Raw genomic sequence first — 56,920 nt, 5'->3', positions numbered from 1 at the left:
GTCCGGGGTAATCGCATACACCAGCGTGTCGACATCGGGCTTGCCGGCGAAGTAATCCTTGAACGCCTCGTAACGCACTACGGCATCTTTCTGGAAGCGCTTGAAGACAAACGGGCCGGTGCCTATCGGCTGGCTGTTGAGCTTCTCCGGCGTCCCCGCCTTCAAAAGCTGTGCGGTGTATTCAGCCGAGTAAATCGACGCAAACCCCATGCTCAGTGTGGCGAGGAAGGTGGCGTCAGCTCGATTGAGCGTGAAGCGCACGGTGTGTGCATCAGGCGCTTCGATCTGCTTGATCAGCGCCGGCAACTGCATGGACTGGGCGTGCGGGAAACCGCTCTGGGCAATCTTGTGCCACGGGTTCTGCGGGTCGAGCATGCGCTGGAAGCTGAACAGCACATCGTCCGCCGTCAGTTCGCGGGTCGGCGTGAAATAGTCGGTGGTATGAAACTTGACTCCAGAGCGCAGCTTGAAGTCATAGGTCAGACCGTCAGCAGACACCGTCCAGCTTTCCGCCAGACTCGGGACCAGCTTGCCGCTCTTGGCATCGAAGTCCACCAAGCGGTTCATCAGGACATCGGCGGAGGCGTTGGTGGTGGTCAGCGAGTTGTACTGAACCACGTCGAAGCCTTCAGGGCTGGCTTCAGTACACACCGCAAGGCTCGATGCCTGAGCGGCAAACGGAAGCAACAGCGGAGCGAGCAAAAAAGGGAGTGCAGCGAGGCGCATGGCGATATTTCCTGTTCAGAAAGGGCCCATCTGCCGGTGCAGTCTGGTGAGGGACTAACCCTAGACTATGTACTGGCGCAGAACAATCGACATCGTGCGACGAGCGGTCGTTTTGACCACACCCCCGCAGCGCTTGAGCTTACCGCCATACGGTACGCGCGCCGTCGGGCTAAAGTGCTTTGCCTGTTGTTGCTTCGAAGGGTTTCTGGTATAAAGCAGCGCTCTTTTCTAGGGGCCCGGTTCCTTCACTGTAGGTGTAGCCGGTAAGACCCTTAAAGAAACGCGGCGCCTGGCGCCAAATGACTGAGAGATTAAGCGGCCAACCCATGCCGGGTTGGGCATGTGGTTTTAGAGGGCTGAGGCATGTCGAGAGTATGTCAAGTTACCGGTAAGGGTCCGGTGACTGGGAATAACATTTCCCACGCAAACAACAAAACCCGTCGTCGTTTCCTGCCAAACCTGCAGCATCACCGCTTCTGGGTTGAAGGCGAGAAGCGTTTTGTTCGTCTGCGCGTATCTGCTAAAGGCATGCGTATCATCGACAAGCGTGGCATTGAAGTTGTGCTCGCTGAACTGCGTCGCGACGGCAAAATTTAAGGGAGAGAATCATGCGTGAATTGATCCGTTTGGTGTCGAGCGCTGGTACAGGCCATTTCTACACCACCGACAAGAACAAACGTACTACCCCGGATAAAATCGAAATCAAAAAATTCGATCCGGTTGTACGCAAGCACGTGATCTACAAAGAAGGCAAAATCAAGTAATTGATGCTGTCGACTACAAAAAACCCGCCTTCTGGCGGGTTTTTTGTGCCTGATCGAGCGGCAGGCCTGAAGAACTCAAGCCTGTACTCTTCGGCTGAACGCCGAATGCAAAACGCCCGACGCAATGCGCCGGGCGTTTTAAAGACGAAAGCCCCGCACCCGCACGATGGGGAGAAGGGCCTCCTGAATCAGCCGAAACTGAAGCCGGATACCAGACCCGCCTTGTCGACATTTACGTGCAGTCGCATGGGGTTGAAATCCAGGGTGGTGATGTCGCCAGGACCGATCACTTTCTCAAGACCGGTCATTTCGCCGATGTAGGCTTTGACGGTCGGTACGTAGCGGCTACCGACAAGGTACTGCAGCGCCTGGGTGATTACTTCGTTGGTCATTTCAAGATCCTTTTGCGTGAATGTCCGTCATTGGACGCATTCAGAATCCCTCATAATGCCCACCGGTATGCGGTAGTTATTTATCGGCAGCCGCCTCGAAGACCACATAAATCTTGCGGCATGTTTCCAGCACTTCCCACGTCCCCTTGAAGCCTGCCGGGATCACGAAGCGGTCACCCGAGCGCAGGGTTTTGGCGTTGCCTTGCTCGTCGCGCAGCACGCTGACGCCCTGAACGATTTCGCAGTATTCGTGCTCGGTGTAATTCACCTGCCACTGCCCCGGCTCGCCATTCCAGACACCAGCGCTCATCTGACCGCAGGGGCTGTTGTAATGGTTGTAGATCGTCTGTGCCGGGTCGCCCTTGAAGACTTTTTCCGGTGCCGGGCGATAGTGCTCGGCGTCGGTGCTGGCTTCGCTGAAATCGACGATGCTCGCGATACTCATGGTGGCCCCTCGTGCTGAATACGTTGACGGTTTGACGAGCGAAAGGCACATAAGTGCCTCGACCCGCTCACTGAGTGTGTTTAATAAAATCAACGAAAGGGCGTTCTGACCGCCAATTCTGTCAAATATATTGGTTTTAGCTGAAGGCTGGTTTAGGGTATCGGCTGCCCTGAAAACATTCAGATTGTGTCTCGAATCAAGCATGACACACCCACATTGCAAAAGAGGAGGACATGCCAATGACCACCCTGACTCGTGCCGACTGGGAGCAACGCGCCCAGACTTTGAAGATCGAAGGCCGCGCCTTCATTCAAGGTGAATACGTCGCCTCCGCCTCCGGAGAAACCTTTGATTGCATCAGCCCGGTCGATGGCCGACTGCTTGCCAAGGTCGCCAGTTGCGACCTGGCGGACGCCCAGCGCGCAGTCGCCAGCGCTCGCAGTACATTCGAATCAGGCGCATGGTCACGACTGGCTCCCGCCAAACGCAAGGCTGTCATGATCCGTTTCGCGGGGCTGCTTGAGCAGAATGCCGAAGAGCTGGCCCTGCTGGAAACGCTGGACATGGGCAAACCGATCAGCGACTCGCTGGGTGTCGATGTGCCCGGTGGCGCCCGCGCGCTGAGCTGGAGCGGCGAGGCCATCGACAAGCTGTATGACGAAGTTGCGGCCACGCCCCATGACCAGTTGGGCTTGGTGACACGTGAGCCGGTGGGTGTCGTGGCCGCTATCGTGCCGTGGAACTTCCCGCTGATGATGGCGTGCTGGAAACTCGGCCCTGCGCTGTCTACCGGCAACTCAGTCGTTCTCAAACCCTCGGAAAAGTCCCCGCTGACCGCCATTCGCATTGCGCAGCTGGCCATCGAGGCCGGTATTCCTGCAGGCGTGCTCAACGTCTTGCCGGGTTACGGCCACACCGTCGGCAAGGCGCTGGCGCTGCATATGGACGTGGACACGGTGGTGTTTACCGGCTCGACCAAAATCGCCAAACAGCTGATGATTTACGCGGGTGAATCCAACATGAAGCGCGTCTGGCTGGAGGCGGGCGGCAAAAGCCCGAACATCGTCTTCGCCGACGCGCCGGACTTGCACGCCGCCGCCAGCGCCGCCGCCAGCGCGATTGCGTTCAACCAGGGCGAGGTTTGCACTGCGGGTTCGCGCCTGTTGGTCGAGCGCTCCATCAAGGACCGCTTCCTGCCCATGGTGATTGAAGCGTTGGCCACCTGGAAGCCCGGCAATCCGCTGGACCCGGCAACCAATGTCGGTGCGCTGGTCGATACCCAGCAGATGGATACGGTGTTGTCTTACATCGAAGCCGGTCACACCGATGGCGCCAGGCTGGTCGCAGGTGGCAAGCGGATTCTGCAGGAGACAGGCGGCACCTACGTTGAGCCGACCATTTTCGACGGCGTGAACAACGCCATGAGGATCGCTCAGGAAGAAATCTTCGGCCCGGTGCTTTCCGTGCTGACATTCGACAGCGCCGAAGAGGCCATCCAGATTGCCAACGACACGCAGTATGGCCTGGCGGCGGCCGTCTGGACCGCGAACATTTCCAAGGCGCACCTGACCGCCAAGGCATTGCGCGCGGGCAGCGTGTGGGTCAACCAGTACGACGGCGGAGACATGACCGCGCCGTTTGGTGGCTTCAAGCAGTCGGGTAACGGTCGCGACAAATCGCTGCACGCGTTCGACAAATACACCGAGCTGAAGTCTACCTGGATCAAGTTGTAAGGCCGGAAAGCGGAACATTGATCGGACCCATGCTCCGCGTCCACCTTTGACTGTGCGGTGAAGCGCGGATTTGTGACGCGGAGCGTCACCCAAGGCATTCCCACGCTGGAGCGTGCGGAACGATCAGTGTGCGGCTGGAACGTGCGGAACAAGCGGCGGCCGAGAAAGCTGATCGTACACATGCTCTGCGTCCGACCTTGACTGTGCGGCGCAGCGTGGATTTGTGACGCGGAGCGTCACGCAAGGCATTCCCACGCTGGAGCGTGCGGAACGATCAGTGTACGGCTGGGGCGTGCGGAACAGCGGGGGTCCAGAAAGCTGATCGTACACATGCTCTGCTTCCGGCTTTGGCCGTGCGGTGCGGCGCAGATTTGTGACGCGGAGCGTCACGCAATGCATTCCCACGCTGGAGCGTGAGGAACGATCAGTGTGTGGCTGGGGCGTGAGGAACGATCAGTGTATGGCTGGAGCGTGCGGAACGATCAGTGTATGGCTGGAGCGTGCGGAACGATCAGTGTGCGGCTGAGGCATGCGGAACGAGCAGCGGCCGAGAAAGCTGATCGTGCCCACGCTCCGCGTGGGCATGCCGTTCTGGACGCTCTGCGTCCGCTCTTGATCGCGTAATAAGCAAACGAGTTGCAGGAGCTTCAAAATGCGTTGGGGTACATATTTTGCCGTGCTGGCGTCCGTGCTGGGCGTCGGCCTGGCAATGGGTGTCAGCATGCCGCTGGTTTCATTGCGTCTGGCAGGCTGGGGCTATGGCTCGTTTGCCATCGGGATCATGGCGGCGATGCCTGCGGTGGGCGTACTGGTCGGCGCAGCGTTGGCCAGCCGTCTGGCCGCGAGGTTCGGCACGGCGCGCCTGATGCGCCTTTGTCTGTGGGCCGGGGCGGTGTCGGTCGGTGCGCTGGCGCTGCTGCCTTACTACTCGATATGGCTGGTGCTGCGCCTGACGCTCGGGATCATTCTGACCATCGTGTTCGTGCTGGGCGAAAGCTGGATCAATCAGTTGGTGATCGAGCGCCTGCGCGGGCGACTCGTCGCGCTGTACGGCAGCGCCTATGCACTGAGCCAACTGGCCGGTCCGTTGCTGCTGGGTGTCATTGGCACCCAGGCCGACTACGGTTTCTGGATCGGCGTCGTGTTGCTGGTCGGCTCACCGTTTCTGCTGCTGGGGCGCACTGGCGCGCCGTCGACCGAATCCTGCAACGTCACCTTCACCGACCTGCTCGGCTTCTGTCGTGGCATGCCCGCCATCGCCTGGGCGGTGGCATTGTTTGCGGCGTTCGAGGCATTGATCCTGACGCTGTTGCCGCTCTACTGCATACGCCACGGCTTTACCCCGGAAATCGCGCTGATCATGGTCAGCGTGGTGGTGATCGGCGACGCCCTGCTGCAACTGCCAATCGGCATGCTCGCCGACCGCATCTCGCGCCGCGCGATGTTCACTGGCTGTGCGGCGCTGTTGCTGGCCTCCAGCCTGATGGTGCCACTGCTGGTGGATACCGTTCTGATCTGGCCGCTGTGGGCCGTGTTCGGTGCCAGCGCGGGCGGGCTGTTCACCCTGTCGCTGATCCTGATCGGCGAGCGCTATCGCGACGACGCGCTGGTGCGTGCCAACGCCCACGTTGCTCAGCTCTGGGGCATCGGCTGCCTGATCGGGCCACTGGCAGCAGGTGCGGGCAGCCAGTGGGTCAGCGGTGAGGCCTTGCCGTTGCTGATGGCAGCAGGTGCGCTGGGGCTGCTGATTCTGATCAGACGACGCGGGGCCTTCGGGGCACACGCCGTACCGGCCTAGAGCATTCTTTCAAGGCCGATGGCCCGGCTCATCCACGCGTTGAAACGTCGCCATACATCGCCTGGCTCGGTATGCAGCGTGTGGAGCTGACCGTTGTCTTCAGTCACCCACACGACCTTGCCGTCCTCCAGCCTGGCCTCGTAGGTCAGCGACGGCGCCATACCTTGCAGCGTCAGCTCACGCAGCTCTTCAGCCAGTTGCGGGCTGTCGACCAGCACGCCGACTTCGGTGTTCCACAGCACGGAACGCGGGTCGAAGTTGAACGAGCCGACAAAGACTTTCTGCCGGTCAAAGATCATCGCCTTGCTGTGCAGGCTTGATTCGGAGCTGACCAGCGAATGGCTTTTCCTGAACAGGTGGGGGCCATTGCTGCGCATGGTTTCGGTGTCACCCGGCTGGCGACGCAGCTCGAACAGCTTCACGCCATGCTCCAGCAACGCCTTGCGGTACGGCGCATAGCCGCCATGCACAGCCGGTACATCAGTGGCTTCCAGCGAGTTGGTCAGCAGGCTGACCTTGACGCCGGCATCGGCCCGGCCGGTGAGGTACAGCAAGCCTTCGTGACCGGGCACGAAGTAGGCGGAGATCAGCATCAACTCCTTGTGGGTGTTCAGCAGTTCCGGGGCCAGTTGCGTGGTCAGCAACAGATGCGGATCGGGGTCGCCCTGGGCGAGCACTTTGGTGGGCGCATCCCACAACGCCTGGTTGTAGGCCCAGACCAGTTCGTTGAGCCAGGTTTTCATGCGGGGCTGAGTCTTGTAGGCCATCAGCCGCTCATACAGGGCCTTGTGCTGCTGGTGCGCCTGCTCCAGCGAATCGTCCAGCTTCTGCCGCGCCTCGGCCAGGTCTTCGCCGTCAGGCAGGAAATACATGAACTCGGCGATAGGCTTGCTGAGGGTGCTGTTCCAGTACTGATCGAAGCTGTGGCCCAGTTGTTCGGCAACCGGCCCGACGCTGAGCATGTCGATGTCGGTGAAATTCAGGTTCGGTTCGGCATCGAAATATTCGTCGCCCAGGTTGCGCCCGCCGACAATCGCCACGCTGCTGTCGGCCAGCCACAGTTTGTTGTGCATGCGTCGGTGTTGACGCGACAGGTTCATCAAGCGCCCCAGACTGCGAGTGATGCCGGTCTCGCGCCCCAGGTTTTGCGGGTTGAACAGGCGAATCTCGATGTTCGGATGCGCCGCCAGCGTGGCGATCGCCTGATCCAGCCCGTCGCTGGTGGTGTCGTCCAGCAGGATGCGCACGCGAACGCCACGGTCAGCCGCCTTGAGCAACTCGTCGATCAACGCACGCGTGCTCAGGCCGTCGTGGACGATGTAGTACTGCAGATCGAGGCTGCTTTTGGCGTTGCGGATCAGTTCGGCGCGGGCCTTGAAGGCGTCGCTGCTGTCAGGCAGCAGGCGAAAGCCAGAGCGCCCCTCGTGCGGCATCGCCATGGCCTGAATCGAGCGCCCGAACGCCGCCCCTGAAGGCGGCATGGCCTGGCTCGGCTCGCTGGCGATGTTCTGGTGCGCGCAACCGCTGACGCACAATGCAACCAGCAAGCAAAAGGGCAAGGCCCATGAATTGTTCACATTGATTTCCGTGTCTGGACATGGCTCGACTTGCCGATAAGACCCGCAAAACCGGGAAAGATTTGCCAACGTCAGTCAGTTTGCGCATTCAGTTGCGCGACTGTCTCGCCCACGATACGCACGGCGCTCTCGATTTCCGGTGTAGGTCTGGCCGCGTAATTCATGCGCAGGCAGTTGCGATACTTGCCCGACGCCGAAAAAATACTGCCCACCGCGACCTGCACGCCCTTATCCAGCAAGATGCGGTTCAAGCGCTGACTGTCGAAATCGTCGGCCAGTTCTACCCACAGTATGAAGCCGCCTTGCGGGCGACTGGCGCGGGTGCCTTCGGGAAAATAGCGCATGACCCAGTCAATGATCTGATCGCGACTGCGCTGGTATTGCGTGCGCATACGCCTGACGTGCGGCTCGTAATGACCGCCCGCGATAAAATCGGCGATGGCCAGTTGTGGTTGGGGCGCCGTCGATCCGGTGCCGATGTATTTCATGTGCAGCACTTGCTCCAGATAACGACCCGGCGCGACCCAGCCCACGCGCAGGCCCGGCGCCAGGGTTTTGGAGAACGAACTGCAGAGCAGCACGCGACCGTCTTCGTCGAAGGACTTGATGGTTCGCGGGCGAGGGTAGTTGTACGCAAGATCGCCATACACATCGTCTTCGATGATCGCCACATCGAAGCGTTGTGCCAGGGTCAGCAAGGCACGCTTGCGGGCTTCCGGCATGATGTAGCCCAACGGGTTGTTGCAGTTGGGCGTCAACTGGATGACCTTGATCGGCCACTGTTCCAGCGCCAGTTCCAGCGCTTCGAGGCTGATGCCGGTCAGCGGATCGGTCGGAATCTCCATCGCCTTCATGCCGACACCCTTGAGGGTCTGCATGGCGCCGAAGAAGCTCGGTGAATCCACTGCAATGATGTCGCCCGGCTCACAAATGGCACGCACACTGGCCGACAGGGCTTCGTGACAGCCGGTGGTGATAATCAGGTCATTGGCCGTGAGGTTGCAGCCTGAATCAAGCATCAGCCGGGCGATCTGTTCACGCAGCCTCGGCACGCCATAGATGTTGTCGTAATACAGACCCGGCATGTCTTGATGGCGACTCAACTGCCCCAATGCGCGCATCAGCGGCTTCAGGGTCGGGCTGGTGACATCAGGCATGCCGCGCCCCAGTTGCGTCACCGCTTCGCGGGGTGCAACACGAATCAGGTCAAGCACCTGATCCCATTGAGAGATATCCACAGGCCGCTGCACCGGACGCCCCACCGCCGGAAGTGCGGGTGTCCGCCTGCCGACCGAGACGAAATAGCCGGACTTGGGTTTCGGCGAAGCCAGGCCGTTGTCTTCCAGCACCCGATACGCCTGCTGCACGGTGCTCAGACTGACGCCGTGCTCAAGGCTCAGCGCACGCACCGAGGGCAGCCGGTCGCCGGGCCGGTAAAAGCCGTTTTCAATGCGTGAGCCGAGCAACTCGGCAAGGTTGACGTAGAGCGTCATGGCGGTCTCTTGATGCAATCAGGGAGTTCGAGCAGTACAGATTAGGCCGAAATATAGCATTCAGAGCCATTTCCGAACGATCTGTATGGAAAATATAACCCTGTTTTGAATCTGTAATGGTTTTAGCCATGACTTCATCATAGACCCACACCCAACCAGGATGAGGGAATCGAGATGAACGGGTTCAGCGATGTGCGCCTGACGCTTCACAGCCAGGAACTGAATGACTATCGGCCGACTGCAATCAGAACGGCTCGCCCGAAAAAAGCCGATCTGCTGGCGGGCATGAGTCGTTGGGCGCTGTATCGTCATCGCTGGACATCCCGCCGCACGTTGCTGGCACTGACCGATGATCAACTGCGCGACATCGGCCTCGATTTCCAGCAGGCCAGGGTCGAGGCAATGAAACCGTTCTGGAGGACGTGAGCCTTCAGCGCAGCTCTTTCAGACGGTGCCAGAGCATGCCCAGCGCCAATAACGGCGAGCGCAGATGTTTGCCGCCCGGGAAGGTCATGTGCGGCACCTTGGCGAACAGTTCGAAGCCATCACTGTGTTGACCCGTGATGGCTTCGGCAAGCAAGCGACCCGCCAGGTGCGTGGCATTCAGACCGTGCCCTGAATAGGCCTGGGCATAGAACACGTTGGGATGGTCCTTGAGCCGACCGATCTGCGGCAGACGGTTGGCGCCGATACCGATCATCCCGCCCCAGTGATAATCGATGTTCACAGCCGCCAGTTGCGGAAAGACCTCCAGCATCTTGGGGCGCATGTAAGCCGCGATATCCTGCGGGTCACGCCCCGAATAATGGCAGGCGCCCCCGAACAACAAACGGCGGTCGGCGGACAGGCGGAAGTAGTCCACCGTCACACGCTGATCGCACACCGCCATGTCCTGCGGCAGCAATTCATTGGCCTGAGCCTCGCTCAACGGTTCGGTCGCGATAATGTAGCTGCCCGCCGGCAGCACCTTGCCGCTGATTTCCGGGTTCAAGTCGTTGAGGTAAGCGTTGCAACCCAGTACCAGGGTTTTCGCCAGCACCGCCCCTTGAGCCGTATGCACCTTGACCTGCGGGCCATAGTCGATGCGTGTCACGGCAGACTGTTCGAACACTTGCACGCCCAGTGCCTGCGCGACAGCGGCTTCGCCCAGCGCAAGGTTCAACGGGTGCAAATGCCCCGATCCCCTGTCGATCAGCCCGCCAACGTATCGGTCGGAACCCACCACGCTGCGCATCTGATCAGGTTGCAGCAGCGTCAACGCATGGCGATAACCCAGGCTGCGCAGTTCCTCTGCGTCTTCGGCGAGGCTGTGCAGGTCACGCGGCTTGTTGGCCAGATCGCAGTAACCCCATTTCAGGTCGCAGTCGATGCCGTAGCGCTCGACACGTTGCCGCACGATCTCGACCGCCTCAATGCCCAGCAGCTTGAGCTGGCGTACGCCGTCGCTGCCGATGACATTGGCGAACTGCTCGACGTCATGCCCCACTCCGCGAATCAACTGGCCGCCGTTGCGTCCGCTGGCGCCCCAGCCGATCTTGCGGGCTTCCAGCAGTGCAACGCTCAGCCCGCGCTCGGCCAGCTCGATGGCGGTGTTGAGCCCGGAAAATCCGCCGCCCACCACGCACACATCCACCTTGAGCTCGCCTTGAAGCGCAGGATGATCCGGTTGCGGATGGCTGCTGGCGGCATAGTAGGAGGCAACATGCGCGGTGTCAGGGGTCGGGTGCTGAACGCGGGCGTTCATGAGTTTTTCCTGTCGATGACGTTTGTGTGCCCGGGAGGATAAGCCGCTGTCCTGAGCCTGCCAACTGAGGCAAACTCCCGGCATTGTGTCTGGATGGACGTTTTAATGAGTTGCAACCGTCAGAAAGTCCGCGATCTGCGGCGTGAGATTCCCTCGTTCGACTGCGTGCCAGGCTGCCATGACTGTTGCGGGCCGGTCACCACATCGCCTGAAGAAATGTCGCGCCTGCCGCGCAAGACCGCTGCCGAGCAGGACGCTGCACTCGATGAGCTGAACTGCGTACACCTCGGCCCGCAAGGCTGTACGGTGTATGACGAGCGCCCGCTTATCTGCCGCCTGTTCGGGACCACGGCCAGCCTGCCGTGCCCCAATGGCCGTCGCCCGGTGGAACTGATTCACCCTCGTGTCGAGCAGCAGATACACGAGTACATGGCGTCGACCCGGCAAGTGCTGGTGTAACCGCCAGCGTCAGTCGGCAATCGGCAGGTTCAGACTCTCTTTCACTTCTTCCATCACGATGTAGCTCTTGGATTCGCGCACGTGCGGCAGCTTGAGCAGGATGTCGCCCAGCAGTTTGCGATACGACGCCATCTCGGAAATACGCGCCTTGACCAGATAGTCGAAGTCGCCGGACACCAGATGGCACTCCAGCACATGTGGCAGCTTCAGCACGGCGCGGCGGAACTCTTCAAAGGTGTCGCCGGACTTGTAATCCAGGCTGATTTCTACGAAGACCAGCAGGCTGGCTTTGAGGCTTTGCGGGTTCAACCGGGCGTTGTAGCCCATGATGATGCCCTCGCGCTCCAGCCGACGAACCCGCTCGGTGCAGGGTGTTGTCGAGAGGCCGACCCTTTCGCCCAGTTCGGTGAACGAGATGCGCGCATCGGCCTGAAGAATGCGCAAGATATTGCGGTCAATCTTGTCCAGTTCGCGATTTGACTGATGTTGAGTACGCACGGGCAAATTCCCCTCTACCAAAGCGTTTAATGCCGTGAATAAATGCTGAATATAAACACTTATACAGTGAGAAGCACTGCCCATTGCTCAATATACTGCGCACATTCTGGCTTTAATATTGAAAATATCAGCGGATATCCGCGATGAGGTCGTCCACATGCGCGTTCTGGTCCTTGGTAGTGGTGTCATCGGTACCACCAGTGCTTACTATCTGGCGCGTGCCGGTTTCCAGGTGACTGTGGTCGACCGTCAGCCTGCTGCCGGCATGGAAACCAGTTTCGCCAATGCCGGCCAGGTCTCGCCGGGCTATGCATCGCCGTGGGCGGCGCCGGGCGTGCCGCTCAAGGCCATCAAATGGCTGCTGCAACGTCACGCCCCCCTGGCGATCAAAGCCACGACCGACATCGATCAGTACCTGTGGATGGCTCAGATGCTGCGCAACTGCACGGCAAGTCGATACGCCGTCAACAAAGAGCGCATGGTGCGCCTGTCCGAGTACAGCCGCGATTGCCTGGACGAGCTGCGCATCGAGACCGGGATCGCTTACGAGGGCCGCAGCCTGGGCACTACTCAGCTATTCCGCACGCAGGCACAGCTGGACAATGCCGCCAAGGATATCGCCGTGCTTGAGCAATCCGGCGTTCCTTATGAGCTGCTGGATCGCGAGGGGATTGCCCGTGTCGAACCCGCACTGGCGGGCGTGACCGGTATTCTCAGCGGGGCGTTACGCCTGCCCAATGACCAGACCGGCGATTGTCAGTTGTTCACCACGCGTCTGGCGGAGATGGCGGTGGCGCTGGGTGTCGAATTCCGTTACGGCCAGAACATCGAACGCCTCGATCACTCGGGCGACAGCCTCAAGGGTGTGTGGATCGATGGCGTGCTGGAAACCGCAGACCGCTACGTGCTGGCGCTGGGCAGTTATTCACCACAATTGCTCAAGCCGCTGGGCATCAAGGCACCGGTGTACCCGCTCAAGGGCTACTCGCTGACCGTGCCGATCACCAACCCGGACATGGCACCGACATCGACCATTCTCGATGAAACCTACAAGGTTGCCATTACCCGCTTCGACAACCGGATCCGGGTCGGCGGCATGGCTGAAATCGCCGGGTTTGATCTCTCGCTCAACCCGCGTCGTCGCGAAACGCTGGAGATGATCGTCGGCGACCTCTATCCTCAAGGCGGCGACCTGAGCCAGGCGAGTTTCTGGACCGGGCTGCGTCCGACCACACCCGATGGCACACCGATCGTGGGGGCAACACCGTTGCGCAACCTGTTCCTCAATACCGGCCACGGCACACTGGGCTGGACGATGGCGTGCGGTTCCGGTCGCTTGCTGGCGGACCTCATCGCCCGCAAGACGCCTCGGATCAGTGCCCAAGGGCTCGATATCTCTCGTTACGGCCACACCCAGGAGAATGCACAGCATGTCAATCCAGCGCCAGCTCACCAATGAGCGCATGAGTCAGGTCGTTGTCCACAATGGCACCGTGTATCTGTCGGGCCAGGTGGGCGATGACATGACAGCGGGTGTCGAGCAACAGACCCGGGAGGTCCTGAACAGCATCGAGCGTCTGCTCGACCTGGCCGGCACCGACAAGACGCGTATCCTGTCGGTCACGATTTACCTGAAAGACATCGACGCCCACTTCGCCGGCATGAACAGCGTCTGGGACAAGTGGCTGCCCAAGGGCTTCGCTCCCGCGCGTGCAACCGTCGAAGCCAGGTTGTGCGAACCGGAAATCCTCGTCGAATTGTCGGTTGTCGCCGCACTGCCATAACATTTCACACTCGCCCGACGCCTCCCCGGCGTCGGGCCTTTTCCTCCGATTACTCTCTTCAGGCAATTAACGTCACCATGCGTCCAGCCCGCGCCCTTATTGATCTTCAGGCACTGCGCCACAACTACCAACTGGCTCGAGAAAGCAGCGGCGGCAAAGCCCTCGCGGTCATCAAAGCCGATGCTTATGGCCACGGTGCCGTGCGTGTCGCCCAGGCACTGGAGGCACAGGCCGACGGTTTTGCAGTGGCCTGCATCGAAGAAGCGCTGGAGCTGCGCGCAGCGGGTATTCGTGCGCCCATCCTGTTGCTCGAAGGTTTCTTTGAAGCCCAGGAGCTGGCGCTGATTGTCGAACACGACCTGTGGACAGTCGTGCATTCCATCTGGCAACTGGAAGCCATTGAACAGGCTCGGCTCGATACGCCGATAACCGTCTGGCTCAAGCTCGACACCGGCATGCACCGCGTCGGCTTGTACCCTTCGGAGTATCGCGACGCTTATCAACGCCTGTTGGCGACCGGCAAAGTGGCGAAGGTTGTTCTGATGACTCACTTCGCCTGCGCAGACGAGCTGGGCAGTCCGTCGAGCGCAGAACAATGCGCGGTGTTCGACGCCACCTGCCAGGGGCTGTCGGCCGAAACCAGCCTGAAAAACTCGCCTGCCGTGATGGGCTGGCCGAAGATCCGCAGTGACTGGTCGCGTACCGGCATCATGCTGTATGGCGCCACGCCATTCGGCCAGCCGCAGCCACTGGCAGACCGTCTGCAGCCGGTCATGACCCTGGAATCGAAAATCATCAGCGTGCGCGAAGTGCCCGCCGGTGAAGCCGTGGGCTACGGCGCGACCTTCGTCAGCGACCAGCCTTTGCGGGTCGGCGTGGTGGCGATGGGGTATGCCGACGGTTACCCGCGTCATGCGCCGTCCGGAACGCCGATGCAGGTCGACGGCCACCCCTCCAGACTGCTTGGACGAGTGTCGATGGACATGCTCTGCGTCGACCTGACCGGGTTGCCGCAGTCCGGGCTTGGCAGCCGGGTCGAGCTGTGGGGCAAAGGCGTACACGCCAGTGAAGTCGCGGCGCAGGCTGACACGATTCCGTACCAGATCTTCTGCAATCTGCGTCGTGTGCCGCGTATCTATTCCGAAAACTGATTCCTGAGTCTGCCTGTTTCCCTCTTTCTGTGTCGGCATCGGTCGAAGTGTTGTAAATATTGAACGCTGTTGCCATGATGGCGTTCATACCGACTTGACCTGACAAATATTGGGGGAATGCCGCATTGGACGTGGGTGAACGGCTGCAATCGATCCGCAAGCTCAAGGGCCTGTCCCAACGAGAACTCGCCAAACGCGCAGGCGTGACCAACAGCACCATTTCCATGATCGAGAAAAACAGCGTAAGCCCTTCGATCAGCTCGTTGCGCAAGGTGCTGGGCGGCATCCCCATGTCGATGGTCGAATTCTTTTCGGAAGAAACCGTCCCGGAAAACGCGACCCAGGTGGTCTACAAGGCCAGCGAACTGATTGATATCTCGGACGGTGCGGTGACCATGAAGCTGGTCGGCAAGTCGCATCAGGGTCGCGCCATCGCGTTTCTGACCGAGACCTACCCGCCGGGCGCCGACACCGGCGAAGAGATGCTCGTTCACGAGGGCGAAGAAACCGGAATTCTTGTTGAAGGGCGGCTTGAGCTGGTGGTCGGGCACGAGACCTATGTGCTTGAAGCGGGCGACAGTTACTACTTCGAAAGCACCCGACCGCACCGCTTTCGCAACCCGTTCGATGCTCCGGCGCGACTGATCAGCGCTGCCACGCCCGCCAACTTCTGAACAGGCCCATCAAGATGAGTGCAGCGTGAACCTCACCCGCAAGCGCCTGAGCATCGCAGGCATCTTGACCCTCTGGGCACTTAACGCCCAGGCTGCCGACGCAGCCCGATCCCCTGACGACATCATCGCCGCCCACTGCGTGGCCTGTCACAGCGTCGGCCTGCTCAACGCGCCAAAAATCGGTGACACACCAGCCTGGGAAGCGCGTGCCAAAAAAGCCGGAGGCCTCGATGGCTTGCTGGCCAACACCGTCAAAGGCCTCAGCATCATGCCGCCGAAAGGCACCTGTGCCGACTGCACCGACGACGAACTCAAGAACGCCATACAGAGCATGTCCGGGCTGAAGTAACGTAGATTCTCGTTACCACGCTGGAGCCTGGGAACGAGAGAAAAGGCTGTGGGAGCACTTTCGCTTCTTCACCGGTCCAAGCTGCACCCAATAAGAATTCAGGAGAGCTGGGATGCCGTATTCCTGTTCCATCGAGCAAGCCGTCGATCACGTTCTGGCGCAATTACCCGAGCATATTCACCTCGGCATGCCGCTGGGGTTAGGCAAACCCAATCGGTTCGTCAACGCCCTGTACCAGCGCATCAGCCAGTTGCCCGAGCGCAAGCTGACGATCTACACCGCCCTGACACTCGGCCGCCCCACGCCCGGCGAAGGCTTGCAGGCGCGGTTTCTGGAGCCGTTTCTGGAGCGAACGTTCGGCGACTATCCAGAGCTGGAATTTCTCGCTGCCCTGCGCCGCGACAAACTGCCCGGCAATGTCCGCGTCCAGCAGTTTTTCATGCAGCCGGGCAGCCTGCTCGACAGTGCGCCGGCCCAGCAGGATTACGTCAGCAGCAATTACAGCCACGCCGCCCGTGACATCAACGCCAACGGCCTGAACCTGGTCGCGCAACTGGTGGCGCGTGATGAACAGCGTCCGGGCAAACTGAGCCTGAGCTGCAATCCGGACGTCACCCTCGACCTGCTGCCCATGATCGCCAAGCGTCGAGCCGCTGGAGAAACCGTTCTGATGCTGGGTCAGGTCCACGCCGACCTGCCGTACATGCCGGGCGACTCGGAGCTGGACGTTGACGCCTTTGACGTGCTGTTGAACGAAGACGAACACAGCACGCTGTTCTCCACGCCCAATATGCCGGTGGGTTATCAGGATCACTTGATCGGTCTGCATGCCAGCACACTGGTGCGCGACGGCGGGACGCTGCAGATCGGCATCGGCTCGATGGGCGATGCACTGACCGGCGCCTTGCTGGCGCGGCAGGCTGACAACGAAACCTGGCGCAGCCTGCTGGCCGACTTGAACATGAGCAACTGGCAGACCCTGATCGACCGGGAAGGCGGTACTCAACCTTTTGCCAGCGGCCTGTACGGTTGCAGCGAGATGTTCGTCAACGGGCTGCTGGTGCTGGCCGACGCCGGCATCGTGCGGCGCAAGGTGTACGCCGATGCCGAGCTGCAACGGCTGGCCAACATGGGCACGCTGGACGAAGACGCGCACCCCGAGGGCGTGGTCGTGCATGGCGGCTTCTTTCTCGGGCCATCGAGTTTCTATGCACGGCTGCGTGAACTGCCTGCCGAGCGGCTGGCGCAATTCAACATGACCGCCATCAGCTACATCAACGAGCTTTACGGCCAGGAAGACCTCAAGCGCCTGCAACGCCGCGATGCGCGCTTCATCAACAGCGCCTTCACCGTCACCCTGATGGGCGCTGCGGTGGCCGACCAACTGGAAGACGGCCGGGTGCTCAGTGGCGTGGGCGGTCAATACAACTTCGTCGCTCAGGCCCATGCGCTCGAAGGCGCCCGTTCGATTCTGATGGTGCGCAGCTGGCGCGAGTCAGGCGGCGAGGTCAGTTCCAATATTGTCTGGCAGTACGGGCATACCACCATCCCCCGGCACTTGCGTGACATCGTCGTGACCGAATACGGCATTGCCGATCTGCGCGGGCAGACGGACGCCACGGTGATCGAACGGATCCTGAATATCACCGACTCACGGTTTCAGCCAGGCTTGATCGAGCAGGCCCAGAAGACTGGCAAGCTGCCCAAAGACTTCCACCTCGACCCACGCTTCACCCAGAACACACCGGAGCGCCTGCGGGATATTTCAGCGCATTACCCGTCGCTGTTCACCGAGTACCCGCTGGGCTGTGATTTCACACCTGAAGAGCGCGATCTGCTGCGCGCACTGAACTGGCTGAAGAGCAAGCTCAAGCTCACTGAAATCCTTGAACTGGGCAAAGCCACCCTCGACGCACCGGAACCGGAAGCCTTCCAGCTGCACCTGCAACGCATGCAACTGGACAACCCGCAGGGCCTGCGCGAGGAGTTGTACCAGCGGCTGCTGCTGGCCGGCTTGCAAAATACGACCGGGCTGACAGGCTGATAATTTCGGCGAGCCCGGCAACCCGCGCCTTTGTTCATTCTCGTCCCCATGCTCCAGCGTGGGGACGCCGTTCTGGACGCTCCGCGTCCGACGTTGATGTGCGGTGGGGCGCAGACTTACAGGAGAGCCAACGCCAACTACACCACCGAAAACACCAGCATCAACGCAGCCATGATCCCGCACACAGCAAACAACTGCTGCAAACGCGGACCGGCCAGATAGCGAGCGATTTGCCTGCCACCGATCAGGCCAGCCACCGCGCCGAGTGCGAAGGGCGCGCCTACCGCCCAGTGCATGACGCCACTCAGTGACGCAATAACGACGCTGCCGGTCGAGACCAGCGCGATCACGGCCAGTGACGTCGCCACAACGCTTTTCATGTCCAGGTCGCTGTAACGCGTGAGCGCCGGAATGATCACGAATCCGCCACCGACGCCCAGCAGGCCCGACAGTAACCCCGAGCACATACCGGTCAGCGTCAAGGCGCGCAGGCACGGCATGGTCCAGCGCAGCCTTCCTTGCAGCGGGTTGAGCACGCAGGGCAGTGTTTCCGCCCGAGGTGCCGGTTGGCCGTCGCGCAATTCGCGGCTGGCCCTCATGAACATGCGCCCGCAGGCATACAGCAAAACGGCGGAAAAGATCAGCGCCAGCGGCGCATTGGGCACACGATGGGCGAGCCATAAACCCAAGGGCGCGACCAGCACGCCAATACCGGCGATATAGCCCGCAGCGCGATAGCGAACGATGCCCTGACGCAGCCCCAGCACGGCACCGACCCCGGCAGCCAGCCCCACCGCCAGCAGGCCGACAGGCGCGGCTTCGACAATCGTCAGACCCAGGCCGAAGACCAGCAACGGCACCGCGAGGATGCCACCGCCAGCGCCGGTCAATGCCAGCACTGTCCCGATGATTGCACCCAGCCCCGCACCCAACAGTTGATGCTCAACCATGTGGAACGTCAGCCTTCTTCGGTTTGGCCAGCCACTCGCGGCCCTTGAGCATGCCGTTCCAGTAAAGCGCAGGCAGCACGCTTTCCTTCAACCACCACGCCAGTCGGGTCGGCTTGCGCCCATCCAGCAACCAGTTCGGGAAGCTGGGCGCAACCTTGCCGCCGTACGTAAACTCGGCCAGCACGATCTTGCCTTTCTCGACGGTCAGCGGGCATGAACCGTAGCCGTCATAGGTGGCGGACGCTGTCAGGCGCCCCAGTGCGACCAGCACATTATTGGCCACTACCGGGGCCTGTTTGCGCGCAGCGGCAGCGGTCTTGGCGTTGCTGGTGTTGGTGGCGTCGCCCAGGCCGTGAATGTTGGCGAACTGCCGGTGCCGGAGCGTGGCCGGGTCCACGTCCACCCAGCCTGCGGCATCGGCCAACGGGCTGCTGCGGATGAAATCGGGAGCGATTTGCGGGGGCACCACGTGCAGCATGTCGAAGTGTTGCTCGACCGTTTCGCTGCTCCCGTCTGCCTGGGTGCGGATGAACGTAGCGCGTTTGCCCGGCCCGTCGACGGCCACCAGCCGGTGGCTGAACTTGAGGTCGATGGCGTAGCGGTCGACGTAACTCATCAGCGCAGGCACGTAGTCCGCAACACCAAACAACACGCCGCCTGCGTTGTAGAACTGCGTATTGATCTGCGCGAGGCGGCCGGTTTTCAGCCAGTGATCGCAGGACAGGTACATGGCTTTTTGCGGCGCGCCTGCGCACTTGATCGGCATCGGTGGCTGGGTGAACAGAGCGCGACCCTGCTTGAGGCCCTGGACCAGCGTCCAGGTGTAAGGCGCGAGATCAAAGCGATAGTTGGAGGTCACGCCGTTGGCGCCGAGGGTCTCGACCAGTCCATCGATGGCGGCCCAGTCCAGCTTCAGGCCGGGGCAGACCACCAGTTGCTGATAGCCCATCGTGCGCCCGTCTTCCAGTGTCAGCGTGTTGTCCTGCGGCGCGAACGATGCCACCGCAGCCTTGACCCACTGCACACCCTCGGGAATCAGCGAAATCATGCTGCGCGCGGTGGATTGCGGCTGAAAAATACCGGCACCGACCATCGTCCAGCCGGGCTGGTAATAGTGGGTGTCGGCGGGATCAACCAGCGTGATCTGCAACGAGGCATCACGGGCGAGCAGGCTGGCAGCGGTCGCGATACCGGCCGCGCCGCTACCGACGATCAATATCTGGCAGGAGGTGTTCGAATCAGTCATGGCAGGGATTCCGAAAGCGGGTACAGCTCAAAGTGCATTGAGCGGGATCTTCAGGTAGACGACGCCGTTGTCTTCCGGCTCGGGAAAATGGCCACCGCGCATGTTGACCTGTACCGCAGGCAGCATGAGAACCGGCATGTCCAGCGTGGCGTCACGGGCTTCACGCATGCTGACGAACGCGTCTTCATCAACGCCATCGTGAACATGAATATTGCTGGCACGCTGTTCGGCAACGGTGGTCATGTATTTCAAGGCACGCCCGTTGGGCAAGTAATCGTGGCACATGAACAGGAGGGTCTGCTGTGGCAGGGCCAGCAGCTTGCGAATAGAGCGATAGAGCGTGCGCGCATCGGCACCGGGAAAGTCGCAACGCGCGGTGCCGTAGTCAGGCATGAACAGCGTATCGCCGACGAACGCGACGACCTGTTCGCCCACCTGTATCCGATAACTGGTACAGGCCGGTGTGTGCCCTGGCGTGTGCATGGCTTTTACCTGAAGCCCGCCAATGGCGAATGAAGCGTCATCCTCGACCAGCACGTCGAACTGACTGCCGTTGCGCGCAAAACCGGACGGCGCATTGAACAGGGCCCCGAACGTTTCCTGCACAACGGTGATATGGCTGCCGATAACCACTTGACCGCCCAGCGCCTGCTTGAGATAGGGCGCCGCCGACAGATGATCGGCATGCACATGGGTTTCGAGAATCCATTGCACCGAGGCTTGCAGGCTGCGTACGCGGTCTATCATCCGGTCTGCTGACTCGGTACGGGTACGGCCGGATTTGGGGTCGTAGTCGAGCACGCTGTCGATCAGCGCGCACTGCCTGCTCTCCATGTCCATCACCAGATAACTGATGGTCCCGGTATCGCCGTCGAATAACGCTTCGACGTAAAGCTGTTCAGCAATAATCATGTGCAATTCCCATGGCTGTAAATCGCCCGGAGGCCGCTTCGGCGGGCAGGACGGTTGGCAGTCGTTGCCTTGTATTCTCAATAAACATGCCAACCGCTCTGAAACGCCTGCAACCCGGTAATTGCTCAGTAAGTGCAGGGGTGAGGTCAGTGCTGTGCTTTATACAAACGGCAGGCAGATCGACGTAACTGCCACTTTTTGGCAGCCGACTGGCAGTCAATGGCATAGACTGGCAGCCCGTCGGGTCAGCGGGCCTCTCGTTTTCAGGAGCAATCATGTCAGTTATCGCCACCGATTTTCCCGGCAGCCGCATGCAGTCGCTGGTGTCGTACCTGGAACATGACCTGCGCCCGACCATTGTGCTGGACATCAACTACAACATCATTGCTGCCAACACCGCCTACCAGCGACAGTTTGGTGTCGAGGGCACGCCGCACGTGGGCGAGAAGTGTTATCGGGTGTCCCATCAGTTCGCAGTACCGTGCGATCAGGCCGGTGAGCAGTGCCCGATGCGTAAGGCACATGAAACCCGGCTGCCGGAGCGTCTGCTGCATATTCACCACACGCCGCGCGGCCCGGAGCATGTCGATGTAGAGCTGCGGCCGATTCTGGATGGTCAGGGCGAGGTGATTGCCTATGTCGAGCGGCTGACATCCGTGGCAGTGGCATCGGTGCAGCCTCAGCAGCAAGGGCTGGTGGGGCGTTCGGCCGCATTCAAGGAAGTCCTGAGCGCGTTACAACGTGCTGCGCCCGCGCAGATTCCCGTGCTGTTGCAGGGCGAATCCGGGACTGGCAAGGAGTTGTTTGCGCGTGCGCTGCATGCCAGCAGCTCAAGGTCTGCCGGGCCGCTGGTGGTGGTCGATTGCACCGGGCTGACCGAGACGCTTCTGGAAAGCGAACTGTTCGGTTATGAAAAGGGCGCATTCACCGGCGCATTGCAGCGCAAGACCGGCCTGGCCGAAGCGGCTCATGGCGGTACGTTGTTTCTCGATGAGATCGGCGAAGTGCCGCTGGCCATGCAGGTCAAGCTGCTGAGGCTGATCGAGTCGGGCAGCTTTCGTCCGGTGGGCAGCCTGAGAACCGTACACTCCGACTTTCGGCTGGTGGCGGCCACTCACAAGCCGCTCAAGGACATGGTCGCCGAGGGCAGCTTTCGTCAGGATCTGTTCTACCGCATCAGTGCCTTCCCGATCCGCTTGCCGGCCTTGCGTGAGCGCAGCGAAGACCTGCCGCTGCTGATCGACAGCCTGCTGCAACGCACCTCACAAGGCGCCGCGCCGCGTGTCGATCCCGACGCCATGAAACTGCTGAATATGTACAGCTACCCCGGCAACATTCGGGAACTGCGCAACATCCTGGAACGCGCCCGGCTGTTTACCGATGACGGCGTAATCCGTGCGCAGGACCTGCCCGCTGAAGTGCGCGGGCATGGCGAGCCGAGCGGTGTGCCTTATCGCCGAGGTGATGACGGCCCGGAGAAACTCGCCCATGCGCTGCGAGTGTTCAAAGGCTCACGCAGTGAGCTGGCCAGAGAGCTGGGGCTGAGCGAACGCACTCTCTACCGGCGTTTGCGCGCACTGGGTATTGCGCGCTAAAGCACACAGCACGGCGTAGAGACTGTGACGCAGAGCGTCGCGAACGGCAGTCCCACGCTGAAGCGTGAGGCACGAGAGGTGTCCGGAAAAACGCAATCGTACCCATGTTCCGCGTGGGCAGTCAGGACGCTCCGCGTCCGCTCTTAACCGCGTTACTTGAACGTCACCACGCCACCCGCCAGCGATTCAACGCGTGCCAGCGACTCCACGCGATAGCCTTGTGCATCCAGCTCGGCACGACCGCCCTGAAAGGATTTTTCGATCACGATGCCCAGGCCGGCGACGGTGGCACCGGCCTGCTTGATGATCGAAATCAGTGCTTGCGAGGCTTTGCCGTTGGCCAGAAAGTCGTCAATGATCAGCACGTGGTCTGTGCTGTTCAAATGACGCGGCGAGATGGCGACGGTGCTTTCCACCTGCTTGGTGAACGAATACACAGTGGCCGACAGCAGGTTTTCAGTCAGGGTCAGGGACTGATGCTTGCGGGCGAAGATCACCGGCACGCCCATGTTCAGACCCGCCATGACCGCTGGCGCAATACCGGACGCTTCGATGGTGACAATCTTGGTCACGCCCGCGTCGGCGAACAGCCGGGCGAACTCGTCGCCGATGGCTTTCATCAACGCCGGATCAATCTGGTGATTGAGAAACGCATCGACTTTCAGCACCTGATCGGACAGTACGATGCCTTCTTCGCGAATCTTCTTGTGCAGTGCTTCCACTTCAATTCCTTGGCTGCGCCATTGCGCAATAAATGATCAATTTCGTGAGTCGGCTAGCGTTTCAGCATGGCGCGAATGTCGGCCAGCGCGGTGTTGCCGCGTACCGCTTTAACTTCTGTCGGTGTGTCGTCGTTGCCTTCCCAGGCCAGATCGTCCGGGGGCAGCTCATCCAGAAAACGACTGGGCGCGCAGTCGATGATTTCCCCGTACTGCTTGCGTTTGGCAGCGAAGGTGAACGCCAGCGTCTGCCGCGCGCGGGTAATGCCCACGTACGCCAGGCGGCGCTCTTCTTCGATGGTGTCGGCTTCGATGCTGGAGCGGTGCGGGAGGATTTCTTCTTCCATGCCCATGATGAACACGTACGGAAACTCCAGCCCCTTGGACGCGTGCAGGGTCATCATCTGCACACCCTCGGCACCGTCTTCCTCTTCCTGCTGACGCTCGAGCATGTCGCGCAAAACCAGCTTGCCGATGGCCTCCTCGATGGTCATGCCGCCTTCTTCGTCTTTTTCCAGCGTGTTTTTCAACGCCTCGATCAGGAACCAGACGTTGCTCATCCGGTAATCGGCGGCCTTTTCGCTGGAGCTGTTCTGCCGTAGCCAGTTCTCGTAATCGATGTCCATGACCATGCTGCGCAGGGCGGCGATCGGGTCGTTCTGCGCGCATTGCTGACGCACGCCGTCCATCCAGCGTTTGAAGCGCTGCAGTCGATCGGTGAAACGGCTGTCCAGATGCTCGCCAAGGCCGATCTCGTCGGTGGCGGCGTACATCGATATTTTGCGCTCGGTGGCGTAGTTGCCGAGCTTTTCCAGCGTTGTCGAACCGATTTCCCGACGCGGAACGTTGATCACGCGCAGGAAGGCGTTGTCGTCGTCCGGGTTCACCAGCAATCGGAAGTAAGCCATCAGGTCCTTCACTTCCTGACGACCGAAAAAGCTGTTGCCGCCCGACAGGCGATACGGCACCTGATGGTGCTGCAGCTTCAGCTCGATCAGTTTGGCCTGGTAATTACCGCGATACAGAATGGCAAAGTCGCTGTAAGGCCGGTCGGTGCGCAGGTGCAGGGTAAGGATCTCCATCGCCACCCGCTCGGCCTCGGCGTCTTCATTGCGGCAGCGGATCACGCGGATCTCGTCGCCATGCCCCATGTCGGACCACAGCTGCTTTTCGAAGGCATGCGGGTTGTTGGAGATCAGCACGTTGGCGCAGCGCAGGATACGACTGGTAGAGCGGTAGTTCTGCTCCAGCATGACCACTTTCAGCGACGGATAATCGTCCTTGAGCAGCATCAGGTTTTCCGGCCGCGCACCGCGCCAGGCGTAAATCGACTGGTCGTCGTCGCCCACCACCGTGAACTGGTTGCGCGAACCGATCAGCAGTTTCACCAGCAGGTACTGGCTGGCGTTGGTGTCCTGGTATTCATCCACCAGCAGGTAACGCACCTTGTTCTGCCACTTTTCCAGAATGTCGGCGTGTTCCTGGAACAGCTTGACCGGCATCAGGATCAGGTCGTCGAAGTCCACCGCGTTGTACGCCTTGAGCGTGCGCTGATAATGGGTGTAGACGATGGCGGCGGTCTGCTCCTTGGGGTTGCGGGCGTTTTCCAGCGCCTCGGCAGGCAGGATCAGGTCGTTTTTCCACGAGCCGATCATGTTCTTGATTTCGTCGACGCCATCGTCGCCCGAATACTCTTTTTGCATGATGTCGGTCATCAAGGCCTTGACGTCGGTCTCGTCAAAGATCGAGAAACCCGGCTTGTACCCCAGCCGCGTGTGTTCCTTGCGGATGATGTTCAAGCCCAGATTGTGAAAGGTCGAGACCGTCAGGCCACGTCCTTCGCCGCCTCGGAGCAAGGTGCCGACCCGCTCTTTCATCTCGCGCGCGGCCTTGTTGGTGAAGGTCATGGCAACGATGTACTGGGCACGGATCCCGCAATTCTGGATCAGGTGGGCGATTTTGCGGGTGATCACGCTGGTCTTGCCGGAACCGGCACCGGCGAGCACCAAAAGAGGGCCGCCGACGTAGTTCACGGCTTCCTGCTGCCGGGGATTGAGTCGGGACATGGCGGTATGAAGAGTCGTCTGCAAAAAAGGTCGGGCATTTTAACAGGCCCACGCGTTTGTGCAGTGATCATCGTGGCAGGCAGTGACCGCTATCTAATTTTTCTGTTTTTGTTACATTTGCGCCGCGACGCGACGATACGTGTATCTGTTGCGCTCCTGCGAGAGTGCGGCCACCGGTTTTTCCTTTGTACTTAGGAAGTTAGATTGCCTACACCTGTCGAACCCCTGCGATTGCTTTTATTGGCACACGAGCCTGCCTGGCAGGCGCTTCTGAACGGTTGCGTCGCCGCCCGGGACGGCAACATCGTATTGCTGCATGGTGCGAACTGGGACGTTTTCAGCGCCCAATACGGTAACGAGCGCAATACCGTGCTATTGACCACCCCCGACCTCCAGCCCCGGACCGGAACCTGCCTGTTACCGACGGTCGTGCTGCTGGAAGAGGAACCGCTGGTCGGACCGAGCGGTGTCAGCGACTGGCTGGTGCGCGATACATTGACCGGCGATGTCCTGCGCCGCTGCCTGCGTTATGTGCATGAGCGCAGTCTTCTGGAAGAGACCCTGCGACGTCTGGCCGGCCAGGATCCGTTGACCGGCATTGCCAACCGCCAGGGGTTTCAGGCACTGCTGGCCAACCGTCTGGCAGAGGGCGGCCATCTGGCGATGGGGCATCTGGACCTGGACAACTTCCGCCATGCCAACGACTCGCTGGGGCATCAGGCGGGTGACAGGCTGATCCTGCAAGTGGTGGCGCGCCTGAAAAACCAGCTCGACGCCGGCGATCAGATCGCACGTCTGGGCGGCGACGAATTTGCCCTGTTGATCGATACCCGAACAAAACCCGCACGCGCCACGCAACTGGCCGAACGCATTACTGACGTTCTGGCCGAGCCTTACTGGGTCGATGGCGAAAGCCTGCTGCTCGGTTGCAGCCTGGGCATCGCTCACTCACACACCCGCTCCGAAGCCGACCCGCTGATGTGGCACGCCCATATCGCGATGCGTCAGGCCAAGAGCATGCAGGGCTGCACGTTTCACCAGTTCGATGAACGCATCAACCGCAACGCCCGCAGCCTTGCCGATCTGGAAGGCGAACTGCGACGAGCCTTGCGCCGCGACGAAATGGAGCTGCATTACCAACCGCGACTGTGCCTGAACACCGGTCGTGTGGTGGGCCTCGAAGCGCTGGTGCGCTGGCGTCATCAGGCGCGCGGGTTACTGCCACCCAGCGAGTTCGTGCCGCTGGCCGAGCAAAGCGGGCTGATCGTGCCGCTGGGTTACTGGGTCATGCTTCGTGCCTTGCGCGATATGCAGACGTTGCGCGAACAGGGGTATGCGCCGCTGCACATGGCGATCAACCTGTCGTTTCGCCAGTTTCAGGACAGTCAGTTGTTGCCGACCCTGAGCCGCCTCATAGAGGAACACAGCGTGGACGCCCACTGGCTGGAGTTCGAGCTGACCGAAACAGCCATCATGCGGCGCAGTGATCAGGTCAGACAGACTATGGATGCATTGCAGCGCCTGGGGGTACGGTTCTCGCTGGACGACTTCGGCACGGGGTATTCATCGTTCATGCACCTCAACAGCCTGCCCATCGCGCTGCTCAAGATCGACATGGGGTTTGTCAGCCAGATGGAGTCACGCGAAGAAAACCGCAAGCTGGTCAACGCGATGATCAACCTGGCGCACAACCTGAACCTGGAGGTGGTTGCCGAAGGCGTTGAAACCGCCGGGCAACTGGAGTTGCTGCGCGGTTTCGGGTGCGATCAGGTGCAGGGCTACCTGCTGAGCCGGCCGCTGCCGCTGGAGGATCTGATGGCGTATCTGCATGCCGAAGCCGCACGGCCGGGTGTCTCGAAGTCCGGCTAAGCGTGCGCCGGTTCAGCTCGGCACCACCGCCCCGGCGGCGGCCTGACGCAAGAGCCGCGCGGTCTTCCATTCAAACGCATACGTCAGCGCCACCGCCGAGCAGAACAGGCCCAGCGCCAGTCCCCACCACACACCTGATGCGCCAGCGTCGGTAGAGAAGCCGAGTACCCAGGCGGCAGGCGCAGCGATCAGCCAGTAACAGCCCAGACCGATCAGAAAGGTCGTGCGTGCATCCTTGAGCCCGCGAATCGCGCCCATGGCAATCGTCTGGGTGCCGTCGAAGAACTCGAACAACGCGGCAATGGCCAGCAGTTTTGCGGCCAGCACCACAATCTCTGCAAACGCCGGGTCATTGATATCCAGAAACAGACCGATGACCGCATGCGGTGCGAGCCAGAACAGCATCCCGAACATCAGCATCACGGCGCCGCCAAAGCCGATGCCCAGACGGCCAGCCAAACGCACCATCGCCAGGTTGCCCGCACCGTAATGCTGACCAATACGCATGGTCACCGCATAAGACATGCCCACTGGAACCATAAACGCCATCGACACCGTCTGCAGGGCAATCTGATGCGCAGCCATTTGCGTGCTGCCCATCGCGCCCATGCAGAACGCTGCGAAGGTGAACAGCCCGACTTCCACCGCGTAGGTTCCGCCAATCGGCAGACCGAGACGCCACAGTTCTTTCAGGTGGCTGCGCGAGAGCTTTGAAAGCCCCTTGCGGATCGGATAGGCCGCGTAGGCCGGATGCCGCTTGATATGCAACGCCAGCGCCAGAGCCATGCAGTTGGTCACAACCGCGGTGACCAGCCCGATCCCCATCAGCCCCAGATTGGGCAGACCGAGCCATTGATGGATCATTGCGTAATTGAGAACGAAGTTCGCCGCCGCGCCTGCCAGGCTGATGGTCATGACCGGACCCGCGCGACCGAGCGCGCTGGTGAAGCCGCGCAGCGCCATGAAGCTGAGCAGGCCGGGGAGGGCGAGCGGCAACGTGATCAGAAATTGAGACGCCATGTGGACGTTGGCTTCGGCCTGTCCGAACTGCAACAGAATCGGCTCAAGATTCCACAACAACAATGCAGCGATCAGCGCCATGCCCCAGGCCAGCCACAACCCGGCCTGCGTCAGACGGGTTGCACCCTCGGTGTCGCCGGCGCCATGACGAATCGAGACCAGCGTGCCGACTGCCGCCATCACCCCGACACAGAAAAACGACACGAAGCTGTAAGTGGCAGCACCCAGCCCGCCGCCCGCCAGGGCTTCGGGGCCGATCTTGCCCATCATTACCGTGTCGGTGAACACCATCAGCATGTGCGCCATTTGTGATGCGATCAGCGGCCCGGCCAGGCGCAGGATGATCCAGAGTTCTTTGAAGGCGGGCTGCTGCATGTCGGCAATGCTCTAAGACGGAGGTCGAACGGGCGCTTATTCTGGGCCGGTTCGCGCGCAAGCACAAAACGATAAATCCGATGCGCTGCATGACTAAAACTCATGGATAAGAATTTGCGTTACAGTCACCGCTTACCGTCAGCAGGAAGCGCCCATGCCCCGCAGTCTCCCTCCTCTATATGCACTAAGAGCATTTGAAGCTGCGGCACGGCACACCTCGTTCACGCGGGCGGCTGAAGAACTGTCGATTACCCAAAGTGCAGTAAGCCGCCATATCCGTACGCTGGAAGAACATTTTGCCTGTCGCCTGTTTCAGCGTAACGGGCGCAACTTGCAACTGACCGAATCGGCCCGTGCGCTTTTGCCCGGCGTGCGCGATGGCTTTCTGGCACTGGAGCGAGCCTGCAGCACCTTGCAGACCGAAGAGGGCATTCTGCGCATGAAAGCGCCCTCGACCCTGACCATGCGCTGGTTGCTGGCACGCCTCAGTCGCTTCCGTCATCTGCAGGTCGGCAACGAGGTGCAGCTGACCAGCGCCTGGATGGACATTGATGCCGTGGACTTCACACAGGAGCCGTTCGACTGCGCAATCCTGCTCAGCCACGGGCATTTCCCGTCGGATTGGGAAGCCACCTTGCTGTTCCCGGAATTATTGATTCCTGTCGGAGCTCCGACCTTGCTGCAAGACCCGCCGTGGGACGTCGAACGTCTGGCCAAAGCGGAATTGCTGCACCCGACGCCCGATCGACGCGACTGGCGCACCTGGCTGAACCGTATGGGCCTGGCAGACCAGGTTTCGCTCAAGGGCGGGCAGGTATTCGACACCCTGGAGCTGGGAATGATTGCGGCGGCACGCGGTTATGGCGTGTCGATGGGCGATCTGTTGATGGTTGCAGAAGACGTGGCGCAAGCCCGCCTGAGCATTCCGTGGCGCACGGCGGTGTTCAGTGGCGAGAACTATTATCTGGTCTGACCGCGTACAAGGCCCGGCGCAGAGCGGTTACGCCGCCTCAGCGATTTTCTTCAGTCGGAAGTGAAGGCAATGGAGTTGCCTTTAGTTGAAATATTAAGTTGAAAATATAGTTAATATCGAACTGCCATCACTTTATACTGTCGCGCATCGCGCTCAAGTAACGACCTTACTGGCCGAAGCATTGCTTAACGACCGTCTCATCCGACGGCATAAAAACCTTAACTAAAATAAGCTGAATGGTAAGCCACGGACCCGGCGACTCCAATCATTTGGCGTGGAGTCTCTATGTCCAAGCCCCGTACACGAATTGCCTCGCAACTCGGTATTGCTCTGGCCGTGATCCTGGCCGTCGTCATCAGCGGCAGTACTTTGTTCGCGTTGAGGTCTCTGGATGCGTCCAACCTGGTCATTCGCGAAGAACACATGTCGAGCGAAGCCAGGCTGCTCGCCGATCAGCTCAGCACCTTCCACAGCACGTTGCGGGACAGCACACAGCGCCTGAGCGGGTTGTTCGAGAAGCGCTTCGCCGAGGGACTGAGCCTGCAAGTCGACAAACCGGTGACGGTGGCGGGCACTCAGACTCCGGGCCTGTATCTGCGTGACACCCCACTGAACAACGATTTTGCCGAAGTCGATGAATTTCGCTCGATGACCGCAGGCGTGGCGACGATCTTCGTGCGCAGCGGCGATGACTTCATCCGCATCAGCACCTCCTTGAGCAAGCAGGACGGCACCCGCGCCATCGGCACCGTACTGGATCGCAAAGGTGCAGCTTACGAGCGCTTGATGGCCGGCCAGAGCTACGTGGGCAAAGCGGTCTTGTTTGATCGCTATTACATGACTCAATACAGCCCGGTCCGCGACAGCAGCGGCAAAATCATTGCGGCGCTGTTTGTAGGCTTCGACTACACCGACGCGCAGAAAACCCAGTTCGACAACCTGAAGAGCTTCCGTATCGGCTCTACCGGTTCATTGGCACTGCTGGATGAAAAGGGCACCTGGCTGGTTCCGCCGGCAGGCGTCAAATCTCTGGACGCCGCCGCGAAGGCCGTTGCCGACCTGGCCAGCAAACCGGGCAAGGCGCAGTTCTGGCGTGAAGGTGACGATGACTTTTACAGCGTTGGCCAGCCGTTCGCCGGTGGCCCCTGGACCGTCATTGCCAGCATGCCCCGCGATGAAATCAGCGAAGTGACCTGGAGCGTGGGCACACAACTGGCCATCGGCAGCGTGCTGGCCATGCTGATTGCTGTTATCAGCGCCATCTGGCTGCTGCGCAGCAAGTTGCGTCCGCTGTCCGAACTGGTGCGTCAGGCCGATGCACTGGGCGCGGGCGACCTGAGCGTTCGCCTGAACGTCACCAGCAATGATGAGATCGGTCAGTTGTCCGGCAGCTTCAACAAGATGAGTGAAGCACTGTCGTCAATGGTCTCGCATATCCGTACGGCTGCGCAGGAAGTCAGCACGCGCGCCAACGCATTGTCCGGCTTGTCCGGTGGCGCTTACGAGGGCATGGAGCAACAGTCCGGCGAAATCACCAGCATGGCCGGTGCCGTTGAAGAGTTCAGCGCCACGTCGATGAACATCGCTGACAACATGGGCAACACCGAGCGTCTGGCCCAGGAAAACGCGCAACAGACCCGCATTGGCCGCACCTCGATGGAGGAAGCGTCTTCGTCACTGCAACAGATCGCAACCTCTTTGAGCAGCACCGCAACGGTTATCGACACACTGGGCCAGCGCTCCCAGGAAATCGGCAGCATTGTCGGGGTGATCACCTCGATTGCCGACCAGACCAACCTGCTCGCCCTCAACGCCGCCATCGAAGCTGCACGTGCCGGGGAACAAGGTCGCGGCTTCGCCGTGGTGGCGGACGAGGTGCGCAGCCTGGCCTCACGGACCCGTGAAGCCACTGACGAAATCTCCGGCATGATCGCCAGTATTCAGCAGGAAACCGGCAACGCCATCAGCACCATGCAGCAGGGCAACACATTGATGCAGGAAGGCTTGTCGCTCAACGCCAAAGTGGCGTCCGCACTGGCTCAGATTGACGAGCAGAGCCGCTCGGCTGGCCATCAGTTCGCAGCGATCACCACCGCGACCCAGGAACAAAGCAGCACCGCGACCATGCTCAGCAGCAACCTGCAAAGCATTGCCATGGCCAACAGCGAACAACGCCAGGTGATGTCCAACCTCGCGATCACCGCTCAGGAACTGAACAGCCTCGCGACCGAACTGCGCAACGAGGTTGACCGGTTTCGTTGAGGGCTCTTAACGCCGATCCAGCCAGTCAACTAGCGTGTCAATGTGTAAGCATTGGCACGCAGTACGGTGCTCAATATCCTGACTATGCGGCGTATAGTTTGAAAGCTCCTACACTCTTTTACTGACTCCAAACCCGACGCAGAGACTTCAGCAACATCCCCGGCATCTCCCTCCTCGCGTTACTCGTCAAGGATCTCGACCATGAAGCAGTATGTTGAAAACTATCGGCCCACCGAAGGCTTTCCTCCCGCAACAGGCCATGTAGAAGGCGACTCGGTGTCTCCCAAGGCGATGATTTTCCATATTCTGAAAGATCTCACCGGCGACGTGGAAGTTCTGGATATCGGGTTCGGCTCCGGCACGCTGGGGGCCTTGATCAAATCGAATCCGGACACTGCGCACTGGTCGGTGGATGGCATCGATGGCTGGGAGGCTAATTGCCAGAATTCGCAATTGTATGAAAACGCGACCTACCGCAACGTCTGGCACGGCCTGGCTCAGGAGCTGTCATCCGAGCGACTGGCTCAGTACCGGATCATCTGCCTGCTGGACGTGGTCGAGCATTTGACTGCGGACACTGCCAAATGGCTGGTGCGCACGCTGCTCTCCAGCCTGGGGCCGGATTCCTACCTGTTCATCAGTACGCCGCTCTGGTTTTATCCACAGGACGCTCAACAGGACGGCGATCTCGAGGAACACCTGATCGGCGTTCCGGCCTCATCGATGATGGCGTTGTGTCCGCACCTGTATGCGGTCAATCAGCCATTGATCGGCGGTTTCGTCTTCAGCCGCCGCAGTCTGGATTTCGTGGAGTTTTTTCAACCGACTGCGGATAAATCATTTTCGTATGAGAAGGGCATGAAGGTCGCCAAAGCGGTTGGAATGAAATTCGACCCCAATGTCGCGTTTACGATGGACTGACTCGCGCTCGGCATGCCGGGAACGTGTCCAACCCCGCTTGCCACCCCGGCGTGACAAGGCTGAAGAACCGGCACGGGCATCGGCAACAGCCTGCAGATGCCCGGAAGCGACATCAAAAGACTGATTTATGACACTTTTATTTCAATGACCCTCACCCTGTGCGATGCTGGCGCCAAGGCCAAAGGCCGACTAAAAGCTTAGTAGAGCGTTACTCCCTTTCCCCGCTCGCTACAGGCTGCATCTTTCAATTCATCGCCTGAACGGGCAAACCTCAGGGGGCTTTCAGCGTGCTGACCCTGCTCGATTTGCTATCTGCCGTCGCCCTGCTGATCTGGGGCACGCACATCGTGCGCACTGGCATTCTTCGTGTCTACGGAGCGCAACTGCGCCGCTTGCTCGGCCATAACATGTCCAAACGGCCATTGGCATTCATCGCCGGTATTCTGGTGACCGCACTGGTGCAAAGCAGTAACGCCACCGCCATGCTGGTGACGTCTTTTGTCGGCCAGGGATTGATGACGCTGACGCCTGCACTGGTGATCATGCTGGGGGCCGATGTCGGGACGGCGTTGATGTCTCGCGTGCTGACGTTCGACCTGTCGTGGCTGTCGCCACTGCTGATTTTCCTTGGCGTGGTGTTCTTTCTGTCACGCAAGCAAACCCGTGCGGGCCAGTTGGGTCGGGTCAGTATCGGTCTGGGACTGATCGTGCTGGCGCTGCAATTGATTGTCGCGGCCGCCGCGCCCATCACTCAGGCGGCCGGGGTAAAAGTGCTGTTTGCCTCGCTGACCGGTGACCTGCTGCTGGACGCGCTGGTGGGGGCCATGTTTGCGCTGATTTCCTATTCCAGCCTGGCAGCCGTATTGCTGACGGCCACACTGGCAGGCACGGACGTCATCGGCTTGCCGGTCGCGATCGGTCTGGTGATCGGCGCCAACATCGGCAGCGGTCTGCTGGCCTTTCTCAGCACCAGCATGCAGAACGTTCCGGGGCGGCAGGTGGCGTTGGGCAGCCTGCTGTACAAGCTGCTCGGCCTGCTGTTGATCATCCCGGTGCTCGACCCGCTGGTTGAATGGATCGACACGCTGGGCTTCCGCCCGCAGGAACTGGTCATCGGCTTCCACTTGATCTACAACACTGCGCGCTGCCTGATCATGGTGCCCACGGTCGGGCCGATGGCGCGACTGTGTGCGGCCTTGCTGCCGCAGCAGAACGAGGTCGGCGGCCTGGCCAAACCTCGCCATCTGGACCTGACCGCCCTGGCGACGCCCAGCCTTGCGCTGGCCAACGCCGTGCGCGAAACCCTGCGCATGGGCGACCTGATCGAGAGCATGCTCGGTTCGATGCTGGCTGTGCTGCGTGGCACTCAGACAGCGGTCACTCAAGAAGTACGAAGCCTCAACGACGATGTCGAAGCGTTGTACAGCGCGATCAAGTTGTACCTGGCGCAGATGCCGCGTGAGGACCTCGGCGAGCACGATAATCGTCGCTGGGCCGAGATCATCGAGCTGACCATCAACCTGGAGCTGGCCAGCGGCCTGATCGAACGCATGCTACGCAAGATCCAGCAGCAGAAGACGGCGCATCGCCGGTCGTTCTCCGAAGTCGGCCTTGAAGAGCTTGCCGACCTGCAGATCCAGTTGCAGTCAAACCTGCGCCTGGGCCTTTCGGTATTTCTCAGCGGCGACCCTGAAAGCGCACGGCAATTGCTGCGCGAGAAACGCCGCTTCCGCGCGCAGGAACGGCGTCTGGCGCACGCTCACGTCAGCCGCTTGCGGCAGAAGGTCGTGCAAAGCATCGAGACCAGTTCGCTGCACCTGGAGCTGATTGCTGACATGAAGCGCCTGAACTCGCTGTTCTGCAGCAGCGCCTACGCGGTGCTGGAAACCACCGACACGGGTGCCCTGTCGAGCGAGGACGAGCCTGAACGATCACTGTGAACGTAAGGGCCGGGGTGAAGTCTGTTAAACATACCGGCCCGCCAGGAAAGCTGTTTTATGCGTTGCCTGCTGTTCGCTTGTCTGCTTCTCGGTTCGCTCCCTTCGTTTGCCCTTGACCGTCTTCAGGTCGAGGGCTATCTGCTGCCCAACGGTTTGCAAATCCTGCTCAAGCCGGGTTACGAAAAGGGCCATGTCGCCATTCGACTGGTGGTGGGCATTGGCTTTGATGACTTTCCCTGTCAGGACAAAGAGCTGCCGCACCTGCTCGAACACCTGCTTTTCAGTGGGGTCGATGACAGCGGCGAAGGGGGCCTTGAAGAGCGCATGCAGGCCTTGGGCGGCGAGTGGAATGCGTTCACCAGCAATACCGACACCACGTTTGTGATCGAAGCGCCCGCACGCAATCAACGCAAGGTCCTGGACCTGTTGCTCGACATCATGACCCGCACAGAACTCAGCCAGGCGCGCCTGGACGGCGTCAAACGGGTGGTCGAACGCGAAGACGGCGGGCACTTTTCACATTTGCAGCGCTTGCTGGACCGCCGCGATTCAGGCCGCAGCGCCAGCAACCAACTGGCGGTGGAGCTGGGCCTCAAATGCGCTGAACGCCCCGAAGTGGATGACATAAAGCTTGAGCACATCGAAGAGGTGTTCGCCAACTGGTACGCCCCCAACAACATGACGCTGATTGTGGTGGGCGACCTCGACAAGCTGCTGCCGGCTTATCTGGAACGCACCTACGGCAAGCTGGCGCCTACCGATCCGATTGATCACCCCCCGCTGGCCCAGAGCAATGGCTCCGCCGAACCGCGCCGTGAACTGGAACGCGGTGGGCTGGGTGCGAATGCAAAGCTTCATTTGGTCTACCCCGAGCCGCAACTGGACGACCAGCACGATGAAACCTGGAACCTGGTCAAAGCCTATCTGGACTGGGCGCTCTACACCGAGCTGCGCCTGAAGCGCAACCTGTCCTACGGCCCCTCGGCGGAGCGCGAAGTGTTCGGCGATGTCGGGTTTCTGAGCCTGAACGCTGATGTCGAACGTGACGACGTCACAGAAGCCGAGCAGGATATCCGGGCACTGATCGACAACCTGCAAAAAGACGGCATGCAGCCCGCCACGTTTGCCCGGCTGCAGCAGCTCGCTATCGACAGGCAATCGTGGGCCACGCAAGGCAACAGTGCGCTGGCCGACTACTATTGGAGCGCGCTCAACGATTATGAGAACGGGCGCTTTGACGATCCGGCCAAGCGCATCAAGGCGGTCAGTCTGGAAACCGCCAATCGGGCCATGCGGCAGTTGCTCGCTCAGCCAGGCTACATGCGCATCGAGAAGCCTTTGCTCAGCTACGACGGCCTGTACGGGGTGATTGCCGGTGTACTGAGCCTGATTGCACTTCTGGCCGTCTGGCGCTGGCGAGCACGGCGCAAATAGCATTCTGATGTCGAACCGCACAGACGGTTCAGGCCCCGCGCAGCGTTTGTTACGCTGCGCGTTTTTTTGTAGGAACAGAACCGAGTGAACAACCGACATGCTTGACCTGAACCGCTATGTGACACCCGTGCTCAACTTGATGCAGCGCTATCCGGGGCTCATTGCGGCGTTTGGTTTCGTCTCCGGCATCGCCAGTTTCATTCTGGTTGATCGCCAGGAAGGGCTGGCGACCTGGATCGCCGTCGTGATGCTGATCAGCTGGCTGTGGCTGATGGTCGAAAACACCATGGTCGGGCTGCTCAACAAGGCTTTGGGCCGCGAGATTCCACAAGGCCTGCTGCGCTACGGCACACAGATGATCCATCAGGAAAGCCTGTTCTTCGTGCTGCCGTTCTTTTTCATCACCACCACCTGGAACAGCGGTCAGGCGGTGTTCACAGCGGCTTTGGGCGCAGCCGGGCTGATCTCGATCATCGACCCTCTGTATTACAAATGGCTGGCCCCGAAGCGTTGGCTGTTCATGACACTGCACACGCTGACCCTGTTTGCCGCCTTGCTCACGGCGCTGCCCATCATTTTGCACCTGACCACAGCCGAAAGTTACAAACTGGCACTGGGCGTCGCCATGCTGCTGTCGGCACCCAGCCTGATGTCGAGCTTCGCACTGAACACCTGGCGCAGCGCGCTGACCGTGATCGCGATGATTCTGGCCATCGGCGCCGCGGGCTGGCTGCTGCGTTCGTGGGTGCCGCCCGCGACGCTGTGGCTGACCGAAGTGGCGGTCAGCCCGGATTTCGATAACAAGAACCGCACCCCGGGCGACAGCATCTCGCTGATCAGCGTCAAACAACTGCGCAACAGCGGCCTGTACGCGTACACCGCGATCAACGCACCGCGTGGTCTGGACGAGCGTATCTACCATGTGTGGTGGCACGAGGGTAAAGAGATGGACCGCATCGCCCTGGACATCCACGGCGGGCGCAAGGAAGGCTATCGCGCCTGGACGCGCAAGCAGAACTTCCCTGAGGACGTCACCGGTCGCTGGCAGGTGAGGGTATTGACCGAAGACGGGCAGATGATCGGCGTGCTGCGTTTCGTGGTGACCGATAACGATCAACCGACAGAGAAGCGCCCGACCGGCCGGATAATCAAACTCAAGCCGGGTGGCGACTCGACGGAAGACGCCACGCCTGAAGCAGCCCCTGAAAAGCCTGCCGCTAGCGAACCGAGGCCGGAGGCCCCGGCCGCTGAGCCTGCGCCGGCTGAATCGGCGCCCGCTGCACCGGCGCCGTGATGCCTCAGGTGGCGGTGGCGCCGAAGAACCAGTAGCAGACGAAGATCGCCGCCACGACGCCGGAAAACTCGGCCAGCAGCGCGCAACCGACAGCATGGCGGGCGCGCTGAATGCCCACGGCACCGAAATACACCGCCAGCACGTAGAACGTGGTTTCGGTACTGCCCTGAATCGTCGCGGCAGCCAGCGCGGCGAAGCTGTCCACGCCCTGGGTCTGCATGGTTTCGATCAGCAGGGCGCGGGCGGCACTGCCAGAGAAGGGTTTGACCATCGCCGTCGGCAATGCGTCGACAAAACGCGTGTCCAGCCCCAGCCATTCCACCACATGGCGAATGCCTTCCAGGCCGAAGTCCAGCGCACCGGAAGCGCGCAGCACGCCCACCGCGCAGAGCATGGCGACCAGATAGGGCAGCAGGCTTTTGGCGACGTCGAAGCCTTCTTTCGCGCCTTCGACAAAGGCTTCGTAAACCAGCACCTTGCGCAGCGTGCCGATGATCAGAAACATCATGATCAGGCCGAACAGCGTGAGGTTGCCCAGAATGGACGACAGCCCTGCCAGCGCGGCAGCCGACAGCGTACCGAGGAAGGCCATGAACGTGCCCAGCAGCAGCGCGCCGGGGATCAGGTAGGCGAGCACCACAGGGTCCCAGAGGCGCAGACGCTGCATGAACGCCACCGACAGCAAGCCGACAATGGTCGACACGCTGGTGGCCAGCAGGATCGGCAGAAACACCAGCGTCGGGTCGGGCGCACCTTGCTGGGCGCGATACATGAAGATCGTCACCGGCAGCAGCGTCAGGGACGAAGCGTTGAGCACCAGAAACAGGATCTGCGCATTACTGGCGGCGGTCTTGCTCGGGTTCAGTTCCTGCAACGAACGCATGGCCTTCAGGCCGATAGGCGTGGCCGCGTTGTCGAGCCCCAAGGCGTTGGCGGCAAAGTTGAGGGTGATCAGCCCCAGCGCCGGATGGCCCGGCGGGACTTCCGGCATCAGGCGCAGGAACAGCGGCCCGAGCACCTTGGCCAGCCAGTCGACAATACCGGCCTTCTCGGCGATGCGCAGAAAACCGAGCCACAGGGTCAGGGTACCGAACAACAGGACCATGACCTCGACCGAGAGCTTGGCCATCGCGAAGATGCTTTCGACCATCGCCGCAAAAATTCCCGCATTGCCGCCCACGAGCCATTGCACCAGCGCGGAAATCGTCGCCACGACAAAAAAACCAAGCCACAGGCCATTAAGCATCGGATAGTCCCCCACAAGATGCGGGGATGATAACGGCGGGGTGCGCTGGAGGGAAATCGGCTGCCTTGCGTGACGCACTGCGTCACAGATCTGCGTCGCAACGCATACTCAAGATCGGACGCAGAGCGTCCAGAACGGCATGCGACGCGGAGCGTCGCACGATAGTTGAGTTCCGATGAGCAGGAACCACGCGGCTTCTGCCCGGAGGGCGTGGGAGCGGACTTGTCCGCGATGGGCTGCGTTTTGCTGCCGGTTCCCGGCAGTTCGCGGACAAGTCCGCTCCCACATTAACGCCCGGTACACTTCCACGGCCTTCGGCCAGAATCAAAAGCAGACGTGTGTATGACGATGAGCTTAGAGCGTGGGAACGATACCCGGCGTGCTCAGCGCCCGGCCAGCAACGCCTGGCCACGAACCACGGCGGCGCGAACCTGTTCGGGGGCGGTGCCGCCGATGTGGTTACGCGCATTCACCGAGCCTTCCAGGGTCAGCACGGCGAAGACATCCTGCTCGATCTGGTTGCTGAATTGACGCAGCTCTTCCAGGCTCATTTCCGCCAGGTCCTTGCCGGTTTCCACACCGTACTTCACGGCATGCCCGACGATTTCATGGCAGTCACGGAACGGCAGGCCACGGCGTACCAGGTAGTCAGCCAGGTCAGTCGCCGTGGAGAACCCGCGCAGCGCTGCTTCACGCATGATCGCGTGCCTGGGCTTGATCGCAGGGATCATGTCGGCAAACGCACGCAGCGAATCACGCAGGGTGTCGGCAGCGTCGAACAAAGGCTCCTTGTCTTCCTGATTGTCCTTGTTGTAAGCCAGAGGCTGGCCTTTCATCAACGTCAGCAGGCCCATCAAGGCACCAAATACGCGACCGCTCTTGCCGCGCACCAATTCAGGCACGTCCGGGTTTTTCTTCTGCGGCATGATCGAGCTGCCCGTGCAGAAGCGATCCGGCAGATCGATGAACTGGAATTGCGCACTGGTCCAGAGCACCAGCTCTTCAGAGAAACGCGACAGGTGCATCATGGCAATGGACGCCGCCGAGCAGAATTCGATGGCGAAATCGCGATCCGACACGCCGTCCAGCGAGTTGCCGCCCACGACGTCAAAACCCAGCAGTTTGCAGGTCAGTTCACGGTCGACAGGGTAAGTGGTGCCCGCCAGCGCGGCGCTGCCCAGCGGCATGCGATTCAGGCGCTTGCGGCAGTCCACCAGACGCTCGTAGTCTCGGCTGAGCATTTCGAACCAGGCCAGCATGTGGTGCCCGAACGTCACCGGCTGCGCTGTCTGCAAATGCGTGAAACCGGGCATGATGGTTTCGGCTTCGCGCTCGGCCTGCTCCAGCAGACCTTTCTGCAGGCGAGTGATCTCGCTCAGAATCAGGTCGATTTCGTCACGCAACCACAGACGAATGTCGGTGGCGACCTGATCGTTGCGGCTGCGACCGGTGTGCAGTTTCTTGCCGGTGATGCCGATGCGATCGGTCAGGCGTGCTTCAATGTTCATATGCACGTCTTCCAGATCGACGCGCCACTCGAAGCTGCCGGCCTCGATTTCGGCCTGGATGGTGTGCAGGCCTTCAACGATGGTATCGCGCTCGGCGTCGGTCAGAACGCCCACCTTGGCCAGCATCGTGGCATGGGCGATGGAGCCCATGATGTCGTGGCGATACAGGCGTTGATCGAAGGTGACGGAGGCAGTGAAACGCGCAACAAACGCGTCGACGGGTTCACTGAAGCGGCCGCCCCAGGACTGGTTGGTCTTGTCGGTGCTCATGGATTCACTCGTTGCTCAACAGAAAATGGCATGCCCGATATCTGGCACAAGGGCGGTAGCGATGATAACAGGGTTAATGCTTTTTTATCCCCGGACCGCTTGCCGCTGACCAGGCCAGGGCTGAGACTGGAACCATGCGAACCCAACCTGTGAAACACGACGCCAGGCCCACCCCCGGCAAAGACTTTTTCCTCCCCGAACTGTGCCTGCCTCAGGCATTGCTGGTGCTCGTCGTGTTGTCCGAGCTGCTGGTACTGGTTCTGGTGCTGGTCGAACCGATGCGTGCCGGTTTCGACTGGGTGCGACTGGCGTTGATGTCGCTGTTCGTGCAATGGATCGTACTGCTGTCCGCTGCGCTGCTGTGTGGTTTGCGCCCTTGGCTGGCGCGCCTGACGCCGGGGCTGGCGGGCATGCTCAGTTGCCTGTTGGTGGTCGGCCTCACGCTGTTATGCACCGCCGTCACGGATGTCTGCCAGCTGACCGGGCGGATTTCGATCAGCGGGATGGTCGAGCGCTACCTGCGTTACTCGACCATCGCGCTGATCATGTCGGCGCTGATGCTGCGCTATTTCTATCTGCAGAGTAAGTGGCGCAAACAGCAGCAGGGCGAACTGCGGGCTAGGATCGAATCGTTGCAGGCACGCATCCGACCGCATTTTCTGTTCAACACCCTCAACAGCATCGCCAGTCTGGTGGCCAGTAATCCGGTCAAGGCCGAGCAGGCAGTGCTGGATCTTTCGGACCTTTTTCGCGCCAGTCTGGCCAAGCCCGGCAGCCTGGTAACGTGGAGCGAAGAGCTGGCGTTGGCAAAACGATATTTATCGATTGAGCAATATCGTCTTGGCGAGCGTCTACAGTTGGACTGGAGGGTGAGTGCAATTCCTGATGACTTGCCGATTCCCCAGCTAACCTTGCAGCCATTACTGGAAAACGCTTTGATTTACGGCATTGCTCCGCGGGTCGACGGGGGCGTTGTCACAGTCGAAGCGCACTATGAAGGGGGAGAGTTCATATTGAGCGTCAGCAATCCCTATGAAGAAGTTGCCAATCGGCAGACTTCCAACGGTACTCAGCAGGCCTTGACAAATATCGGCGCACGTATTGCGGCACTTTTTGGTCCGCACGCCAGTCTGAGCGTGGAGCGCCGTGACGGTCGTCACTACACCTGTCTACGCTATCCTTGTGCGAGACTCACGCAGGAAGCCAGAGCTATATGAATGTCCTGATCGTTGATGACGAACCCCTGGCCCGCGAGCGACTGAGCCGCATGGTCAATGAAATCGAGGGTTATCGAGTACTGGAACCCAGCGCCTCCAATGGTGAAGAAGCCTTGGCGCTGATCGAAAGCCACAAGCCCGATGTCGTGTTGCTTGATATTCGTATGCCGGGCCTTGACGGCCTGCAGGTCGCTGCCAGGTTGTGCGAGCGAGAAGCGCCGCCCGCCGTCGTGTTCTGCACCGCCCATGACGAATTCGCACTGGAAGCCTTTCAGGTCAGTGCGGTCGGCTATCTGGTCAAGCCTGTGCGCCCGGAGCATCTTCTGGAAGCCCTGAAAAAGGCCGAACGTCCCAACCGCGTGCAATTGGCAGCCCTGACCCGACCAGCAGCCGAAACCGGCTCAGGCCCGCGCAGCCATATCAGTGCCCGGACCCGAAAAGGTATCGAGCTGATCCCGCTGGATCAGGTGATTTACTTCATCGCCGACCACAAGTACGTCACGCTGCGCCATGAAGGCGGCGAGGTTCTGCTGGACGAACCGCTCAAGGCGCTTGAAGACGAATTCGGCGACCGTTTCGTGCGTATCCACCGTAATGCGCTGGTGGCCCGCGAACGAATCGAGCGGTTGCAGCGTACCCCGCTGGGGCATTTTCAGTTGTTCCTCAAAGGGCTTAATGGCGACGCACTGATCGTCAGCCGCCGGCATGTCGCAGGCGTGCGCAAAATGATGCAGCAGCTCTAGGGCTTTTTACCCCCAGAGCCTTGAATGCCGAGACCGAGTCACAGCACTGATCGAACCCTCAGGTCTGTGTGTTTTTCCGGCCCCTCGGTCGTCTCTCCTCCTTGTGAGCCCCTTCAGCCACTGCCCGATTCGTTGATCGGCATCAGTGTGCTGATGCCCGTTTTCAGTCAACGCTGAAGCTGTCCCGGTTGAGCTGTTATTATCCGTCGCATCTACTCAGTACGGATTGTTCAATGTCCACTCGCGAAATCCGCATTGCCACTCGCCAAAGCGCGCTGGCGCTCTGGCAGGCCGAATACGTCAAGACCCGTCTGGAACAGGCCCACCCCGGCCTGCTCGTGACGCTGGTGCCGATGGTCAGCCGTGGCGACAAGCTGCTCGACTCACCCCTTTCGAAGATTGGCGGCAAGGGCCTGTTCGTCAAAGAGCTGGAAACAGCGCTGCTGGAGGACCGGGCCGACATCGCCGTTCACTCCATGAAAGACGTGCCGATGGACTTTCCCCAAGGGCTGGGCCTGTTCTGCATCTGCGAGCGTGAAGACCCGCGCGATGCATTTGTGTCCAATACCTTCGACAGCTTGCAGGCGCTGCCCGCCGGGAGTGTCGTCGGCACGTCCAGCCTGCGTCGCCAGGCCCAGCTGCTGGCGCGTCGCCCGGATCTGCAGATCCGCTTCCTGCGCGGCAACGTCAACACGCGCCTGGCCAAGCTGGATGCCGGTGAATACGACGCCATCATTCTCGCCGCCGCCGGCCTGATCCGCCTGGGCTTCGAAGACCGGGTCACGTCGGCGATCAGCGTTGAAGACAGCCTGCCCGCGGGTGGGCAGGGCGCAGTGGGCATCGAATGCCGCAGCGTCGATGCCGAAATCCATGCCTTGCTCGCGCCGCTGCATCACGAAGACACCGCTGTGCGGGTGATCGCCGAGCGCTCGCTGAACAAGCACCTCAACGGTGGCTGCCAGGTGCCGATTGCCTGCTACGCCGTTCTGGAAGGTGACGATGTCTGGTTGCGCGGGCTTGTGGGTGATCCTTCCGGCCGTGTGCTGCTGCACGCCGAGGCCCGCGCGCCCCAGACATCGGCCCAAGCGCTGGGCGTGGAAGTCGCCGAAGCCCTGTTGGCCCAAGGCGCCGCCGAAATCCTCAAGGCGGTCTACGGCGAGGCCAACAACGAATGAGTGCCTGGCGCCTGTTGCTGACCCGTCCTGCCGAGGAGTCGGCGGCACTGGCGACCGTGTTGGCCGAGGCCGGCATCTTCAGCAGCAGTCTGCCGTTGCTTGAAACCGAGCCGTTACCCTTGACGCCTGCACAGCGTTCGATCATTTTCGGCTTGCTCGATTATTGTGCAGTGATCGTGGTCAGCAAGCCTGCCGCGCGGATCGCCATCGAACTGATCGACGAAGTGTGGCCGCAACCGCCCATGCAGCCGTGGTTCAGCGTGGGTTCAGCGACGGGACAGATACTGATCGATTACGGCCTCGATGCGAGCTGGCCGGAGCAGGGCGATGACAGCGAAGCCTTGCTCGACCTGCCGCGCTTGCAGCAGGCGATTGCGGTGCCGGGAAGTCGCGTGCTGATCATGCGGGGTGATGAAGGGCGCGAGCTGTTGGCCGAACAATTACGCGCCCAAGGGACAGGGGTCGATTACCTGCCGCTGTACCGCCGCTACCTGCCACAACACGCGCCTGATGCGCTGACGCAGCGTGTGGCGGTGGAACGCTTGAACGGGCTGGTGGTCAGCAGTGGACAGGGTTTTGAACATTTGCTTCAACTGGCCGGTGATTCATGGCCGGACCTGGCCGATTTGCCGTTGTTTGTTCCGAGCCCCAGGGTTGCCGGCATTGCCCGTGCAGCGGGTGCCCGGACCGTTATTGATTGCCGTGGCGCCAGCGCCCCGGCATTGCTGGCAGCGTTGCGGGATCAACCCGGGCCTGCCGTCAAGGCGTATTGATCGACATCTGTCGTTTACGCTATTACGCCAACATGCAAAGGATGGGATACGTGAGCGAAACAGCCTTGCCTAAAGACGAAGAATCGGTATTGAAAACGCCTGCATCCACGCCTGATCCGGTGCGCGTCGAGCGGACCGGCGCCCGCAGCAGCGGGCTGGTCTTCCTGGCATTGCTGCTGGGCATCGCCGGTGTCGCCGTGGCGGGCTGGGGCGTCTGGCAACTGCGCATGTTGCAGGCCGGACACCAGCAACAGCGTGGGCAGGTTGAAGACATCGCCGAACAGACGCTGGTGCTGGCGCAGAATGACCAGCAGTTGAGCGCGCGTCTTGCGCAGCTCCCTCCTGCCGATCAACTGGAAGACAGCCGTCGTCTGGTCGCGCAGTTGCAGGGCGATCAGCAGCGCCTCAGTCAGCGCCTTGAAACCGTTCTGGGTGCCAGCCGCAAGGACTGGCGTCTGGCCGAGGCCGAGCACTTGCTGCGTCTGGCCAGCCTGCGTCTTTCGGCGTTGCAAGACATCAACAGCGCCAAGGCGCTGGTCCAAGGCGCCGATGAAATTCTGCGCGAACAGGATGATCCGGGCTCTTTCGCCGCCCGCGAGCAACTGGCCAAGAGCCTGGCCGCCTTGCACAGCATCGAACAGCCGGACCGCACCGGGCTGTTCCTGCAACTCGCCGCCTTGCGCGATCAGGTTGCACAGCTCAACAAGCTGGCCCCCGAGTATGAAGACAAGGGCGAGTCGCTTCTGGGCCTGACGTCGGACAAAGCCGAGCAAAGCCGCTGGTCGCAGTGGTGGGACCAGATTTCCCACTATTTCCGTGTTGATTTCAACGCCGACAAGGACATCCGTCCGATATTGGCAGGGCAGAGTCTGGCGCAGGTTCGTCTGGCGCTGAGCCTGGCGCTAGAGCAAGCGTAATTGTTTGAGGATACGGCCACCACCGAGGTCTACACAAAGGCCATCACCGAAGCACAGAGCGTTCTGAAAGCCAATTTCGACCAGGATGATCCGCAGGGCAAGGCACTCGGCCAAGGGCTTGACGCACTGGCCAACCAGCCGGTGTCGGTCAAGACCCCTGATCTGGCGCCGAGCCTGAGCGCAGTGCAGGCTTACCTCGAACGCCGTCATGCCGCCGGCAAACCAGCCGAGGCGCAGCAAGGGGCCAGCCGATGAAGCGCCTCTATGTGCTGTTGTTTATCGCCATCGTCGCCGCAGCGCTGATTGGTGTCGCCGTCGCCGAGCATTCCGGCTACGTGCTGATCGCGTATCAGAACTTCCGCTACGAATCGAGCCTGTGGGCAACGCTCGCGCTGCTGGTCGCTGTGCTGCTGGTGTTAGCCGCCATCAGGCTGCTGATCACGCTGTTGACGACCTCGGGACGCGTGGTCAACCCGTGGTCGCGCCGCAACCGCAGCCGCCGTGTGCAGTTGGCCATCGAGCAGGGTCAGATGGACCTGGCTGAAGGCCGCTGGAGCAGCGCACAGCGTCATCTGCAACGTGCGGCCGAAGCCGACGCTCACCCGTTGCTCTACTACATTGGTGCTGCACGCGCCGCCAACGAGCAGGGTCGCTACGAAGACTGCGACGCGCTGCTGGAGCGCGCGCTGGAGCGCCAGCCACAAGCCGAGCTGGCCATCGCCTTGAACCACGCCCAGTTGCAGCAGGACCGTGGCGACACCGATGGCGCACTCACCACGCTGCAAGCGATGCATGAGCGTCATCCGCATAACCCTCAGGTCTTGCGCCAGTTGCAGCGCCTGTACCAGCAACGCGGCGACTGGTCCGATCTGATCCGCCTGATGCCGGAGCTGCGCAAGGACAAGGTCCTGCCGCCCAAGGAACTGGCCGAGCTGGAGCGCCGTGCCTGGGGTGAAAACCTCACGCTTGCCGCTTACCGCGATGAAAGTGAAGGTGCGCTAACGGGCCTGCCCTCGCTGGAGAAAGCCTGGCAAGGGCTCAGCTCCGCGCAGCGTCAGGAGCCGCAACTGGTGCAGGCGTATGCCGACCAATTGCGCCGTCTGGGCGCTGAGGCTCAGGCTGAAGAGGTGCTTCGCGCCGCACTCAAGCGTGAGTATCACAGCCATCTGGCGCGATTGTACGGGCTAGTGCGTGGCGGCGATCCGTTGAAACAATTGCAGGTCGCGGAAGGTTGGCTCAAGCATCACCCTGCCGATCCAAGCCTGCTGCTGAGCCTGGGCCGCATTTGTCTGCAAGGCAGGCTGTGGGGCAAAGCGAGGGATTATCTGGAGAGCAGCCTGCGCCTGGAACGAAACCCCGAAACCTGCGCAGAGCTGGCTCGTCTGCTGGCGCAACTGGGTGAGACGGATCGCAGCAATAAACTGTTTCAGGAAGGCTTGGGCCTGCTCGATGAACGCCTTCTTTCACGACCCTTGCCGACACTGACCAAGGCATAGACGCGCCCGAGAGCCCTGCCCAAGGGCTCTTTGCGCAGGCCCTTTAACGGGTATAAATCAGTGCGTAGGAATCGTCCTACGCATATGAGTAAAAGAACCGCATTGCAGCACTATTGTTTTCCTCAATAAACAGCGACGCATCCGTACGCCGCCACCTTGAAAGCTTCGCGCCCTTTCCTCTACCGTAATCGCCTCGTCCTTTGTTACGGATTTGCCATGTATCTGGCTCGCTCACGCTTCCTGTTTTTCCTGGCATCTCTGGTATGTGCGTTGATCGTCGGTGCTGCACTTTGTCTCCAGCAAAACTTTGGCCTTGAACCCTGCGTCCTCTGCATCGTGCAGCGGGCCGTTTTTGTCGCCTGCGGGCTGCTGGCGCTGGCAGCGGCCTGCCACGCGCCCGGACGCAAAGGCTGGCGTCGCTACAGCCTGGGGCTGTTGCTGATCGCCCTCACGGGAGCGGGCACGGCGGGCGCCCAGGTCTGGCTGCAAACCGCGTCAGCCGATCAGTTGATCCCGTTCATTGCCCGACTGGAGTATGTGCTGGGCCTGCTGTCTCTGGACACCTGCGTTGACCGTCTGCGGCACGACGCCATGCTCTGCGCCGAAGTCACCTGGTCATTGTTCGGAATCAGTCTGCCCGAGTGGAGCCTGCTCGCTTTCACAGGCTTGGTCCTGCTGCCTTTGTACCCTCTTTTCAGCGAATTCAGTCACTCGCTGACGGCCCACCGTCGGGGCGAACATTAAACGCTTGTATGAACTTTATCTCCTGCGTACCTTGATGGGCTTGTCGAGCGGGCATAATCTGAGCCGCACGCGTCACTGGAAATCTGCTGTCCTGACGCTCCAATCAGGTTGAAACCTGAGCACAGGCTGGTACAGGACTGCACGCCCCTGAAGGGAAGAGAGAAGACCATGCTGGAAAGTTGTCAGAATGCGCAGGAACGCTGGGGCGGGGTCAATAAGCTGATTGATCGCTGGCTACAAAGCCGCCTCGAACTGATCGAGGCCTACGACGCTCTGGGGGACACCCCCGAAGCACTCGCAGCCGATCGTGAAGGCCTGCAGAATTTCTGCGGCATTCTGGTCGACTATGTTTCGGCCGGGCACTTTGAAGTCTATGAACAGCTGGGTGACGAAGCCAGAGCCTTCAACGACGAGCGCGGGCTTGAGCTGGCGGACACGATCTACCCCCGCCTGGACGTCATCACCAAGTTCGCGTTGACGTTCAACGACCGCTGCGACAAGGGCGATTGCTCGGACGCCGCCGTCGTGGCCAAGGAGTTCAACCAGTTGGGCCGCCTGCTGCACGAGCGCTTCGAACTCGAAGACTGCCTGATCGAAGTGCTGCACACGTCCCACAAAGAAGAGATCGCCGCACAGGTCTGAATCGTCAAGCTGCAATCGCCAAGGGTGCTTTCGCACCCTTTTGCGTTTCTGGACGTCCGGTCACCCGATCACTGCGAAACCGCGATCAGCTCGATTTCGAACACCAGAGGCGTGAACGGGTCGATCAGGTCACCTGCGCCCTCGGCGCCATAAGCCTGATCCGACGGTATGACCAACCGCCACTTGGCGCCGGTCGGCATATTCTGCAGGGCGCTGGTCCAGCCGCTGATCACGCTGTCGAGCCTGAACCACTGCGGCTGGGTGCTCTGATCGAAGATCGTGCCATCCGGCAGGCGGCCGACATAACGCACTTCGACCCGCCCGTTCACATCAGGCTTGGGGCCTGTGCCCGGCGTCAGCTCGGTCATGAGAATGCCATCGGCCAATACCTTAACGCCCGGCTTGGCTTTCTCGCTCTCCATGAAACGACGCTCCGCTCCCAAGGCGGCTTCAGTGGGCGCGTCGGTGCCTGCGGTCTCGGCTTGCGCCACCGCGGCATCATGTTCGCGCAGGATCTGGTCGATGCGCTCTTGCTTGAGCGCCAGCGGCTTGCCTTGATAGGCCTGCTTCAGGCCCTCCACCAGCGCCTTGAGATCAAGGTCAGGCACTTCCTGATGCAACCGTTCGCCAAGACTGGCTCCCAGGCTGTATGCAAGATCGTGGCTGTCATTGGCCGGTGGCGCTTCGGCGGCCTGGGCCAGGGGTAGCAAGAGGAACAACGACGTTAACAGGTAGCGCGACATTAATGCTCTCCGGCCTGGGAAGTCAGCGATTATGCCAGCGCCAGGGCGTGTAGTGACGAGTGTTGCGAAGTGAATTTCACAATGCCTGCGCATCGCATCGGGCAATCATTTTTTGCAGTATGCAACAGCGCCCCGTTAGTGGTGTCAAGATGCCCTAGCGGCGATGCGCGCAGAAGCCTAGTATGAGCCGCAATTTCGTCACCCAGGAGGTAAGTCATGTCGGCCAAAAAGAAGCCAGTAAATACTCCGTTGCATTTGCTCCAACAATTATCGGGCAGCTTGCTTGAACATCTGGAAGACGCCTGCTCCCAAGCCTTGGCTGATGCCGAGAAACTGCTCGCCAAGCTTGAGAAACAACGCGGCAAGGCGCAGGAAAAACTGCACAACTCCCGCATCAAGTTGCAGGACGCTGCCACCGCCGGAAAATCCAAGGCACAGACAAAGGCCAAAGACGCCGTGTCTGAGCTGGAAGAACTGCTCGATGCGCTCAAAGAGCGCCAGACTGAAACCCGCACTTACATTCTGCACCTCAAGCGCGATGCTCAAGAGAGCCTCAAGCTGGCACAGGGTATTGGTCGCGTGAAAGAAGCCGTCGGTAAAATCCTGACCACTCGCAATGCCAAGCCTGCTGCGCCGAAAGTCGCTGCCAAGGCACCGGCTGCAAAAGCTCCGGCAAAAACACCGGCCCGGGCAGTTGCCAAGGCTCCCGCTAAAACCGCGGCGGCCAAAGCCGCTGCCAAGCCTTCGGCTGTTGCCAAGCCGGCTGCCAAACCAGCAGCGGCCAAGGCGCCCGTGAAAGCAGCTGCCAAGCCGGCTACCCGTTCAACGGCAGCCGCCAAGCCGGCCGCTGCTAAAACAACGGTCGCCAAGCCGGTTGCAGCCAAACCGACTGCCGCCAAACCGGCTGCAAAAAGCACCGCGAGCAAAGCGCCTGCCGCCAGGACTACCGCAAGCACCGCTGCCAAACCAGCCGCCGCCAAGCCTGCTGCAAAAGCACCCGCCAAAGCGCCGGTGAAAGCACCCGCTAAAGCCGCAGCCAAACCCGCTGCCAAGCCTGCTGCAGTAAAATCGGCGGCACCCGCTGCCAAGCCGACAGCCGCACCGGCTGCTCCAGCCGCTGCTCCAGCCGCTGCACCGGCAAAGCCTGCCGACAGCGCCACGCCAACCAGCGCTTCCTAAGCCTGGTCGTCGGAACGCCCCACCGCGATGCGCAGCACATGCAGCGCATCGCGGTTTTCTTCTGTACTCCCGCCTGCACTCGCATCGACAAGCCCGATCAGCCACTCCTCCGCATCCCTTGCCTCGCCAGCGGGCCAGTCTCCTGCCAGCGCCTCAAGCTTGAGCATCAGATGCTGCTCGGCCTCCAGTTCCAGCGCCTTGACCTTCGCCCGCAACCCGCCAAGCGCAGCATCTTTGAGTGCCGGATTTCGCCACTGGCTACGCAAATCCCGTAGCGGACGCACCACCTCATCATGCCAAGGCGTCGCCAATTGCCTTATTTGTGTCAATCGCTGCGCCGTGCAGGCCACTTCGCGCGTGCCCAGCCAGACGCCACAAAGCACCATGCACACGTTGCCCCCGTTGGCTTGCAGCGTCAGACAAGCCTGTTCTACACCCGGTCGGGCATAGAAATCGAGGGTGAAACTCCAGAGCGCTGAAGGCATAGTGATCCACCTGTTCAGGACGAAGCTGGTAGACTCCGCCGCCATTATGATTCGACTTCAAAGCCTTACCTTACAGCGTGGTCCGCAACGTCTGCTAGAAGACGCCGAGCTGACCCTGCACGCCGGCCATAAAGCCGGCCTGATCGGCGCCAATGGTGCCGGTAAATCCAGCCTGTTTGCCTTGCTGCGCGGAGAGCTGACGCCCGACGCTGGCGACTGCCTGCTGCCCGCCGACTGGCGCATCGCGCACATGCGCCAGGAAGTCGATACCCTCGAACGTCTGGCCGTGGACTACGTGCTTGATGGCGACGAGCGCCTGCGCGAAGTGCAGCGTTCGCTGGCCGAAGCGGAAGCGGCCCAGGACGGTGCCGCTCAGGCGCGTCTGCATTCGGAGCTCGACAGTGCCGACGGCTACACCGCCGATGCCCGCGCCCGCAAACTGCTGGCCGGATTGGGGTTCACAAACGAGCAAATGGAGCGTCAGGTCGGCAGTTTCTCCGGTGGCTGGCGGATGCGCCTGAACCTGGCGCAGGCGCTGATGTGCCCTTCAGACCTGCTGCTGCTCGACGAACCGACCAACCACTTGGACCTCGACGCCATTTTGTGGCTTGAGGACTGGCTCAAGAGTTACCCCGGCACCTTGCTGCTGATTTCCCACGACCGGGATTTTCTCGATGCCGTGGTCGATCACATCGCGCACGTCGAACAGCGCAAGATCACCCTGTATCGCGGCGGCTACAGCGCATTCGAACGTGCCCGCGCCGAACGTCTGGCACAGCAGCAACAGGCCTACGAGAAGCAGCAGGTGCAACGCGCGCACATGGAAAAATACATCGCGCGCTTCAAGGCACAGGCGACCAAGGCCCGTCAGGCCCAGAGCCGCATAAAGGCGCTGGAGCGCATGGAGGAGCTGTCCGCCGCGCATGTCGACTCGCCGTTCAACTTCGTCTTCCGTGAGTCCGACAAGATCTCCAGCCCGTTGCTGGACCTCTCTGACGCGCGTCTGGGCTACGGCGACAAGACCGTCCTCGAGAAGGTCAAGCTGCAACTGACACCGGGCGCGCGCATCGGCTTGCTGGGCCCCAACGGGGCGGGCAAATCGACACTGATCAAAAACCTGGCGGGCGAGCTTGAGCCGCAGAGTGGCCGGCTGGTGCGTGGCGAAAACCTCACCGTCGGCTACTTTGCCCAGCATCAGCTCGATTCACTGGATGCCAAGGCGACGCCTTTGCTGCACTTGCAGCGTCTTGCGCCGACCGAACGCGAACAGACCCTGCGCGACTTCCTCGGCGGCTTCGACTTCCGTGGCGCGCGTCTGGACGAGCCAGTGCTGAATTTCTCCGGCGGCGAAAAAGCGCGGCTGGCGCTGGCACTGATCGCCTGGGAAAAACCCAACCTGTTGCTGCTCGACGAACCGACCAACCACCTGGACCTGGAGATGCGTCTGGCGCTGACCATGGCCCTGCAGGAATTCGGCGGCGCGGTGTTGGTGGTGTCCCACGATCGGCATTTGCTCAAGAGCACCACCGACGACTTCCTGCTGGTGGCCGACGGTCGTGTGCAGGACTTCGATGGCGATCTGGACGACTACACGCGCTGGCTGGCGGACTACCGTCTGCGAAACGCACCGGTCAGCAACACACCGGTCAATGCCGACAAGACCGACAAAAAGGCTCAGCGTCAGCAGGCAGCGGCCTTGCGTCAGCAACTGGCCCCGCACAAGCGTGAAGCCGACAAGCTGGAACGCGACCTGGGGACCGTGAATGAAAAGCTCGCCAAGGTCGAAGAAGCGCTGGCTGACAGCACCAACTACGACGCTGCCAACAAAGACAAGCTGCGCGATCTGCTGGCCGAGCAGGCTAAGTTGAAGGTGCGTGAGTCCGAGCTTGAGGACGCGTGGATGCAAGCCCTCGAGTTGCTTGAGTCCATGCAGGCCGAACTGGAAGCGCTGTCGTGATCAAGGCAGGGATGTGATGGAAGTATTGGGTTTGCCGATATCCGCCTACTGGATAGAACCGCTGTTGATCGGCGTGCAGATTTTCCTGATCCTGCTGGCCGGGTATGTGTTGCAACGGGTGGTGGGTGGCTTTCTGACCGGGCTGGGCGAACGCTATCCGCTGCCGCCGGAGCTGCTGGTGCCGGTACGTGGCGGTCTGCGCTGGCTGATCATGGGCAGCGCTTTCGTCTTCGTGCTGGGCAGGCTGGGCGTTTCGGCCACGGTGCTGTGGACGGCGCTGTCCGGCTTCGTCGCCGTGGCGGCAGTGGCGTTCTTTGCAATGTGGAGCGTGTTGTCGAACCTGCTCTGCGCGATTCTGATCTTCACCATCGGCCCGTTTCGCATCGGCGACATGGTCGAGCTGGTCGACACACTGGACAAGCCTGGTGTGAAGGGCAGGGTGGTCGCCATCAACCTGATGTTCACCACCCTCATCGAGACCGCAGAAGCGGGCGGCGCACTGGTTCAGGTGCCCAATAGTCAGTTCTTCCAGAAATCAGTGCGTCGCTGGCGCGGCAGTGATCTGTTCCCGCAGATGGTGGTTGCAAAACAGCCTGACGAGCAAGATTAGAAATCATTGGCTTTGCGAAACAACACGCATTAATTTATCGAGCATTCGACTTTGTCTGAGGTGCGCGATGGCGCTTGAAACGTGGCTGGGCTTTTTCGCAGCCTGCTGGATTATCAGCCTGTCCCCTGGCGCCGGCGCCATCGCTTCCATGTCCTGCGGCCTGCAATACGGCTTCTGGCGCGGCTACTGGAACGCCCTGGGCCTGCAGATCGCACTGGTCGCGCAGATTGCAATTGTCGCCGCCGGGCTGGGCGCGGTACTCGCGGCCTCCGAAATGGCGTTCACGCTGATCAAGTGGTTCGGCGTTGCCTACCTGATCTATCTGGGCATCAAACAGTGGCGCGCTCTGCCCGCTGACCTTGCCGACGAATCTGCCGTTCGCCCCGTCAGCAAACCGATGAAGCTGGTCATGCGCGGTTTTCTGGTCAACATCAGCAACCCCAAGGCCCTGATCTTCATGCTGGCGATCCTGCCGCAGTTCATCGACCCGGCGGCGCCGCTGTTGGCGCAGTACGTCATCATTGCGGCAACCATGGTTGCGGTCGACCTTACCGTCATGGCGGGCTATACCGGGCTGGCGTCGAAAGTGCTGCGCCTGCTGAAGACACCTCGCCAACAGCGTCGTCTGAATCGCACGTTTGCCAGCCTGTTCGTGGGCGCGGCCGGTTTTATCGCCACGTTGCACCGCAGCACGACCTGAGCCCGACCCAGGCTGGCTATCCTGACGCGCAAGATCACCTGAAACAGGGCATGGCGCACTGTTTCAGGCAGGCATCCCGCCTTGATGTAAAATTCAGTAACAAAAACGTCTCCCGACTCTTGAGTAGCGCCCCTGCGAAGTTAACAATGCATCGCATCGCATTCCTGTCGAGATTCCGCAATGCCCCTCCGCTCTCACTTCCTTGCCTGGCTGCTGGCACCGCTACTGACGCTGTGCAGCCTCGGCGTACTGGCCGACCCTGTCGAAGGCGCAGCCCAGGCGCTGCATCTGCTGGATTACCTCAGCGCTGATTACCCGGCGACCGTGGTAGAGGGCAAGGTTGTGGCCGAGACCCCGTATCAGCAGCAGGCAGACAACCTGACCACGTTGCAGGCGCTGATTCTGACGCTGCCGCAGCGTGCCGAGCGCGCAGGACTGGAGCAGGGCGTTGCGGAGCTGACAAGGGCAGTCGCCGGGAAACAAGACGGCGCACAAGTCGCCCGACAGGCCCGGCAACTGGCCGCAAAACTGGCCCTTGCCTACGAAGTCAGCCAGGCCCCCGCCATTACCCCTGACCCTGCCCGTGGCGCGCCGTTGTATGCGCAACACTGCTCGGTCTGTCACGGTGATACAGGTGTCGGTGACGGCCCCGCAGGTATCGGTCTGGAACCAGCACCTTCGAACCTGCGCGACACGGCGCGTCTGGACCGCCTGAGCCTTTACGACCTCTACAGCTCGCTGGGGCTGGGGATTGCCGGCACTGATATGCCGGCGTTTGCCGATCAACTGGACGACCGCCAGCGCTGGGACATTGCCACTTATATCGCCAGCTTCAGCGCACAACCGGTCACCAGCGCCACCAAGACCTTCAACCTCGCCGACCTCGCTCGTCAGACACCGGCAGAAGTACTGACAGCTGAAGGCCCGGACGCCGCCGCGACCTTCCGCGTCCAACGCGCACAGCCGCCTCAAGTGCAGCGCGGTCCGGCGCAACTGCTCGATTACACCAGTGTCACGCTGGACAAGAGCCTGGCTGCCTATCAGGCCGGTGATCGCGAACAAGCTTACGATTTGTCGGTGGCGGCGTATCTGGAAGGCTTCGAACTGGTCGAAAGCTCGCTGGACAACGTCGACGCCAACGTTCGCAAAGACACTGAAAAGAGCCTGATGGCTTATCGTCAGTCGCTGCAGGACAGCCTGCCGCTGCCGCAGGTTGTGCAAAAACTGGAAATCGCCAAATCCAGACTCAAGGAATCGGCGGGGCTGCTGGGCAACGATGGCTTGAGCCTGTCGCTGAGCTATATCTCGGGCCTGTTGATCCTGCTGCGCGAAGGGCTGGAAGCGATTCTTGTGCTGGCAGCAATTCTGGCGTTCCTGCGCAACACCGGGCAACAGTCTGCGGTGCGCAGCGTCAATGTGGGCTGGGGATTGGCATTGCTGGCCGGCCTGGGCACCTGGGCGCTGGCGGCTTACGTCATCGACGTCAGCGGTGCGCAACGTGAGTTGCTGGAGGGTGCCACGGCGTTGTTTGCCAGCGTCATGGTGCTCTGGCTCGGCGTGTGGATGCACGACCGTCGCCACGCCGCCGCGTGGCAGGATTACGTCAAAAGCAGTCTGGTCGGCGGCGGTGGCCGGTTCGGGTTCGCGGTGCTGGCGTTCTTCTCGGTGTACCGCGAGCTGTTTGAAGTCATCCTGTTTTACGAAACCCTGTGGCTGCAGGCCGGGCCAGCCGGACACGATGCGGTGCTGGCGGGCGGCGCCACAGCGCTGGTGCTGCTGGTGGGCCTGGCATGGGTCATCCTGCGCGGTTCAGCGAAACTGCCGCTGTCGATGTTCTTTGGCATCAACGCTGCGCTGCTGTGTGCGCTGTCAGTGGTGTTCGCCGGCCACGGCGTCAAGGCGCTGCAAGAGGCGGGCATATTCGGCACACGGCCAGTGCCGTTCTTCGAGTTTGACTGGCTGGGTATCCATGCCGACCTGTACTCACTTGGCGCGCAGGCCATCGCCCTGACCGCCATTGCGGTGCTGTATGGCCGAAGCCGTCTGGCCGACAAACGCAGGCTCCAGACAACAGACTGATACTGCACACGTGTTCAAGGACAAGCGGCGCCCGCCGCTTGTTCTGACTGTATGTTTAAGTGCTATTAAAGCCGCTTCTTAGATACGTCCCTCCCTGTATAAAAAACCACCTGTTAGTTCTGTCAGTAGACGCACTTTTTCTTCAGGCCTAGTGTAGCGAAACGCCAACTCGGCTACCGGGTACTGGCGCATTTACCTGAGAGCGAGGTGGTGATGGCCAAGCACGAGATACGGTTGTGGGCTGAAGATATTGAGGAATATGACCATCCTGACATCGCCATTGAGTTTTATAAGGACGACAAACTAGAAAAGCAAACCTGGGTAAGACTCTACCCTCATCGCATTAAGCCGCTGTTCGGTAATCTGGACCAGGATGAAAGACTCCTGACCATTCTGGTAATGGCGTTCAGAAAGAAGGTGTATGAGCTGGCGGACCTGTAAAGCCTTTAAGAACGCAACATAACTCATGCCTAACGCCACGCTGGGCGACGGGCATCACATTATAAAGAGGGTGAGTATATGGCCACTTACGAAGTTAGAATGTATTACAGCGACGTTGATGTCGTCGAAGACGCAAAGGTCATTCCCGAGGTGCTGGTCGAGTTTTGGAACCCTCGAAAAAAAGTCTCCACCACCTATAAACTTCCGGGCCTGGAGATTGTGGTTAAGCAAAAAGGGGAGGCCGACTTTACCACGTATCTGACGACCCCAAAAAAAGGCGCATATTACGACAACGTCAAGGTCTCCACCGATGTTGACCGTGTCAAAGGTTTCAGTGAACACGATGATGAATTGTTGATCAATCTCGTCAATGCGTTTGCAAAATTGAACCTCTCCATCAAATAAGAGCACGGCAACGTTTGCCAGCACAAGGGACTCCTGACAAGGGTCCCTGCACCTTCATGTAGCCGGATTCACTCCAGATCCACCGGCTTCTTCAACTTCGGATTCGGAAAGAACTGCACGCCCTGTACCTTGGGATCCGCCGGTTTGACCGCCGCCTTGTTGACCCGCGTACCCAACTCTTTCGGAATCGACAGCCCCTGTGCATTGAGCGTATCGCTGTAGCCGCAGCCGACGCATTCGCGGTGCGGCACGTCGTCTTCGCTCCACATCATCAGTTTGTCAGGCTCGCTGCACGCCGGGCAGACCGCCCCGGCGATAAAGCGTTTTTTGGTCACCACTGCCGGTGCATCGGTCATGCTGCCGCATCCTCACTCAAGCCGCTG

Annotated in this window: 52 protein-coding genes and 2 pseudogenes (2 of these 54 cut by a window edge); 35 read left to right on the top strand and 19 right to left on the bottom strand. The window is 60.8% G+C overall.

Going from position 1 to position 56,920, the window contains the following annotated elements; translation table 11 throughout:
- A protein-coding gene (locus tag BW686_RS09980) for an ABC transporter substrate-binding protein (protein ID WP_084916139.1) crosses the window boundary here: on the bottom strand, window positions 1–726 show its beginning. The gene continues 861 nt to the left of window position 1, outside the view; the window shows 726 of its 1,587 coding nt (coding positions 1–726); the start codon lies at window positions 724–726; its stop codon lies beyond the left edge, outside the window.
- 363 nt (window positions 727–1,089) lie between these two features.
- On the opposite strand from BW686_RS09980, the gene rpmB reads away from it, so the two are divergent.
- Together rpmB and rpmG are read left to right on the top strand one after the other, a co-directional pair.
- Window positions 1,090–1,323, top strand: a complete 234-nt coding sequence (rpmB, locus tag BW686_RS09970) for a 50S ribosomal protein L28 (protein ID WP_002551514.1) — start codon at window positions 1,090–1,092, stop codon at window positions 1,321–1,323.
- Window positions 1,324–1,334: 11 nt separating this feature from the next.
- Window positions 1,335–1,490 (top strand): 50S ribosomal protein L33, encoded by a 156-nt coding sequence (gene rpmG / locus BW686_RS09965; protein WP_002551515.1) that lies wholly within the window; start codon window positions 1,335–1,337, stop codon window positions 1,488–1,490.
- Window positions 1,491–1,678: 188 nt separating this feature from the next.
- Here rpmG and BW686_RS09960 read toward each other — a convergent pair whose 3' ends face one another.
- Together BW686_RS09960 and BW686_RS09955 are read right to left on the bottom strand one after the other, a co-directional pair.
- A complete protein-coding gene (locus BW686_RS09960; RefSeq protein WP_084916138.1) occupies window positions 1,679–1,882 on the bottom strand; it encodes an I78 family peptidase inhibitor in 204 nt (67 codons plus the stop codon).
- Between the two features lie 76 nt (window positions 1,883–1,958).
- Window positions 1,959–2,327 carry a cupin domain-containing protein gene (locus BW686_RS09955; protein WP_084916137.1) on the bottom strand — a complete coding sequence of 123 codons (369 nt, stop codon included), beginning with the start codon at window positions 2,325–2,327 and terminating at the stop codon, window positions 1,959–1,961.
- A gap of 239 nt (window positions 2,328–2,566) precedes the next feature.
- On the opposite strand from BW686_RS09955, the gene BW686_RS09950 reads away from it, so the two are divergent.
- Both BW686_RS09950 and BW686_RS09940 read left to right on the top strand, forming a co-directional pair.
- A complete protein-coding gene (locus BW686_RS09950) occupies window positions 2,567–4,060 on the top strand; it encodes an aldehyde dehydrogenase (RefSeq protein ID WP_084916136.1) in 1,494 nt (497 codons plus the stop codon).
- Window positions 4,061–4,712: 652 nt separating this feature from the next.
- Window positions 4,713–5,858 (top strand): MFS transporter, encoded by a 1,146-nt coding sequence (locus BW686_RS09940; protein ID WP_084916133.1) that lies wholly within the window; start codon window positions 4,713–4,715, stop codon window positions 5,856–5,858.
- On the opposite strand, the gene BW686_RS09935 is transcribed toward BW686_RS09940, so the two are convergent.
- On the bottom strand, window positions 5,855–7,435 hold the full coding sequence (locus tag BW686_RS09935; RefSeq protein WP_084916132.1) for a phospholipase D family protein: 1,581 nt from the start codon (window positions 7,433–7,435) through the stop codon (window positions 5,855–5,857). The genes BW686_RS09940 and BW686_RS09935 overlap by 4 nt on opposite strands.
- Window positions 7,436–7,506: 71 nt before the next feature.
- Window positions 7,507–8,928: an aminotransferase-like domain-containing protein gene (locus BW686_RS09930; protein ID WP_084916131.1), complete on the bottom strand. Its 1,422-nt coding sequence runs from the start codon at window positions 8,926–8,928 to the stop codon at window positions 7,507–7,509.
- Window positions 8,929–9,102: 174 nt separating this feature from the next.
- Between BW686_RS09930 and BW686_RS09925 the strand changes: the two genes are divergently transcribed.
- Entirely contained in the window at window positions 9,103–9,354 is a 252-nt protein-coding gene (locus tag BW686_RS09925) for a DUF1127 domain-containing protein (protein ID WP_084916130.1), read from the top strand.
- 4 nt (window positions 9,355–9,358) lie between these two features.
- Here BW686_RS09925 and BW686_RS09920 read toward each other — a convergent pair whose 3' ends face one another.
- Window positions 9,359–10,672, bottom strand: a complete 1,314-nt coding sequence (locus BW686_RS09920) for an NAD(P)/FAD-dependent oxidoreductase (protein ID WP_084916129.1) — start codon at window positions 10,670–10,672, stop codon at window positions 9,359–9,361.
- Between the two features lie 105 nt (window positions 10,673–10,777).
- On the opposite strand from BW686_RS09920, the gene BW686_RS09915 reads away from it, so the two are divergent.
- Window positions 10,778–11,131, top strand: a complete 354-nt coding sequence (locus BW686_RS09915; protein WP_084916128.1) for a YkgJ family cysteine cluster protein — start codon at window positions 10,778–10,780, stop codon at window positions 11,129–11,131.
- A 9-nt stretch (window positions 11,132–11,140) separates the two neighbouring features.
- Here BW686_RS09915 and BW686_RS09910 read toward each other — a convergent pair whose 3' ends face one another.
- Complete coding sequence (locus BW686_RS09910; RefSeq protein WP_084916127.1) at window positions 11,141–11,629, bottom strand: Lrp/AsnC ligand binding domain-containing protein; 489 nt, start codon at window positions 11,627–11,629, stop codon at window positions 11,141–11,143.
- Between the two features lie 157 nt (window positions 11,630–11,786).
- On the opposite strand from BW686_RS09910, the gene dadA reads away from it, so the two are divergent.
- The 6 genes from dadA (at window position 11,787) to BW686_RS09880 (ending at window position 17,631) form a co-directional block, all read left to right on the top strand.
- Window positions 11,787–13,088, top strand: a complete 1,302-nt coding sequence (dadA, locus tag BW686_RS09905) for a D-amino acid dehydrogenase (RefSeq protein ID WP_084916126.1) — start codon at window positions 11,787–11,789, stop codon at window positions 13,086–13,088.
- Window positions 13,060–13,413: a RidA family protein gene (locus BW686_RS09900; protein ID WP_084916125.1), complete on the top strand. Its 354-nt coding sequence runs from the start codon at window positions 13,060–13,062 to the stop codon at window positions 13,411–13,413. The genes dadA and BW686_RS09900 overlap by 29 nt, the downstream gene beginning before the upstream one ends.
- A gap of 77 nt (window positions 13,414–13,490) precedes the next feature.
- On the top strand, window positions 13,491–14,564 hold the full coding sequence (gene alr, locus BW686_RS09895) for an alanine racemase (RefSeq protein WP_084916124.1): 1,074 nt from the start codon (window positions 13,491–13,493) through the stop codon (window positions 14,562–14,564).
- A 125-nt stretch (window positions 14,565–14,689) separates the two neighbouring features.
- A complete protein-coding gene (locus tag BW686_RS09890; protein WP_084916123.1) occupies window positions 14,690–15,238 on the top strand; it encodes a cupin domain-containing protein in 549 nt (182 codons plus the stop codon).
- A gap of 25 nt (window positions 15,239–15,263) precedes the next feature.
- Window positions 15,264–15,587 (top strand): c-type cytochrome, encoded by a 324-nt coding sequence (locus BW686_RS09885; protein WP_084916122.1) that lies wholly within the window; start codon window positions 15,264–15,266, stop codon window positions 15,585–15,587.
- 112 nt (window positions 15,588–15,699) lie between these two features.
- Window positions 15,700–17,631, top strand: coding sequence for an acetyl-CoA hydrolase/transferase C-terminal domain-containing protein (locus tag BW686_RS09880; RefSeq protein ID WP_084916121.1), 1,932 nt, complete (start codon window positions 15,700–15,702; stop codon window positions 17,629–17,631).
- A gap of 137 nt (window positions 17,632–17,768) precedes the next feature.
- On the opposite strand, the gene BW686_RS09875 is transcribed toward BW686_RS09880, so the two are convergent.
- From BW686_RS09875 to BW686_RS09865, 3 genes are read right to left on the bottom strand one after another with little or no spacing between them, the layout of a single operon-like run.
- Window positions 17,769–18,581 carry a sulfite exporter TauE/SafE family protein gene (locus BW686_RS09875; RefSeq protein WP_084916120.1) on the bottom strand — a complete coding sequence of 271 codons (813 nt, stop codon included), beginning with the start codon at window positions 18,579–18,581 and terminating at the stop codon, window positions 17,769–17,771.
- Window positions 18,574–19,827: an NAD(P)/FAD-dependent oxidoreductase gene (locus BW686_RS09870; RefSeq protein ID WP_084916119.1), complete on the bottom strand. Its 1,254-nt coding sequence runs from the start codon at window positions 19,825–19,827 to the stop codon at window positions 18,574–18,576. The genes BW686_RS09875 and BW686_RS09870 overlap by 8 nt, the downstream gene beginning before the upstream one ends.
- 27 nt (window positions 19,828–19,854) lie before the next feature.
- Window positions 19,855–20,739, bottom strand: a complete 885-nt coding sequence (locus tag BW686_RS09865) for an MBL fold metallo-hydrolase (RefSeq protein WP_084916118.1) — start codon at window positions 20,737–20,739, stop codon at window positions 19,855–19,857.
- A gap of 275 nt (window positions 20,740–21,014) precedes the next feature.
- Here BW686_RS09865 and BW686_RS09860 point away from each other — a divergent pair, with 275 nt between their 5' ends.
- Window positions 21,015–22,334 (top strand): sigma-54 interaction domain-containing protein, encoded by a 1,320-nt coding sequence (locus tag BW686_RS09860; protein WP_084916117.1) that lies wholly within the window; start codon window positions 21,015–21,017, stop codon window positions 22,332–22,334.
- 152 nt (window positions 22,335–22,486) lie between these two features.
- Here BW686_RS09860 and BW686_RS09855 read toward each other — a convergent pair whose 3' ends face one another.
- Both BW686_RS09855 and rep read right to left on the bottom strand, forming a co-directional pair.
- Window positions 22,487–23,056: a xanthine phosphoribosyltransferase gene (locus tag BW686_RS09855; RefSeq protein ID WP_057434913.1), complete on the bottom strand. Its 570-nt coding sequence runs from the start codon at window positions 23,054–23,056 to the stop codon at window positions 22,487–22,489.
- Between the two features lie 53 nt (window positions 23,057–23,109).
- Window positions 23,110–25,119, bottom strand: a complete 2,010-nt coding sequence (gene rep, locus BW686_RS09850) for a DNA helicase Rep (protein WP_084916116.1) — start codon at window positions 25,117–25,119, stop codon at window positions 23,110–23,112.
- Between the two features lie 204 nt (window positions 25,120–25,323).
- On the opposite strand from rep, the gene BW686_RS09845 reads away from it, so the two are divergent.
- Window positions 25,324–26,988 carry a putative bifunctional diguanylate cyclase/phosphodiesterase gene (locus tag BW686_RS09845; RefSeq protein ID WP_084916115.1) on the top strand — a complete coding sequence of 555 codons (1,665 nt, stop codon included), beginning with the start codon at window positions 25,324–25,326 and terminating at the stop codon, window positions 26,986–26,988.
- A 12-nt stretch (window positions 26,989–27,000) separates the two neighbouring features.
- On the opposite strand, the gene BW686_RS09840 is transcribed toward BW686_RS09845, so the two are convergent.
- On the bottom strand, window positions 27,001–28,383 hold the full coding sequence (locus BW686_RS09840) for a NorM family multidrug efflux MATE transporter (protein WP_084916114.1): 1,383 nt from the start codon (window positions 28,381–28,383) through the stop codon (window positions 27,001–27,003).
- Between the two features lie 154 nt (window positions 28,384–28,537).
- On the opposite strand from BW686_RS09840, the pseudogene BW686_RS09835 reads away from it, so the two are divergent.
- The 6 genes and pseudogenes from BW686_RS09835 to BW686_RS09810 all read left to right on the top strand — a co-directional run bounded on the left by BW686_RS09835 (window position 28,538) and on the right by BW686_RS09810 (window position 37,207).
- Window positions 28,538–29,458, top strand: a pseudogene (locus BW686_RS09835) (LysR substrate-binding domain-containing protein).
- 183 nt (window positions 29,459–29,641) lie between these two features.
- Window positions 29,642–31,618 (top strand): methyl-accepting chemotaxis protein, encoded by a 1,977-nt coding sequence (locus BW686_RS09830; RefSeq protein WP_084916113.1) that lies wholly within the window; start codon window positions 29,642–29,644, stop codon window positions 31,616–31,618.
- Window positions 31,619–31,819: 201 nt separating this feature from the next.
- Window positions 31,820–32,539: a class I SAM-dependent methyltransferase gene (locus BW686_RS09825; RefSeq protein ID WP_084916112.1), complete on the top strand. Its 720-nt coding sequence runs from the start codon at window positions 31,820–31,822 to the stop codon at window positions 32,537–32,539.
- A 287-nt stretch (window positions 32,540–32,826) separates the two neighbouring features.
- Window positions 32,827–34,479 carry a Na/Pi cotransporter family protein gene (locus tag BW686_RS09820; protein WP_084916111.1) on the top strand — a complete coding sequence of 551 codons (1,653 nt, stop codon included), beginning with the start codon at window positions 32,827–32,829 and terminating at the stop codon, window positions 34,477–34,479.
- Window positions 34,480–34,536: 57 nt separating this feature from the next.
- Entirely contained in the window at window positions 34,537–35,913 is a 1,377-nt protein-coding gene (locus tag BW686_RS09815; protein ID WP_084916110.1) for a M16 family metallopeptidase, read from the top strand.
- A 97-nt stretch (window positions 35,914–36,010) separates the two neighbouring features.
- Complete coding sequence (locus BW686_RS09810) at window positions 36,011–37,207, top strand: DUF5924 family protein (RefSeq protein WP_084916109.1); 1,197 nt, start codon at window positions 36,011–36,013, stop codon at window positions 37,205–37,207.
- A gap of 4 nt (window positions 37,208–37,211) precedes the next feature.
- Here the strand turns inward: BW686_RS09810 and BW686_RS09805 are convergent, their stop codons facing one another.
- Complete coding sequence (locus BW686_RS09805) at window positions 37,212–38,453, bottom strand: nucleoside recognition domain-containing protein (RefSeq protein WP_084916108.1); 1,242 nt, start codon at window positions 38,451–38,453, stop codon at window positions 37,212–37,214.
- 383 nt (window positions 38,454–38,836) lie between these two features.
- Window positions 38,837–40,231 carry an argininosuccinate lyase gene (gene argH, locus BW686_RS09795; RefSeq protein WP_084916106.1) on the bottom strand — a complete coding sequence of 465 codons (1,395 nt, stop codon included), beginning with the start codon at window positions 40,229–40,231 and terminating at the stop codon, window positions 38,837–38,839.
- Window positions 40,232–40,365: 134 nt separating this feature from the next.
- Between argH and BW686_RS09790 the strand changes: the two genes are divergently transcribed.
- From BW686_RS09790 to rsd, 8 genes and pseudogenes are all read left to right on the top strand, one after another.
- Window positions 40,366–41,448, top strand: a complete 1,083-nt coding sequence (locus BW686_RS09790; protein WP_084916105.1) for a sensor histidine kinase — start codon at window positions 40,366–40,368, stop codon at window positions 41,446–41,448.
- Complete coding sequence (locus tag BW686_RS09785; protein WP_084916104.1) at window positions 41,445–42,191, top strand: LytR/AlgR family response regulator transcription factor; 747 nt, start codon at window positions 41,445–41,447, stop codon at window positions 42,189–42,191. The genes BW686_RS09790 and BW686_RS09785 overlap by 4 nt, the downstream gene beginning before the upstream one ends.
- Before the next feature lie 233 nt (window positions 42,192–42,424).
- Window positions 42,425–43,366 (top strand): hydroxymethylbilane synthase, encoded by a 942-nt coding sequence (gene hemC / locus BW686_RS09780; protein ID WP_084916103.1) that lies wholly within the window; start codon window positions 42,425–42,427, stop codon window positions 43,364–43,366.
- Window positions 43,363–44,139, top strand: coding sequence for a uroporphyrinogen-III synthase (locus BW686_RS09775; protein WP_084916102.1), 777 nt, complete (start codon window positions 43,363–43,365; stop codon window positions 44,137–44,139). The genes hemC and BW686_RS09775 overlap by 4 nt, the downstream gene beginning before the upstream one ends.
- 50 nt (window positions 44,140–44,189) lie before the next feature.
- Window positions 44,190–45,311 (top strand): annotated as a pseudogene (locus tag BW686_RS09770) (uroporphyrinogen-III C-methyltransferase).
- Window positions 45,308–46,552 (top strand): heme biosynthesis protein HemY, encoded by a 1,245-nt coding sequence (locus tag BW686_RS09765; RefSeq protein ID WP_084916101.1) that lies wholly within the window; start codon window positions 45,308–45,310, stop codon window positions 46,550–46,552. The pseudogene BW686_RS09770 and the gene BW686_RS09765 overlap by 4 nt, the downstream one beginning before the upstream one ends.
- 216 nt (window positions 46,553–46,768) lie before the next feature.
- Entirely contained in the window at window positions 46,769–47,296 is a 528-nt protein-coding gene (locus BW686_RS09760) for a disulfide bond formation protein B (RefSeq protein ID WP_084916100.1), read from the top strand.
- Between the two features lie 168 nt (window positions 47,297–47,464).
- A complete protein-coding gene (gene rsd / locus BW686_RS09750; protein WP_084916098.1) occupies window positions 47,465–47,938 on the top strand; it encodes a sigma D regulator in 474 nt (157 codons plus the stop codon).
- 68 nt (window positions 47,939–48,006) lie between these two features.
- Here the strand turns inward: rsd and BW686_RS09745 are convergent, their stop codons facing one another.
- On the bottom strand, window positions 48,007–48,681 hold the full coding sequence (locus BW686_RS09745; RefSeq protein ID WP_084916097.1) for an FKBP-type peptidyl-prolyl cis-trans isomerase: 675 nt from the start codon (window positions 48,679–48,681) through the stop codon (window positions 48,007–48,009).
- 216 nt (window positions 48,682–48,897) lie between these two features.
- On the opposite strand from BW686_RS09745, the gene BW686_RS09735 reads away from it, so the two are divergent.
- A complete protein-coding gene (locus tag BW686_RS09735; protein ID WP_084916095.1) occupies window positions 48,898–49,860 on the top strand; it encodes an AlgP family protein in 963 nt (320 codons plus the stop codon).
- Here BW686_RS09735 and BW686_RS09730 read toward each other — a convergent pair.
- Window positions 49,857–50,345, bottom strand: a complete 489-nt coding sequence (locus tag BW686_RS09730) for a TIGR02444 family protein (RefSeq protein WP_084916167.1) — start codon at window positions 50,343–50,345, stop codon at window positions 49,857–49,859. The genes BW686_RS09735 and BW686_RS09730 overlap by 4 nt on opposite strands.
- 46 nt (window positions 50,346–50,391) lie before the next feature.
- On the opposite strand from BW686_RS09730, the gene BW686_RS09725 reads away from it, so the two are divergent.
- The 6 genes from BW686_RS09725 to BW686_RS09700 all read left to right on the top strand — a co-directional run bounded on the left by BW686_RS09725 (window position 50,392) and on the right by BW686_RS09700 (window position 56,537).
- Window positions 50,392–52,302, top strand: a complete 1,911-nt coding sequence (locus BW686_RS09725; protein WP_084916094.1) for an ATP-binding cassette domain-containing protein — start codon at window positions 50,392–50,394, stop codon at window positions 52,300–52,302.
- A 16-nt stretch (window positions 52,303–52,318) separates the two neighbouring features.
- Complete coding sequence (locus tag BW686_RS09720; RefSeq protein WP_084916093.1) at window positions 52,319–52,912, top strand: mechanosensitive ion channel family protein; 594 nt, start codon at window positions 52,319–52,321, stop codon at window positions 52,910–52,912.
- Window positions 52,913–52,979: 67 nt separating this feature from the next.
- Entirely contained in the window at window positions 52,980–53,612 is a 633-nt protein-coding gene (locus BW686_RS09715; protein WP_084916092.1) for a LysE family transporter, read from the top strand.
- Window positions 53,613–53,792: 180 nt separating this feature from the next.
- Entirely contained in the window at window positions 53,793–55,691 is a 1,899-nt protein-coding gene (locus tag BW686_RS09710) for an FTR1 family protein (RefSeq protein ID WP_084916091.1), read from the top strand.
- 213 nt (window positions 55,692–55,904) lie between these two features.
- Window positions 55,905–56,132 (top strand): hypothetical protein, encoded by a 228-nt coding sequence (locus BW686_RS09705; RefSeq protein ID WP_084916090.1) that lies wholly within the window; start codon window positions 55,905–55,907, stop codon window positions 56,130–56,132.
- A 78-nt stretch (window positions 56,133–56,210) separates the two neighbouring features.
- Window positions 56,211–56,537, top strand: a complete 327-nt coding sequence (locus BW686_RS09700) for a hypothetical protein (RefSeq protein WP_084916089.1) — start codon at window positions 56,211–56,213, stop codon at window positions 56,535–56,537.
- Window positions 56,538–56,605: 68 nt separating this feature from the next.
- On the opposite strand, the gene BW686_RS09695 is transcribed toward BW686_RS09700, so the two are convergent.
- A complete protein-coding gene (locus tag BW686_RS09695) occupies window positions 56,606–56,893 on the bottom strand; it encodes a YheV family putative zinc ribbon protein (protein WP_084916088.1) in 288 nt (95 codons plus the stop codon).
- Window positions 56,890–56,920 carry the 3' portion of an oligopeptidase A gene (gene prlC / locus BW686_RS09690; RefSeq protein WP_179149221.1) on the bottom strand. The gene runs 2,057 nt beyond the window's last position, so only the last 31 of its 2,088 coding nucleotides appear in the window; its start codon lies beyond the right edge, outside the window — the gene reads right to left on this strand; its stop codon occupies window positions 56,890–56,892. Before prlC ends, BW686_RS09695 begins: the two co-directional genes overlap by 4 nt.

Origin of the sequence: Pseudomonas syringae (assembly GCF_002157375.1) — a bacterium.
In the GTDB taxonomy this organism is placed as follows: Bacteria; Pseudomonadota; Gammaproteobacteria; order Pseudomonadales; family Pseudomonadaceae; genus Aquipseudomonas; species Aquipseudomonas syringae_T.
This window is presented reverse-complemented; position numbering and strand designations above follow the sequence as displayed.

Coding starts and splice junctions, on each gene's coding strand:
- rpmB (WP_002551514.1), top strand. CDS start 1,090: ATGTCGAGAGTATGTCAAGTTACCGGTAAGGGTCCGGTGACTGGGAAT.
- rpmG (WP_002551515.1), top strand. CDS start 1,335: ATGCGTGAATTGATCCGTTTGGTGTCGAGCGCTGGTACAGGCCATTTC.
- BW686_RS09960 (WP_084916138.1), bottom strand. CDS start 1,882: ATGACCAACGAAGTAATCACCCAGGCGCTGCAGTACCTTGTCGGTAGC.
- BW686_RS09955 (WP_084916137.1), bottom strand. CDS start 2,327: ATGAGTATCGCGAGCATCGTCGATTTCAGCGAAGCCAGCACCGACGCC.
- BW686_RS09950 (WP_084916136.1), top strand. CDS start 2,567: ATGACCACCCTGACTCGTGCCGACTGGGAGCAACGCGCCCAGACTTTG.
- BW686_RS09940 (WP_084916133.1), top strand. CDS start 4,713: ATGCGTTGGGGTACATATTTTGCCGTGCTGGCGTCCGTGCTGGGCGTC.
- BW686_RS09930 (WP_084916131.1), bottom strand. CDS start 8,928: ATGACGCTCTACGTCAACCTTGCCGAGTTGCTCGGCTCACGCATTGAA.
- BW686_RS09925 (WP_084916130.1), top strand. CDS start 9,103: ATGAACGGGTTCAGCGATGTGCGCCTGACGCTTCACAGCCAGGAACTG.
- BW686_RS09920 (WP_084916129.1), bottom strand. CDS start 10,672: ATGAACGCCCGCGTTCAGCACCCGACCCCTGACACCGCGCATGTTGCC.
- BW686_RS09915 (WP_084916128.1), top strand. CDS start 10,778: ATGAGTTGCAACCGTCAGAAAGTCCGCGATCTGCGGCGTGAGATTCCC.
- dadA (WP_084916126.1), top strand. CDS start 11,787: ATGCGCGTTCTGGTCCTTGGTAGTGGTGTCATCGGTACCACCAGTGCT.
- BW686_RS09900 (WP_084916125.1), top strand. CDS start 13,060: ATGTCAATCCAGCGCCAGCTCACCAATGAGCGCATGAGTCAGGTCGTT.
- alr (WP_084916124.1), top strand. CDS start 13,491: ATGCGTCCAGCCCGCGCCCTTATTGATCTTCAGGCACTGCGCCACAAC.
- BW686_RS09880 (WP_084916121.1), top strand. CDS start 15,700: ATGCCGTATTCCTGTTCCATCGAGCAAGCCGTCGATCACGTTCTGGCG.
- BW686_RS09875 (WP_084916120.1), bottom strand. CDS start 18,581: ATGGTTGAGCATCAACTGTTGGGTGCGGGGCTGGGTGCAATCATCGGG.
- BW686_RS09870 (WP_084916119.1), bottom strand. CDS start 19,827: ATGACTGATTCGAACACCTCCTGCCAGATATTGATCGTCGGTAGCGGC.
- BW686_RS09865 (WP_084916118.1), bottom strand. CDS start 20,739: ATGATTATTGCTGAACAGCTTTACGTCGAAGCGTTATTCGACGGCGAT.
- BW686_RS09860 (WP_084916117.1), top strand. CDS start 21,015: ATGTCAGTTATCGCCACCGATTTTCCCGGCAGCCGCATGCAGTCGCTG.
- rep (WP_084916116.1), bottom strand. CDS start 25,119: ATGTCCCGACTCAATCCCCGGCAGCAGGAAGCCGTGAACTACGTCGGC.
- BW686_RS09840 (WP_084916114.1), bottom strand. CDS start 28,383: ATGCAGCAGCCCGCCTTCAAAGAACTCTGGATCATCCTGCGCCTGGCC.
- BW686_RS09830 (WP_084916113.1), top strand. CDS start 29,642: ATGTCCAAGCCCCGTACACGAATTGCCTCGCAACTCGGTATTGCTCTG.
- BW686_RS09825 (WP_084916112.1), top strand. CDS start 31,820: ATGAAGCAGTATGTTGAAAACTATCGGCCCACCGAAGGCTTTCCTCCC.
- BW686_RS09815 (WP_084916110.1), top strand. CDS start 34,537: ATGCGTTGCCTGCTGTTCGCTTGTCTGCTTCTCGGTTCGCTCCCTTCG.
- BW686_RS09810 (WP_084916109.1), top strand. CDS start 36,011: ATGCTTGACCTGAACCGCTATGTGACACCCGTGCTCAACTTGATGCAG.
- BW686_RS09805 (WP_084916108.1), bottom strand. CDS start 38,453: ATGCTTAATGGCCTGTGGCTTGGTTTTTTTGTCGTGGCGACGATTTCC.
- argH (WP_084916106.1), bottom strand. CDS start 40,231: ATGAGCACCGACAAGACCAACCAGTCCTGGGGCGGCCGCTTCAGTGAA.
- BW686_RS09790 (WP_084916105.1), top strand. CDS start 40,366: ATGCGAACCCAACCTGTGAAACACGACGCCAGGCCCACCCCCGGCAAA.
- BW686_RS09785 (WP_084916104.1), top strand. CDS start 41,445: ATGAATGTCCTGATCGTTGATGACGAACCCCTGGCCCGCGAGCGACTG.
- hemC (WP_084916103.1), top strand. CDS start 42,425: ATGTCCACTCGCGAAATCCGCATTGCCACTCGCCAAAGCGCGCTGGCG.
- BW686_RS09775 (WP_084916102.1), top strand. CDS start 43,363: ATGAGTGCCTGGCGCCTGTTGCTGACCCGTCCTGCCGAGGAGTCGGCG.
- BW686_RS09765 (WP_084916101.1), top strand. CDS start 45,308: ATGAAGCGCCTCTATGTGCTGTTGTTTATCGCCATCGTCGCCGCAGCG.
- BW686_RS09760 (WP_084916100.1), top strand. CDS start 46,769: ATGTATCTGGCTCGCTCACGCTTCCTGTTTTTCCTGGCATCTCTGGTA.
- rsd (WP_084916098.1), top strand. CDS start 47,465: ATGCTGGAAAGTTGTCAGAATGCGCAGGAACGCTGGGGCGGGGTCAAT.
- BW686_RS09745 (WP_084916097.1), bottom strand. CDS start 48,681: ATGTCGCGCTACCTGTTAACGTCGTTGTTCCTCTTGCTACCCCTGGCC.
- BW686_RS09735 (WP_084916095.1), top strand. CDS start 48,898: ATGTCGGCCAAAAAGAAGCCAGTAAATACTCCGTTGCATTTGCTCCAA.
- BW686_RS09730 (WP_084916167.1), bottom strand. CDS start 50,345: ATGCCTTCAGCGCTCTGGAGTTTCACCCTCGATTTCTATGCCCGACCG.
- BW686_RS09725 (WP_084916094.1), top strand. CDS start 50,392: ATGATTCGACTTCAAAGCCTTACCTTACAGCGTGGTCCGCAACGTCTG.
- BW686_RS09720 (WP_084916093.1), top strand. CDS start 52,319: ATGGAAGTATTGGGTTTGCCGATATCCGCCTACTGGATAGAACCGCTG.
- BW686_RS09715 (WP_084916092.1), top strand. CDS start 52,980: ATGGCGCTTGAAACGTGGCTGGGCTTTTTCGCAGCCTGCTGGATTATC.
- BW686_RS09710 (WP_084916091.1), top strand. CDS start 53,793: ATGCCCCTCCGCTCTCACTTCCTTGCCTGGCTGCTGGCACCGCTACTG.
- BW686_RS09705 (WP_084916090.1), top strand. CDS start 55,905: ATGGCCAAGCACGAGATACGGTTGTGGGCTGAAGATATTGAGGAATAT.
- BW686_RS09700 (WP_084916089.1), top strand. CDS start 56,211: ATGGCCACTTACGAAGTTAGAATGTATTACAGCGACGTTGATGTCGTC.
- BW686_RS09695 (WP_084916088.1), bottom strand. CDS start 56,893: ATGACCGATGCACCGGCAGTGGTGACCAAAAAACGCTTTATCGCCGGG.